The organism is Methylobacterium isbiliense, assembly GCF_022179325.1.
In the GTDB taxonomy this organism is placed as follows: domain Bacteria; phylum Pseudomonadota; class Alphaproteobacteria; order Rhizobiales; family Beijerinckiaceae; genus Methylobacterium; species Methylobacterium isbiliense.
In genome coordinates, this window is the sequence record NZ_BPQQ01000022.1 from 1 (window position 1) to 53400 (window position 53400).

At 69.8% G+C, this 53400-nt stretch carries 61 protein-coding genes and 1 tRNA gene (1 of these 62 only partly in view); 19 read left to right on the top strand and 43 right to left on the bottom strand.

Annotation, left to right across the window (positions count from 1 at the left end; genetic code table 11):
- Positions 1 to 127: 127 nt before the first annotated feature.
- The 8 genes from MFF61_RS09510 to MFF61_RS09545 form a co-directional block, all read right to left on the bottom strand.
- Positions 128 to 1099 carry an HpcH/HpaI aldolase/citrate lyase family protein gene (locus tag MFF61_RS09510; protein ID WP_238234859.1) on the bottom strand — a complete coding sequence of 324 codons (972 nt, stop codon included), beginning with the start codon at positions 1097 to 1099 and terminating at the stop codon, positions 128 to 130.
- A 42-nt stretch (positions 1100 to 1141) separates the two neighbouring features.
- Positions 1142 to 3904, bottom strand: coding sequence for a phosphoenolpyruvate carboxylase (locus MFF61_RS09515; RefSeq protein WP_238234860.1), 2763 nt, complete (start codon positions 3902 to 3904; stop codon positions 1142 to 1144).
- 162 nt (positions 3905 to 4066) lie between these two features.
- Entirely contained in the window at positions 4067 to 4966 is a 900-nt protein-coding gene (gene sucD / locus MFF61_RS09520; RefSeq protein ID WP_238234861.1) for a succinate--CoA ligase subunit alpha, read from the bottom strand.
- Between the two features lie 12 nt (positions 4967 to 4978).
- Positions 4979 to 6157: a malate--CoA ligase subunit beta gene (locus tag MFF61_RS09525; RefSeq protein WP_238234862.1), complete on the bottom strand. Its 1179-nt coding sequence runs from the start codon at positions 6155 to 6157 to the stop codon at positions 4979 to 4981.
- A 140-nt stretch (positions 6158 to 6297) separates the two neighbouring features.
- Positions 6298 to 6939: a methenyltetrahydrofolate cyclohydrolase gene (gene fchA, locus MFF61_RS09530; RefSeq protein ID WP_238234863.1), complete on the bottom strand. Its 642-nt coding sequence runs from the start codon at positions 6937 to 6939 to the stop codon at positions 6298 to 6300.
- Positions 6939 to 7802, bottom strand: a complete 864-nt coding sequence (locus MFF61_RS09535; protein WP_238234864.1) for an NADP-dependent methylenetetrahydromethanopterin/methylenetetrahydrofolate dehydrogenase — start codon at positions 7800 to 7802, stop codon at positions 6939 to 6941. Before MFF61_RS09535 ends, fchA begins: the two co-directional genes overlap by 1 nt.
- A 95-nt stretch (positions 7803 to 7897) precedes the next feature.
- A complete protein-coding gene (locus MFF61_RS09540) occupies positions 7898 to 8836 on the bottom strand; it encodes a D-2-hydroxyacid dehydrogenase (protein WP_238234865.1) in 939 nt (312 codons plus the stop codon).
- A gap of 75 nt (positions 8837 to 8911) precedes the next feature.
- Complete coding sequence (locus MFF61_RS09545) at positions 8912 to 10165, bottom strand: aminotransferase class V-fold PLP-dependent enzyme (protein ID WP_238234866.1); 1254 nt, start codon at positions 10163 to 10165, stop codon at positions 8912 to 8914.
- Positions 10166 to 10646: 481 nt separating this feature from the next.
- Here MFF61_RS09545 and MFF61_RS09550 point away from each other — a divergent pair, with 481 nt between their 5' ends.
- Both MFF61_RS09550 and MFF61_RS09555 read left to right on the top strand, forming a co-directional pair.
- On the top strand, positions 10647 to 10937 hold the full coding sequence (locus MFF61_RS09550) for a hypothetical protein (protein WP_238234867.1): 291 nt from the start codon (positions 10647 to 10649) through the stop codon (positions 10935 to 10937).
- A 233-nt stretch (positions 10938 to 11170) separates the two neighbouring features.
- Entirely contained in the window at positions 11171 to 11389 is a 219-nt protein-coding gene (locus tag MFF61_RS09555) for a hypothetical protein (protein ID WP_238234868.1), read from the top strand.
- Between the two features lie 31 nt (positions 11390 to 11420).
- Here MFF61_RS09555 and MFF61_RS09560 read toward each other — a convergent pair whose 3' ends face one another.
- The 6 genes from MFF61_RS09560 to MFF61_RS09585 all read right to left on the bottom strand — a co-directional run bounded on the left by MFF61_RS09560 (position 11421) and on the right by MFF61_RS09585 (position 17301).
- Positions 11421 to 12212, bottom strand: a complete 792-nt coding sequence (locus MFF61_RS09560; RefSeq protein ID WP_238234869.1) for an ATP12 family chaperone protein — start codon at positions 12210 to 12212, stop codon at positions 11421 to 11423.
- A 59-nt stretch (positions 12213 to 12271) separates the two neighbouring features.
- Positions 12272 to 12931 (bottom strand): HAD-IA family hydrolase, encoded by a 660-nt coding sequence (locus tag MFF61_RS09565; RefSeq protein WP_238234870.1) that lies wholly within the window; start codon positions 12929 to 12931, stop codon positions 12272 to 12274.
- 43 nt (positions 12932 to 12974) lie between these two features.
- Complete coding sequence (locus MFF61_RS09570) at positions 12975 to 13379, bottom strand: serine/threonine protein kinase (protein ID WP_238234871.1); 405 nt, start codon at positions 13377 to 13379, stop codon at positions 12975 to 12977.
- 162 nt (positions 13380 to 13541) lie between these two features.
- On the bottom strand, positions 13542 to 14831 hold the full coding sequence (locus MFF61_RS09575; RefSeq protein WP_238234872.1) for an RluA family pseudouridine synthase: 1290 nt from the start codon (positions 14829 to 14831) through the stop codon (positions 13542 to 13544).
- Between the two features lie 206 nt (positions 14832 to 15037).
- Complete coding sequence (locus MFF61_RS09580; protein WP_238234873.1) at positions 15038 to 15850, bottom strand: ParA family protein; 813 nt, start codon at positions 15848 to 15850, stop codon at positions 15038 to 15040.
- Between the two features lie 137 nt (positions 15851 to 15987).
- Positions 15988 to 17301 (bottom strand): replication-associated recombination protein A, encoded by a 1314-nt coding sequence (locus MFF61_RS09585; RefSeq protein WP_238234874.1) that lies wholly within the window; start codon positions 17299 to 17301, stop codon positions 15988 to 15990.
- A gap of 228 nt (positions 17302 to 17529) precedes the next feature.
- On the opposite strand from MFF61_RS09585, the gene MFF61_RS09590 reads away from it, so the two are divergent.
- Complete coding sequence (locus MFF61_RS09590) at positions 17530 to 18585, top strand: hypothetical protein (protein WP_238234875.1); 1056 nt, start codon at positions 17530 to 17532, stop codon at positions 18583 to 18585.
- An 18-nt stretch (positions 18586 to 18603) separates the two neighbouring features.
- On the opposite strand, the gene MFF61_RS09595 is transcribed toward MFF61_RS09590, so the two are convergent.
- The 3 genes from MFF61_RS09595 to dnaK all read right to left on the bottom strand — a co-directional run bounded on the left by MFF61_RS09595 (position 18604) and on the right by dnaK (position 22641).
- Positions 18604 to 19233: a class I SAM-dependent methyltransferase gene (locus MFF61_RS09595; protein WP_238234876.1), complete on the bottom strand. Its 630-nt coding sequence runs from the start codon at positions 19231 to 19233 to the stop codon at positions 18604 to 18606.
- 169 nt (positions 19234 to 19402) lie between these two features.
- Positions 19403 to 20572 (bottom strand): molecular chaperone DnaJ, encoded by a 1170-nt coding sequence (dnaJ, locus tag MFF61_RS09600; RefSeq protein ID WP_238234877.1) that lies wholly within the window; start codon positions 20570 to 20572, stop codon positions 19403 to 19405.
- 152 nt (positions 20573 to 20724) lie between these two features.
- A complete protein-coding gene (gene dnaK / locus MFF61_RS09605; RefSeq protein ID WP_238234878.1) occupies positions 20725 to 22641 on the bottom strand; it encodes a molecular chaperone DnaK in 1917 nt (638 codons plus the stop codon).
- Positions 22642 to 23019: 378 nt separating this feature from the next.
- On the opposite strand from dnaK, the gene MFF61_RS09610 reads away from it, so the two are divergent.
- On the top strand, positions 23020 to 23964 hold the full coding sequence (locus tag MFF61_RS09610) for a hypothetical protein (RefSeq protein WP_238234879.1): 945 nt from the start codon (positions 23020 to 23022) through the stop codon (positions 23962 to 23964).
- 75 nt (positions 23965 to 24039) lie between these two features.
- On the opposite strand, the gene MFF61_RS09615 is transcribed toward MFF61_RS09610, so the two are convergent.
- The gene (locus tag MFF61_RS09615; RefSeq protein WP_238234880.1) at positions 24040 to 24672 is read right to left on the bottom strand and encodes a YqgE/AlgH family protein; all 633 of its coding nucleotides are present in this window, start codon (positions 24670 to 24672) and stop codon (positions 24040 to 24042) included.
- A gap of 248 nt (positions 24673 to 24920) precedes the next feature.
- Between MFF61_RS09615 and MFF61_RS09620 the strand changes: the two genes are divergently transcribed.
- Together MFF61_RS09620 and MFF61_RS09625 are read left to right on the top strand one after the other, a co-directional pair.
- A complete protein-coding gene (locus MFF61_RS09620) occupies positions 24921 to 25790 on the top strand; it encodes a protein-disulfide reductase DsbD domain-containing protein (protein ID WP_238234881.1) in 870 nt (289 codons plus the stop codon).
- Between the two features lie 94 nt (positions 25791 to 25884).
- Positions 25885 to 26367: a peroxiredoxin gene (locus MFF61_RS09625; protein WP_238234882.1), complete on the top strand. Its 483-nt coding sequence runs from the start codon at positions 25885 to 25887 to the stop codon at positions 26365 to 26367.
- A gap of 199 nt (positions 26368 to 26566) precedes the next feature.
- Here the strand turns inward: MFF61_RS09625 and MFF61_RS09630 are convergent, their stop codons facing one another.
- On the bottom strand, positions 26567 to 27106 hold the full coding sequence (locus MFF61_RS09630) for a PAS domain-containing protein (protein WP_283205983.1): 540 nt from the start codon (positions 27104 to 27106) through the stop codon (positions 26567 to 26569).
- 260 nt (positions 27107 to 27366) lie between these two features.
- Entirely contained in the window at positions 27367 to 27609 is a 243-nt protein-coding gene (locus MFF61_RS09635) for a hypothetical protein (RefSeq protein ID WP_238234884.1), read from the bottom strand.
- Positions 27610 to 28234: 625 nt separating this feature from the next.
- Here MFF61_RS09635 and MFF61_RS09640 point away from each other — a divergent pair.
- A complete protein-coding gene (locus MFF61_RS09640) occupies positions 28235 to 28489 on the top strand; it encodes a glycoside hydrolase family protein (RefSeq protein ID WP_238234885.1) in 255 nt (84 codons plus the stop codon).
- On the opposite strand, the gene MFF61_RS09645 is transcribed toward MFF61_RS09640, so the two are convergent.
- Positions 28464 to 28952 carry a glutathione peroxidase gene (locus tag MFF61_RS09645; protein ID WP_238234886.1) on the bottom strand — a complete coding sequence of 163 codons (489 nt, stop codon included), beginning with the start codon at positions 28950 to 28952 and terminating at the stop codon, positions 28464 to 28466. The two genes, MFF61_RS09640 and MFF61_RS09645, sit on opposite strands and share 26 nt — an antisense overlap.
- Positions 28953 to 29202: 250 nt before the next feature.
- Entirely contained in the window at positions 29203 to 29640 is a 438-nt protein-coding gene (locus MFF61_RS09650) for a Ros/MucR family transcriptional regulator (RefSeq protein ID WP_238234887.1), read from the bottom strand.
- 241 nt (positions 29641 to 29881) lie between these two features.
- Between MFF61_RS09650 and MFF61_RS09655 the strand changes: the two genes are divergently transcribed.
- The 7 genes from MFF61_RS09655 (at position 29882) to MFF61_RS09675 (ending at position 34409) form a co-directional block, all read left to right on the top strand.
- Entirely contained in the window at positions 29882 to 30070 is a 189-nt protein-coding gene (locus MFF61_RS09655; protein WP_238234888.1) for a hypothetical protein, read from the top strand.
- Positions 30071 to 31110: 1040 nt separating this feature from the next.
- Entirely contained in the window at positions 31111 to 31245 is a 135-nt protein-coding gene (locus MFF61_RS33845) for a hypothetical protein (protein WP_283205984.1), read from the top strand.
- Between the two features lie 1394 nt (positions 31246 to 32639).
- Positions 32640 to 32717, top strand: a tRNA-Pro gene (locus MFF61_RS09660).
- A gap of 512 nt (positions 32718 to 33229) precedes the next feature.
- Entirely contained in the window at positions 33230 to 33550 is a 321-nt protein-coding gene (locus MFF61_RS09665) for a hypothetical protein (RefSeq protein WP_238234889.1), read from the top strand.
- A 130-nt stretch (positions 33551 to 33680) separates the two neighbouring features.
- A complete protein-coding gene (locus MFF61_RS33850; protein WP_283205985.1) occupies positions 33681 to 33806 on the top strand; it encodes a hypothetical protein in 126 nt (41 codons plus the stop codon).
- Positions 33799 to 34053: a hypothetical protein gene (locus tag MFF61_RS09670; protein WP_238234890.1), complete on the top strand. Its 255-nt coding sequence runs from the start codon at positions 33799 to 33801 to the stop codon at positions 34051 to 34053. Before MFF61_RS33850 ends, MFF61_RS09670 begins: the two co-directional genes overlap by 8 nt.
- Positions 34050 to 34409 (top strand): hypothetical protein, encoded by a 360-nt coding sequence (locus MFF61_RS09675; RefSeq protein ID WP_238234891.1) that lies wholly within the window; start codon positions 34050 to 34052, stop codon positions 34407 to 34409. Before MFF61_RS09670 ends, MFF61_RS09675 begins: the two co-directional genes overlap by 4 nt.
- A 21-nt stretch (positions 34410 to 34430) precedes the next feature.
- On the opposite strand, the gene MFF61_RS09680 is transcribed toward MFF61_RS09675, so the two are convergent.
- The 3 genes from MFF61_RS09680 to MFF61_RS09690 are packed head-to-tail and all read right to left on the bottom strand — an operon-like array spanning position 34431 to position 35175.
- A complete protein-coding gene (locus MFF61_RS09680) occupies positions 34431 to 34631 on the bottom strand; it encodes a hypothetical protein (protein WP_238234892.1) in 201 nt (66 codons plus the stop codon).
- Positions 34616 to 34972 carry a hypothetical protein gene (locus tag MFF61_RS09685; protein ID WP_238234893.1) on the bottom strand — a complete coding sequence of 119 codons (357 nt, stop codon included), beginning with the start codon at positions 34970 to 34972 and terminating at the stop codon, positions 34616 to 34618. Before MFF61_RS09685 ends, MFF61_RS09680 begins: the two co-directional genes overlap by 16 nt.
- A complete protein-coding gene (locus MFF61_RS09690; protein WP_238234894.1) occupies positions 34969 to 35175 on the bottom strand; it encodes a hypothetical protein in 207 nt (68 codons plus the stop codon). The genes MFF61_RS09685 and MFF61_RS09690 overlap by 4 nt, the downstream gene beginning before the upstream one ends.
- 454 nt (positions 35176 to 35629) lie before the next feature.
- On the opposite strand from MFF61_RS09690, the gene MFF61_RS09695 reads away from it, so the two are divergent.
- From MFF61_RS09695 to MFF61_RS09710, 4 genes are all read left to right on the top strand, one after another.
- The gene (locus MFF61_RS09695; protein WP_238234895.1) at positions 35630 to 35779 is read left to right on the top strand and encodes a hypothetical protein; all 150 of its coding nucleotides are present in this window, start codon (positions 35630 to 35632) and stop codon (positions 35777 to 35779) included.
- Between the two features lie 139 nt (positions 35780 to 35918).
- A complete protein-coding gene (locus tag MFF61_RS09700; protein WP_238235170.1) occupies positions 35919 to 36710 on the top strand; it encodes a thermonuclease family protein in 792 nt (263 codons plus the stop codon).
- Positions 36711 to 36827: 117 nt separating this feature from the next.
- Positions 36828 to 37574, top strand: coding sequence for a hypothetical protein (locus tag MFF61_RS09705; protein ID WP_238234896.1), 747 nt, complete (start codon positions 36828 to 36830; stop codon positions 37572 to 37574).
- A 2-nt stretch (positions 37575 to 37576) separates the two neighbouring features.
- On the top strand, positions 37577 to 38050 hold the full coding sequence (locus MFF61_RS09710) for a type II toxin-antitoxin system VapC family toxin (RefSeq protein ID WP_238234897.1): 474 nt from the start codon (positions 37577 to 37579) through the stop codon (positions 38048 to 38050).
- A 465-nt stretch (positions 38051 to 38515) separates the two neighbouring features.
- Here MFF61_RS09710 and MFF61_RS09715 read toward each other — a convergent pair whose 3' ends face one another.
- The 17 genes from MFF61_RS09715 to MFF61_RS09795 all read right to left on the bottom strand — a co-directional run bounded on the left by MFF61_RS09715 (position 38516) and on the right by MFF61_RS09795 (position 51958).
- Positions 38516 to 38779, bottom strand: a complete 264-nt coding sequence (locus MFF61_RS09715) for a hypothetical protein (RefSeq protein ID WP_238234898.1) — start codon at positions 38777 to 38779, stop codon at positions 38516 to 38518.
- 9 nt (positions 38780 to 38788) lie between these two features.
- Positions 38789 to 42103, bottom strand: coding sequence for a hypothetical protein (locus MFF61_RS09720; protein ID WP_238234899.1), 3315 nt, complete (start codon positions 42101 to 42103; stop codon positions 38789 to 38791).
- Between the two features lie 100 nt (positions 42104 to 42203).
- Entirely contained in the window at positions 42204 to 42683 is a 480-nt protein-coding gene (locus MFF61_RS09725; protein ID WP_238234900.1) for a phage tail assembly protein, read from the bottom strand.
- Positions 42680 to 43186, bottom strand: a complete 507-nt coding sequence (locus MFF61_RS09730; protein ID WP_238234901.1) for a hypothetical protein — start codon at positions 43184 to 43186, stop codon at positions 42680 to 42682. Before MFF61_RS09730 ends, MFF61_RS09725 begins: the two co-directional genes overlap by 4 nt.
- Positions 43187 to 43678: 492 nt before the next feature.
- A complete protein-coding gene (locus tag MFF61_RS09735; protein WP_238234902.1) occupies positions 43679 to 44200 on the bottom strand; it encodes a zinc metalloprotease in 522 nt (173 codons plus the stop codon).
- A gap of 83 nt (positions 44201 to 44283) precedes the next feature.
- Positions 44284 to 45249 carry a hypothetical protein gene (locus tag MFF61_RS09740; protein ID WP_238234903.1) on the bottom strand — a complete coding sequence of 322 codons (966 nt, stop codon included), beginning with the start codon at positions 45247 to 45249 and terminating at the stop codon, positions 44284 to 44286.
- Positions 45250 to 45363: 114 nt separating this feature from the next.
- A complete protein-coding gene (locus MFF61_RS09745; protein WP_238234904.1) occupies positions 45364 to 45693 on the bottom strand; it encodes a hypothetical protein in 330 nt (109 codons plus the stop codon).
- A 4-nt stretch (positions 45694 to 45697) separates the two neighbouring features.
- Positions 45698 to 45949 (bottom strand): hypothetical protein, encoded by a 252-nt coding sequence (locus MFF61_RS09750; RefSeq protein WP_238234905.1) that lies wholly within the window; start codon positions 45947 to 45949, stop codon positions 45698 to 45700.
- Positions 45946 to 46233 (bottom strand): hypothetical protein, encoded by a 288-nt coding sequence (locus MFF61_RS09755; RefSeq protein WP_238234906.1) that lies wholly within the window; start codon positions 46231 to 46233, stop codon positions 45946 to 45948. Before MFF61_RS09755 ends, MFF61_RS09750 begins: the two co-directional genes overlap by 4 nt.
- A gap of 585 nt (positions 46234 to 46818) precedes the next feature.
- Positions 46819 to 47886, bottom strand: a complete 1068-nt coding sequence (locus MFF61_RS09760) for an AAA family ATPase (RefSeq protein WP_238234907.1) — start codon at positions 47884 to 47886, stop codon at positions 46819 to 46821.
- A complete protein-coding gene (locus MFF61_RS09765; protein WP_238234908.1) occupies positions 47883 to 48215 on the bottom strand; it encodes a DUF6074 family protein in 333 nt (110 codons plus the stop codon). The genes MFF61_RS09760 and MFF61_RS09765 overlap by 4 nt, the downstream gene beginning before the upstream one ends.
- Positions 48212 to 48478, bottom strand: a complete 267-nt coding sequence (locus MFF61_RS09770; protein ID WP_238234909.1) for a hypothetical protein — start codon at positions 48476 to 48478, stop codon at positions 48212 to 48214. Before MFF61_RS09770 ends, MFF61_RS09765 begins: the two co-directional genes overlap by 4 nt.
- 10 nt (positions 48479 to 48488) lie before the next feature.
- Positions 48489 to 49025, bottom strand: coding sequence for a hypothetical protein (locus MFF61_RS09775; protein WP_238234910.1), 537 nt, complete (start codon positions 49023 to 49025; stop codon positions 48489 to 48491).
- A gap of 10 nt (positions 49026 to 49035) precedes the next feature.
- The gene (locus MFF61_RS09780) at positions 49036 to 49242 is read right to left on the bottom strand and encodes a helix-turn-helix transcriptional regulator (protein ID WP_238234911.1); all 207 of its coding nucleotides are present in this window, start codon (positions 49240 to 49242) and stop codon (positions 49036 to 49038) included.
- Between the two features lie 96 nt (positions 49243 to 49338).
- Positions 49339 to 49836, bottom strand: coding sequence for a hypothetical protein (locus tag MFF61_RS09785; RefSeq protein ID WP_238234912.1), 498 nt, complete (start codon positions 49834 to 49836; stop codon positions 49339 to 49341).
- A 170-nt stretch (positions 49837 to 50006) separates the two neighbouring features.
- Positions 50007 to 51266 (bottom strand): tyrosine-type recombinase/integrase, encoded by a 1260-nt coding sequence (locus tag MFF61_RS09790; protein WP_238234913.1) that lies wholly within the window; start codon positions 51264 to 51266, stop codon positions 50007 to 50009.
- Positions 51267 to 51772: 506 nt separating this feature from the next.
- Positions 51773 to 51958, bottom strand: a complete 186-nt coding sequence (locus MFF61_RS09795; RefSeq protein ID WP_238234914.1) for a hypothetical protein — start codon at positions 51956 to 51958, stop codon at positions 51773 to 51775.
- Between the two features lie 309 nt (positions 51959 to 52267).
- Between MFF61_RS09795 and MFF61_RS09800 the strand changes: the two genes are divergently transcribed.
- On the top strand, positions 52268 to 52729 hold the full coding sequence (locus MFF61_RS09800; protein WP_238234915.1) for a hypothetical protein: 462 nt from the start codon (positions 52268 to 52270) through the stop codon (positions 52727 to 52729).
- 383 nt (positions 52730 to 53112) lie between these two features.
- Here MFF61_RS09800 and MFF61_RS09805 read toward each other — a convergent pair whose 3' ends face one another.
- Positions 53113 to 53400, bottom strand: partial view of a GCG_CRPN prefix-to-repeats domain-containing protein gene (locus tag MFF61_RS09805; RefSeq protein ID WP_238234916.1) — the 3' portion only. 21 nt of this gene lie beyond the right edge of the window; only the last 288 of its 309 coding nucleotides appear in the window; its start codon lies beyond the right edge, outside the window — the gene reads right to left on this strand; its stop codon occupies positions 53113 to 53115.

A 53400-nucleotide genomic window follows, 5' to 3' on the forward strand; every position in this document is an offset into this window, starting at 1 on the left:
AGCTGATCCACGTGATCCTGGCCACGTTCAGGGCGAACCATCCGCGCGAGCGAACGCGGCGGGCCGTCACGGCGCCGGGCGCCCTCGTCCGCCCGAACGAGGGGCCGTCCGGCCGGACGTGGATCCGTCAGGCCTTCATCGCGTCCGCCTTCTCGATCAGGGCCTCGGCCATGCGGATCGAGGCGATGTCGATGAGGCGGCCGTCGAGGGAGACGGCGCCGCGGCCGGCTCGTGCCGCCTCCTCCATCGCCTGGAGGATGCGCCGCGCCTTGGTCACCTCGGCCTCGGAGGGCGTGAAGACCTCGTTGGCGAGTTCGATCTGCGAGGGGTGGATCGCCCACTTGCCCTCGAAGCCGAGCGCCGCGCAGCGCTTGGCCGCGGAGCGGTAGCCGTCCGGGTCGCTGAAATCGCCGAACGGACCGTCGATCGGGCGCAGGCCGTAGGCGCGGCAGGCCACCAGCATGCGGTTCTGGGCGAACAGCCAGGGGTCCTGCCAGTGGGTCTCGCGCCGGCCCTCCGCGTCCTTGTCGGTGAGCACCGAAAAGTCGGGGTTCACGCCGCCGATCACGGTCGAGCGGGCGCGGGTCGAGGCGGCGTAGTCGGCGACGCCGAACGACATCGCCTCCAGGCGCTTCGAGGATTGGGCGATCGCCTCGACATTCGCCATGCCGAGCGCCGTCTCGATCAGCACCTCGAAGCCGATCGCCTTCTCGCGCTTCTTGGCCTGCTCGATCTGCGTCACCAGCACGTCGATGGCGTAGACGTCCGCCGGCACGCCGACCTTGGGGATCAGGATCATGTCGAGGCGCGGACAGGCCTCCACGATGTCGACCACGTCGCGGTACATGTAGTGGGTGTCGAGACCATTGATGCGGATCATCATGGTCTTGTTGCCCCAGTCGATCTCGTTGAGAGCCTGGATGATGTTCTTGCGCGCCTGCTCCTTGTCGTCGGGCGCGACCGCATCCTCCAGGTCGAGGAAGATCACGTCGGCGGCCGACTTCGCCGACTTCTCCATGAAGGTCGGGTTCGAGCCCGGCACCGCCAGTTCCGAGCGGTGCAGGCGGGCCTTCGCCTGCGGGATCAGGGTGAAACTCATGGTGTCCTCCTCGTGACGGAAAGGCAGGCAGGGCCGCGGGGCTCAGCCGGTCGCGCCGAAGCCGACCGCGATGCAGTTGATCGAGAGCAGGAGCGCCGACTTGAAGCTCTCGCGCCGGCTCTCGTCGGTCTCGCCGCGGAAGCGGCGCAGGAGCTCGACCTGCTCGCGGCTGACCTGGTTGATCACCGGCAGCCGCTCGGCGAGCCGGGCGCGGTATTGCGGGAAGCGCTCGGCGACCGCCCCGTCGCCGCTCACCCGCATCACCATCTCGCAGGTCAGCCGGTACTCGGCCTCGATCATGGAAAAAATCTCATCGCGGATGCGCGCGTCCTCCACCAGGCCGGCGAAGTCGCGGGCGATGGCGAGGTCGACGGTCAGCAGCGTCTTCTCCACCTCGTCGAGGACGAGGCGGAACAGGCGCGACTCCGCGAACATGCGGCGCAGCAGCGCCGCCCCGCCCTCGCCCCGCACGTCGAGGAAGCTCCGGAGCCCGCTGCCCACCCCGTACCAGCCGGTGACGACGTGCCGGTTCTGCGACCACGCGAACACCCACGGGATGGCGCGCAGGTCGCTCAGGGAGCGTGCCCCGAAGCGGCGGGCCGGGCGCGAGCCGATGTTCAGGAGCGCGATCTCGTCGAGCGGGCTCGCGGCCCCGAAATAGGTCACGAGGTCGGGATGCGAGACGAGCTTGACGTAGGCCGCCCGCGAGGCGCCCGAGAGCGCCTCCAGCGCATCGTCGAATTCGGGATGCGGCGCGAAGGATGGGTCGCGCTCGGAATTCAGGGCGTGCGCGAAGACCGAGGAGGCCAGGAGCTCCATCTGGTAGGCGGCGGTGCCGCGGTTGGCGTACTTGAACGACACCACCTCGCCCTGCTCGGTGATGCGGAAGCGCCCGCGGATCGAGCCCGGCGGCTGGGCCGCGATGGCCCGGCCGGTGGGGGCGCCGCCCCGGCTCACCGAGCCGCCGCGGCCGTGGAAGAAGGCGATCGGCACGCCCGCCTGCCGGCCGATCTCGGTGAGCTTGGCCTGCGCCTTGGCGAGCTCCCAGTTCGACGAGACGAAGCCGCCGTCCTTGTTCGAATCCGAGTAGCCGATCATCACCTCCTGCACCCCGCCCTGCCAGCGCGTGGAGCGGCGCACGAGGGGGATCTGCAGCAGGTCGCGCATGATCTGCGGCGCGGCCCGCAGGTCGTCGATGGTCTCGAACAGCGGCACGATCGGCAGCGGGCAGATCTCGATGCCGGCCGCGTCGAGGAACAGGCCGGCCTCCTTGGCGAGCAGGTAGACGCCGAGGATGTCGGGCACCGAGTGGGTCATCGAGAGCACGAAGGCGCCGAACGCCTCGCGGTCGAGTTCGGCGCGCATCTCGCCGACGAGCCGGAACGTCTCCAGCGTCTCGCGCGCCTCGTCGGGCAGCGACTGGAACGAGCGCTGGCCCGTGAGCGGGCGCGCCAGCTCCTCCAGCAGCCAGTCCCGCCACGCGGGATCGGCGACGTCCGGCGGCGCGGCCTCGTCGGCGCGCCCCTGGGCCCACAGGGCCTGGAGCGCCCGCGTGGTGCGGGTGGTGTTCTCGCGGATGTCGAGCCGCACGGTGGAGAAGCGGAAGATCTCGACCATGCGCCGCACCGGCCGCACGAGGTCGACCGCGAGCGAGGGGCACTTCGCGTCCGTGAGCCCCTGCTCCAGGGTGCGCAGGTCGTTGATGAGCTCGTCCGCGTCCGAGTAGTCGGGCGCCCCCGTGATCGCGTCGCCCTCGTTGCGGGCGATCGTCGCCTCCAGCTTGCGCAGGATGCAGGTCAGGTACTGGCGGTAGACTTCGCCGGGATTGCGCCGCGCGATGCCGCGCGCGTCGCCGCTCGCCGCGAGCTGGCGCGCGAGTTCCGCCTTGAAGGAGGCGGGGGCCGGCAGCGAGCGCTCGCTGATCGAGAGCATGCGCCCGAGATGCGTGACGCCGTCGCGGTAGCGGCGCATGCTGGCGAGCGCGTTGCGGCGCAGGGTCTGGCGGGTGACGGCGGCGGTGACGAAGGGGTTGCCGTCGCGGTCGCCGCCGATCCAGGAGCCGAACTGGAAGAAGGCCGGCACCTCGAACGTCTCGTCCGGGTAATATTCCCGCAGGCTCTCCTCCAGCGAGACCATCACCTCGGGCAGCATCTCGAACAGCGTCTCGTCGAAGAAGTGCAGGCCCCAGGCCACCTCCTGCTCGACGCTCGGCTTCTCGAGGTGCAGTTCGCCCGTCATCCAGACGAGTTCGATCTGGTCGCGCAGGTCGGCCATCAGGCCGGTGCGCTCGCGCTCGGTCCAGCGCGGCAGTTCAAGCTCGCGCAGGAGCAGGTAGATCCGCCGGAACTTTTCCAGCACCGTGACGCGCTTGCCCTCGGTCGGATGCGCGGTGAGCGTCGGGCGGATGCGCAGGTCCTTGAGGAGCGCGTGGATCTCCCGCGCCGGGATGCGGCGGCGCACCGCCTCGGCCAGCACCGCGCTGAAGGAGCCGCGCAGGGCGTGGCGCCCCTCCGTCCGCTCCACGTGGCGGCGGCGGCGCATGGCGGTGTTCTGCTCGGCGATCGAGATGAGCTGGAACCAGATGCCCTGCACCTGGAGCGCCCGGGCCATCCGTTCGGGCGAGAAGGCGGAGATGTTGGCGTTGCCGTGCAGCACGCCCTCCAGCTCCGGCTCGTGGCGACGGCAGACGTCGAGCAGCGAGTGGAACAGGATGTCGATCGCCTCGCGGAACGAGGTGCCGGTGATCACCGGCGGCGCGAACGATTGGTCGGCCGCGCCCGCGGAGACGGGAAGCGCATGGTTCATCGTCGGCCCCTTGTGTCATGGGGTCCGGGGCCGCCTCGCCTGCGGCGAGGAAGCCTCCGGCAGTTCCAAGGCGGAGCCTTGGGGGGTTCGGGCGAAGCCCGATGCGGGGGCACCCGCCCCCGCACCCTGGGCCAGAGGGCCTCAAGGCCCTCTGGACGCCGGTCAGGCCGCCTTGCGGCGGGTCTCCATGACCTTGGCCATCGTGGTGCCGAACTCGCCGGGGCTCGGCGCGACGGTGAGGCCGTAGGAGCGCATGATCTCGGCCTTCTCGGCGGCGCTGTCGCCGGCCGCCGAGATGATGGCGCCGGCATGCCCCATGCGGCGGCCTTTCGGCGCGGTGAGGCCGGCCACGAAGCCGACCACCGGCTTCGACATGTTCTCCTTGATCCAGGCCGAGGCCTCGGCCTCCTGCGGGCCGCCGATCTCGCCGATCATCAGCACCGCGTCGGTGTCCGGATCCTCCTCGAACAGGGCGAGGTGGTCGAGGAAGGACGAGCCGTTGATCGGGTCGCCGCCGATGCCCACCGAGGTCGAGATGCCCAGGCCCACCGCCTTCATCTGCGAGGCCGCCTCGTAGCCGAGCGTGCCCGAGCGGGAGATCACCCCGATGTTGCCCTTGAGGTAGATGTGGCCGGGCATGATGCCGAGCATCGACTTGCCGGGCGAGATGATGCCGGCGCAGTTGGGGCCGACCACCATCGAGCGGCGCTCCTTCGGGTAGCGCTTCAGGTAGCGCTTCACCCGCATCATGTCCTGGGCCGGGATGCCGTCCGTGATCGAGCAGATCAGCCGGATGCCGGCATCGGCCGCCTCCATGATCGCGTCCGCCGCGAAGGGCGGGGCCACGAAGGTGATGCTGGCGGTGGCCCCGGTCTCGCGCACCGCGTCCTTGACGGTGTCGAAGACCGGGATGCCGAGATGCGAGCGCCCGCCCTTGCCCGGGGTCACGCCGCCGACGACGTTCGAGCCGTACTCGATCATTTCCTTGGCGTGGAAGCTGCCCTTGTCCCCGGTGATGCCCTGGATGAGGATCGGGGTCTTCTCGTCGATCAGGATGCTCATGGGGGGTCTCCTTCAGGCCGCCGCGCGGGTGCCCTTGACGGCCTGCACGGCCTTCTCGGCGGCTTCCGTCAGGGTGTCCGCGGTGATGAGGTCGAGCCCGCTCTTCTCCAGGATGGCCTTGCCGGCCTCGACGTTGGTGCCCGCGAGCCGCACCACGAGCGGCACGGTGATCTGCACCTCCTGGGCGGCCTGGATGACGCCTTGCGCGATCCAGTCGCAGCGGTTGATGCCCGCGAAGATGTTGACGAGGATCGCCTTGACGTTGGGGTCCGAGAGGACGAGCCTGAACGCGGTGGCGACGCGCTGGGGCGAGGCGCCGCCGCCGACGTCGAGGAAGTTCGCCGGCTCGCCGCCCGCGTGCTTGATCATGTCCATGGTCGCCATGGCGAGGCCCGCGCCGTTGACGATGCAGCCGATCTCGCCGTCCAGGCCTATGTAGTTGAGGTTGTGCTCGGCGGCCTGCGCCTCGCGCGGGTCGCTCTGCGAGGGGTCGTGCATGTCCGCGATGGCGCGGCGCCGGAAGAGGGCGTTGTCGTCGAAGGACATCTTGGCGTCGAGCGCCAGCACCCGGTCGTCCTTGGTGACGACGAGCGGGTTGATCTCCAGCATGGTGGCGTCGCAGTCGCGGAAGGCGCGATAGGCGCTCATGATGGTCTTCACCGCGCCGCCGACCTGCTTGATGTTGAGGCCGAGCTTGAAGGCGAGTTCCCGCGCCTCGAACTGCTGCAGGCCCACCGCCGGCTCGACCACCACCTGGAGCAGCGCCTCCGGATCGGTGGCGGCGATCTCCTCGATGTCCATGCCGCCGCGCTGCGAGGCGATGACGCGCACGCGCTCGGCCTTCCGGTCGAGGACGAAGCCGAGATAGAGCTCCCGCTCGAACGGGTCGGCGGTTTCGATGTAGACGCGCTGGACCGGCTTGCCCTCTGGGCCGGTCTGGTGGGTGACGAGGCGCTTGCCGAGCAGGTCCTTGGCCGCGTCGCGCACCTCGTTGTAGGTCTTGCACAGGCGGATGCCGCCGGCCTTGCCGCGGGCGCCCGCGTGGATCTGCGCCTTCACGGCCCAGTGCCAGCCGCCGAGTTCCGTGGCGGCGTAGACCGCCTGGTCGGGGCTGAAGGCGACGGCGCCCTTCGGGATCGGCACGCCGAAGCTCGCCAGCAATTCTTTGGCCTGATACTCGTGGACGTCCATGGTTGCCTCCTCGTCTTGTCTTCGGGTCTCCCGGAACGGGACGTGCGGCCCCGTTCCGGGAGCGGGTGCGCTCCCGGTCCAAGATGATCTCCGCCGTGCCCCTGGGGCATCCGCTCCCGGCAACAGCCGGGAGCGGCCGGTCAGCTCAGTTTCGCCTTGACGACATCGTAGGTCTTCTCGGTCAGGGCGTCGGTCCCGGAGAGAAGATCGTTCAGCTCGCGCAGGCGTCCCTCCGCGAAGTCGCGGTCGGTGATGGCCTTGGCGTTGACGTAGACGTTGAGCGCCGCGCTGCGCAGGCCCGCATGGGCCGACAGGACCGCGACGCCCGCGTCGCTGATCACGTTGAGGTTGCCCTTCTCGGCGGCGACCGCCGCGAGGTCGATGACCTCCCGGCAGGCGCGGCAGCAGGCGAGCGGCACGTCGGTGGCCTGCCGGAGCGCGACCTGGATCGCCTCCGCCCGGGCCGCCTTCTCGTCGTCGCTCGCCTTCGGCAGGCCGTAGGCGCCCATCACGGCGTCGAAGGCCGCGACGTCCTCGGCGATCATGCCGGTGAGGGTGGCGCGCAGGTCCTCTGCCTTCTCGCGCAGACCCTTCAGCTCCTCCTCGACCTCGGCGTACTTCTTCTTGCCGATGGTGAGGTTGCAGACCATCGAGACGAGGGCCGCCCCCATGGCGCCGGAGATCGCCGCCGCGCCCCCGCCGCCGGGGGTGGGCTGCTCGCTCGCCAGCCCGTCGAGGAAGCCCGCGACCGTCTCGGTCGCCGTGGTGTCGTGCCCGGCCATCACGCCATCTCTTTCGCGAGCGCGTAGATCTCTTCCGCGTCGAGGAGCGACTCGGTGCTCTCGAACAGCCGGCCCACGCAGGCGCGGTGCAGCTTGAGCTTGAGCCCGCCGATGCCGAGCGCGCCGAACGCCGTCTTGCCGTGCCGGTCCTTGCCCTTGTCCATCGCCTCGATGCCGCCGAAGCCGAGCGGCGGCTGGGCGTTGTAGTCGGCGAGGAAGCGGATGCTCGCCTCGTTCCGCCACGCCTCCTCGGGCAGGAGTTCGAGGCCGATGGCGCCGGCCGAGAACACCACGCTCGCACCCTTCACGGCCGCCGCGCGCGAGCCGGCATCGGGAGCCTCCAGCGCCTCAACGGCGACGCCGAAGCGCGCCTCGATCGCCCGGGCCGCTTCCTCGGCCTTGGCCTTGGAGCGGCCGGTGAGCACCACCTCGGCGCCCTCGCGGGCGAGCAGCGCCGCCGAGCGCATGCCGACCGGGCCGGTGCCGGCGAGCACCACCGCGCGGCTCCCCTTGAGCGACCCCGCCGCCTTGGCGACGAGGGCGACGCCCGCCGCCGCCGTGGTGTTGGAGCCGTTCGAGTCCAGCATGGCGGAGACGCGGAAGGGGCCGAAGAAGCGCTTCTTGACCGCCGCGAACACCGCCTCCCCGGCCGCCATGTTGCCGCCGCCGACGAAGATCGCGGTCGACTTCTTCTCCGAGCCGCCGCGGGTGTAGATCGTCCCGTCGACGAGCGCGCCGACGGTGTCGGGCGTCACGTTGCCGTAGCCCGTGATGGCGTCGGCCCCGCCGTCGTAGCCCACCACCGTGTCGAACACGCTCGGCATCGGGTCGGTGTCGAATTGGAACAGAAGCTTCTTCATCATCAACCTTCCGGCCGCCGCGCGGCCTCGTGCGTTTCCCCGGGCAGAGCGCCAGACGCGGTCCCGGGCCCAACCCTGAATATTCTGGCGCGCCCCGCCTATTCCACGACGTTCTGCGGCTTGCCGGCCACGAAGGCCTCGATGTTGTCGACGAGCTGGTCGGACAGGATCTGCATCGCCTCCTTGCTCGCCCAGGCGACGTGCGGCGTGACGATCAGGTTCGGCAGGTCGAGGTCGAGCAGCACGTTGCCCTCCACCGGCGGTTCCGTGGTGAGCACGTCGAAGCCCGCCCCCGCGATGGTGCCGGCCTTGAGCGCCTCGGCGAGCGCCGCCTCATCCACCAGGCCGCCCCGGGCGGTGTTGATGAGGATCGCGTCGCGCTTCATCTTGGCGAGCTCGTCCCGCCCGATCATGTTGCGGGTCTCGGGCGTCAGCGGCGCGTGCAGCGTGATGACGTCGCTCTCGCGCAGGATCGTCTCGAAATCGACGAGCCCCTCCTGCGGGAAGACGTCGTAGGCGATCACCTTCATGCCGAGCGCCTCGGCGCGCTTGCCGATTGACTTGCCGAGCGCCCCGTAGCCGACGATGCCGAGCGTCGAGCCGGCGATGTCGCGGATCGGGTAGTCGAAGTAGCAGAATTGGCGCGACGTGTTCCAATCCCCCCGGCGGGTCGAATTGGCGTAAGGCACGATGGCGCGGCGCAGGGCGAAGATCAGCCCGACGACGTGCTCGGGCACGGTGTTGAAGGCGTAGTTGCGGATGTTGACGACCGTGATGCCCTGCTCCTTCGCCACCGCCTTGTCGACGATGTCGGTGCCGGTCGCCGCGACCGCGATCAGCTTCAGCTTGGGCAATTGCCGCAGGGTGTCGGCCCGCATCGGCACCTTGTTGACGATCGCGATCTCGGCATCGGCCAAGCGCTCGACGATCTGCTCGGGCGCCGTGACGTCGTATTCCTTGTAGGTGTGCGGGAAGCTGAATTCGCGCACCCTGGCATCGAGCGTCTCGCGGTCGAGGAAGACGATCGTGTGTGACATGCGTTCGGTCTCCGGGATGGCCTCGCGCGGGGAGCGTGGCCGCGGGGCCGGCATACCAGACCCGCGGCAGTTTCCTCACACCCGGACGACGCCGTCGGAATGGTTGCGGTCGAAGATGCCCGCCTCGCTCGGGCGCCGGTCCTTGGCCAGGATGGTCTCGCGGAAGTGCTTCTGCGCCGCCCCGACGCCGCTGCCCGGCTCGATCCGGATACCGGCATCCAGCATCGCCATCTCGGCGCCCGCCAGCGCCCCGAGCAGCATCAGGTCGTTGAGGTCACCGAGGTGGCCGATGCGGAAGAGCTTGCCGGCGACCTTCGACAGGCCGGCGCCGAGCGCGAGGTTGTAGCGCCGGAAGGCGATGTCGATCACGTCGGCGCCGTTGATGCCCTCGGGCACCATGATGGCGCTCACCGTATCGGAGTTCCACTTCGGCTCCTTGGCGCAGAGCGTCAGGCCCCAGGCGTTCACGGCGGCGCGGCAGCCGTCGGCCAGCACCCGGTGGCGCTCGAACACCCGCTCCAGCCCCTCCTCGAACAGGCAGCGCATCGACTCGCGCAGGCCGTAGAGCAGCGGCAGGGCCGGCGTGTAGGGGAAGTAGCCGGTGGCGTTGGCCTTCGACTGGTCGCCGAAGTCGAAGTAGACCCGGCGGCACTCGGCGGTCTTGTAGGCGGCGAGCGCCTTGGGGCTGACGCAGACGATGCCGAGGCCGGCGGGCAGCATCAGGCCCTTCTGCGAGCCGGTGATGGCGCAGTCCACGCCCCACTCGGAGGCCCGGAAATCGATGCTGCCGATCGAGGACACGCCGTCGACGTAGAGCATGGCCGGGTGGCCCGCCGCGTCGATCGCCCGGCGCACCGCGCCGACGTCGCTCGTCACGCCGGTGGCGGTCTCGTTGTGGACGATCATCACCGCCTTGATGCGGTGCTCGCGGTCGGCGCGCAGGGCCTCCTCGATCCGGTCGGGATCGGCGCCCGTGCCCCATTCCTCGTCCTGGATCACCACTTCGAGGCCGATGCGCTGGGCGAGGTCGATCCAGAGCGTGCTGAACTGGCCGAAGCGCGAGGCCAGCACCCGGTCGCCCGGCGAGAGCGTGTTGGTGAGGGCCGCCTCCCAGGCGCCCGTGCCGGAGGACGGGAAGATGAATACCTGCCCGTCCTTGGACTTGAAGACCTTCTTCACGTCCTCGAACAGCGGCAGCGTCAGGTCCGGGAAGGACGACGAGCGATGGTCCTCCATCGGCACGATCATCGCGCGCTGCACGCGCTCCGGCACGTTGGTCGGCCCCGGCACGAAGAGGAAGTTGCGACCCGGCCGTCTCGATCCTGCCATGATAGCCTCCAGTGTCCTTCACGTCTCAAAGCATCGAGACCCGGCGCGCGGGCTCGCGGGGGAAAGCCAGACGCCCGCCTTACGGCGGCGGAGGGACGGAAGGCGTGCCGGAGAGCGGCGTCCGCTGGATCGCCGCCCGAACATCCTTGAGCCGCCCCGCCCGTTCGTCGTTCTTGCTCACGGGAGGCGGGCCGCGGACGAGACCCGGCGCGGGCCGCCCTTCCGTGTCGGCCGGACTATGGGTGGCAGCCGACCGGAAGGAAAACTGAAAAAACTTTCCTTCTCGTTCAAAAAAATGGAATTTGTACTTTGGCCCAACCGCTTGGCCGGGTCCTCGGGCCGGCCGAGCCGACACCGACTCGTCGAACGGGCACCGGCGGGCCCGGGATGGCCGCTTCAGTATTGGGCGAGCACAGCGCGGCGAACCATTTCGCCTCTCGCGCATTGACTACAGGCACAAGCTTCAAGCGGAGGACCGGACATGTTGGTCAAGTCTCTCGTCGTGGCAGGAATCCTGTCCCTGGGCGTCGGCGCGGCGCAGGCCGGGGATTCGGCGCTGACCGAGGCCGGGATCGCGCCGCTGGACGTCGTGGGCTTCTCCGAGAGCGTGCCGAAGGGCATGCCGCTGTTCGCGGCCCTGCCCCGCATGGCGCCGGGCGCGGAATCCGACGTGCGCGACGTCGGCATGAGCGGCCTCGTCGCCTTCGGCACCCAGGTGCCGTCCTCGCTCGACCCCAACGCCGACATCGCCACCGGCTCCGTCAAGGAGTGACGGCGGCTGCATCCCGGACGGGCTGAGCCCTCCTCGGCCCGACACGCTCCGGCCGCGCGAGACCTCGCGCGGCCGGTTCCGTGCTGACACGGGCCGGCCGGCGGAGCCGAGCGGGTCTTATCCCGATGAGCGATGGTGGATGGCGCCGGTAGCCCCGCGCCATACCCCGTTCGGGTGATGTTTCCGCAACCATTCACCGCGAAGATGGGTGCCGTCCGAGTTGGGATCGCCCCATGACCGCGCACGTCTCCCCCTTCCTGTCGGCCGCCGGCATCATGCTGGTGTGCGCGGTGGTGCGGGCGGTGCAGTTGCACGCGCGCGACCGGTCCCCCGCACTGCTCAGCGTCGCGCTGCTCCTCCTTGCGACCGTGGTGGCGGCCCTGACCGTGCGGGATGCTCCCCGCAAGGCCCTGGTGGAGCCGGACGAGGTGTCGTTCACCGACGTGCTGTAGTCACGGCTCCTGACGGGAGCCGGGCGCGGCGTCAGGTGGTGAGCGCGACCAGCCGGGCCGCCGCATCGAACTCGGCCTTGCGCGCGGCGCGCCGCGCCTCCGCCTCCTCGTCGCGGCCCCAGACGCTCGTCTGGTAGGTCTCGTCCACGTGGGCCGCCTGCCAGGCCGCCTCGGCCGTGAGGTGGCGGTGCAGCACCGCGAGGGCGAGCAGGACCGATCCGGTCATCGTCGTCATCACGTGCAGGCCCGTGAGGGCGAGCGGGCTCTCGACCGCCGCGACCGCCCGTTGCACCGCTGCCAGGGACTGCTCGGGCTGCGTCACGTGCATCACGCCCTCGCTGAGGGTGAAGCGCGCGCCGAGCGCCTGCCGCGCCCAGTCGAGCACCGGATCCCAGGCGGCGGACTGGCTCGCGACGAGGCGCTCCGGGTCGCCCGCCCGGTAGGCGAGCAGATCCGAGCCCGCATAGGCCGCGATGTCCGCCGCCACCGCCTCGCGCTGCGCGGACACGCCGTCGAGGGCCGTGTTGACGAGGCGCGTCAGCGGCATCCGGCTCGGATCGATCACCTCGCCTTGCGCCCCCCATTCCTGCGCCAGCGCCTGCGCCAGCGCGGCCTGCGGCACGGCCAGCATCCGGCGGCCGGGCGTGCGGGCCGGGCGCCCGTCGAGGACGAGGCGGTGCCCGTCCTCCGCCTCCACGACGCCGGCTTCGGCGTAGAAGCGCTTGGGCAGGGCCGGCCGGCCGGCCTCGCGGGCCGCCCGGAGGGGATCGGAGGGCTGGCGGGCGGGCTCGCCCAGCCAGTCGCGGAGAGTGTCGTCGCTCATGAGGGCGAGATAGGGAGCCGGGCCGCGGGATGCGAGCCGCGCTGTGAGGCGCCGCGCTGTCAGGCGGACAGCCGGGCGTCGAGGGCGGCGCCGAGTTCGGCGTAGCTGCCCACGACCTGGAGCGCGCCCGAGGTCAGCAGGGCCTCGGCCTCGTGGTAGCCCCAGCTCACCCCGATCCCTGTCACCTGCGCGCCGCGCGCCATCACCATGTCGTAGGTCGTGTCGCCGACCATGATCGTCTCGGCCGGGCCGAAGCCGGCCTCCGCCATGGCCTGTTCCAGCATCGCCGGATGCGGCTTCGAGGGCGCGTCGTCGGCGGTCTGGATCGTGCTGAACCAGCCGTCCCAGCCGTAGGTGGCGACGAGGTGGTCGACCCCGCGGCGCGACTTGCCGGTGGCGATGCCGAGGCGCACGCCGGGCATCGCGTGCAGGCGCGCGAGGAGGTCGGCGGCCCCCGGAAACAGAGGCTCGCGCAGGGCCGCCTCGGCCCGCAGCCGCCCGAACGCCGCCTTGTAGTGGGTGGCGAGCGCCGTCACCGGCCCGTCCGCCCCGACCAGCGCCGTGAAGGCCTGCGGCAGCGAGAGCCCGACCACCGAGAGCGCCCGCTCGCGGCTCGGTGCCGGCAGGCCCACGGCCGCGAAGGCGGCGCCCTGCGCCGCCACGATGAGATGCTGGCTGTCGACGAGGGTCCCGTCGACGTCGAAGACGATGAGGGTCACGCGCTGGGCCCGTCCGCTGCCGCCGGGCGCCCCGCCCGCCCCCTCAGGGGCGGCTGCGGGCGGGATTCCCGGGCTGGATCCGCTCATAGCCCAGGCGGCACCGGATCAGGAAGCGGCGCCGTGGGCCGCCCTTGAGATTGCGCCGCTGCGCCGCGCGGTTGCAGGCCGCGTAGGAGATGCGGCGGCGCACCCGCTGGGGGGCCGCCTTGCCCTCCCCCCGCACGCCGCCGGGAGCGGGAGCCTGGGGCGGCGGCGCCGGTGCTGCCGCCTGCGGCGGTGCTGCCGCCTGCGGCGGGGCCGCCTGGGAGGGCAAGGCCGCAGGAGGGGCGGGCGCGGGCGCTGCGGGCGATGGCTTCTGCGCGGCCGGCGGGGTCTGCGCCGCGGCCGGGTGCAGCGCCGCACCGGCGAATCCGAGGAGGCCGAGACAGGCGAGCGCGACGGATCTCATGAGCGGGCGAACTCCGGGAAGGATCGCTGGACGCCGGGCACGGCGAGGGCGCATCGGGCGGGCCGGGGCCGCCCGTGAGAATAAGGCACGGCCGAGCGCTGCCAAGGGCGCGGCCAACGGCGCTCCCGTGACGGGCTGCGACGGTGCCGGGACGCGGCCCCGTCACGCCTCCGGCGATTCGACGATCGGGTCGTAGCGGCTCGCGTCGAAGCCGAGCAGGTTCCAGCTCTGCGCCATGTGCGGCGGCAGCGGCGCGGTCACGTCCACCGGGCGATTGGTGCGCGGGTGCGGGATGACGATGCGGCGCGCGAGCAGGTGCAGACGGTTCTGCAGGCCCCCCGGCAGCTCCCAGTTCTCGATGTCGAAGTATTTCGGGTCCCCGATGAGCGGGTGCCCGATATGCGCCGCATGGGCGCGCAACTGGTGGGTCCGCCCGGTCACCGGCTTCAGCGAGAGCCAGGACAGCTTCTGGCCGGCCTGATCGACCACCGCGTAGTAGGTGAGCGCGTGGCTCGCCCCCTCGTCGCCGTGCTGGGCCACCCGCATGCGGCTGTCGGCCTCGGCCGATTCCTCGCGGGCGAGATAGGTCGAGACCCGGCCCTGGCGCACCCGCGGCACGCCGGCCGCCAGCGCCCAGTAGATCTTGCGCGCCGCCCGCGACCGGAAGGTCTTGGCGAGCGTCGCTGCGGCGAGCCGCGTCTTGGCGACGACGAGGCAGCCCGCCGTGTCCTTGTCGAGCCTGTGGACGAGGCGAGGCTTCTGCCCGTCCGGCGTGCGCAGGGCCTCCAGCAGCCCGTCGACGTGGCGCGTCGTCCCGGAGCCGCCCTGCACGGCGAGGCCGAAGGGCTTGTTGAGGACCATCATGTCCTGGTCCTCGTAGAGCACCAGGGAGCGCAGGAAGGCGAGGTCGCCCTCCGCGCGGGCCGGGCTCGGGCCGGCGGGCTTCGGATCCAGCGTCAGGGGCGGCACCCGCACGCTCGCGCCGGGCTCGACCCGGTCGGCGGCCTTGGCGCGCTTGCCGTTGACCCGCAGCTCGCCCTTGCGCACGAGGCTCTGGATGCGCGTGAAGGGCAGTTGCGGGAAGCGCGCGGAGAGGAAGCGGTCGATCCGCATCCCGGCCTCGTCGGGCGTCACCTCCAGGATCTGCACGCCGGTGGCGAGCGCGGCCGAGGTCGCCGCGCGCAGCTCCCGGCGGGTCGGCCCCGGGGCCTGCTCGGGGCGCGGCGGCCGGGCCGGCGCGGCGGCGCGGGCGGCGGGCTTGCGGGCCGCCTTCGGGGCGGCCGGCGGGCTGCTGCGCTCCTCCCGGCGCTCCCAGGGCGCGGCGTCGCTCAGGTCGCGTCCGCCGGCGGCGCGCTCGGCGGCGTCGCGCGCGGTGTTGCGCGGCCCCGTGCGCGCCCGCCCGGCCGGGCCGGGGCGCGGCCGGCCGCCGCGGGAGGGAGGTTTTGCGTTCATGCCCGGCTCCTCGAGCGCCCTCTGCCGAAGTGGACCGCCAAAGTGGGCGCCGGTTCGGCGCCAGAGAGTGCGGGACAGCAAGAGCTTAGAGCCGCATCCGCCCCCCGCGTCGGATGCAGCTCTAAGCATCTTTCGCCCAGATGGTCACCGGTTCGGCGTCGAAAAAGATGCCAGCGCGCGGATCGGCGGCGCGCGAACGGCGCGCCTCAGCCCCAGGGGACGCGCACGAAGCCCTCGATGCGGCCCGGGGCGACCGGCAGCGGATCGGCCTCCGCCACCGCGAAACGATGCACCACGTCCGCGGCCAGCCCGCGGAAATCCTCGACCGCCCGGGTGCGGGCGCGGTGGCGCCGCACCGGCATGCGCCGCGCGAAGGCCTCGCTCACCGCCACGTCGGTGCGCACCCCGCGCACCATCTGCCCCGGCCCGAAGTGGAGCCGCAGCTGCCCCAGCACCTCCCGCTCGACGGTGGTGCGCAGGTCGATGCGCATCGGCGCCACGGCAAGGCCCATCGCCGCCGCCCCGTGGCGCAGCATCAGGCCGTGATAGGAGCGGGCGAATTGCCGGACGCCTTCGAGGCCGAGCGGGTCGAGGGTGGTCGGGACGATGACGCCGTCGCTCGCCATCAGGGCGCAGACGGTGAGCGCCGCGGCGGCGGGCGGCACGTCGAGGAGCATCAGGTCGTAGGCGGCCTTGAGCGGGGCGAGCGCCGTGGCGAGGCAGCCGATGTCGTGGCCGGCGATCTGCCCGTCGAAGCTCCGGTCGGCCGGCAGCAGGTCGATGCCGTCCGGCGCGCTGCGCTGGATCGCGGCCGCGAGGTCGGTCCTGCGCCCGGTGAGGGGGGCGTGCGCGGTCCCGGCCCCGAGCTCGGCGGCGAGCCCGAAGCCGAGCCCGGCATGCCCCTGCGGGTCGAGATCGACCACCAGCACCCGGTAGCCGTCGAGGGCGAGGTCCGCCGCGAGGTTCACCGCGGTGGTCGACTTCCCGGTGCCGCCCTTGCAGTTGGCGATCGACAGCACGCGGGCGCTCATGCGGGGCCGGCCATGGTCGCGGGGAGGAGGGATCGGGGGTGTGGCATCATCGGGGATCGACCCTGATTCGGCGGGGCCGCCGTCAAGCGATAGGGCGAGATGGTTGACGCATCGTCACCCCGGTTTCAATCCTCCTTCCGCCGCCGCGCCCGCTCGGCCTCCCACCACGCGAGGCGCTCGGCGATCCGGCGCTCGAAGCCCCGCTCGGTCGGGCGGTAGAAGCTCTGCCGGTCGAGCCGCTCGGGCCAGTAATCCTGGCCCGAGAAGGCGTCGGGCTCGTCATGGTCGTAGCGGTAGCCCTCGCCGTAGCCGAGGCGGCGCATCAGCTTGGTCGGGGCGTTGAGGATGGTGCGCGGCGGCGGCAGCGAGCCGTGCTCCTTGGCGGTCCGGGTCGCGGCCTTGTAGGCGGTGTAGAGGGCGTTCGATTTCGGCGCCGTCGCGAGGTAGACGGCTGCCTGCGCCAGCGCGAGTTCGCCCTCGGGCGAGCCCAGGAAGTCGAACGCCTCCTTGGCGGCGTTCGCCACCGCGAGGGCCTGCGGGTCGGCAAGCCCGATGTCCTCCACGGCGGCCCGCACGAGGCGCCGGGCGATGAACAGGCGGTCCTCGCCCGCATCCAGCATCCGGCAGAGGTAGTAGAGCGCCGCGTCCGGGTCCGAGCCGCGGATCGTCTTGTGCAGGGCGCTGATCAGGTTGTAGTGCCCCTCCTGCGCCTTGTCGTAGACGGGAGCCCTCCGCTGGATCAGGTCCTGCAGCGTGGCGGCATCCAGGGTCTCCTCCGGCCCGGTCGAGCGCCAGACCTCCTCGGCGAGCGTGAGCGCGGCGCGCCCGTCGCCGTCCGCCATGCGCATCAGGGCGATGCGCGCCTCGGGGTCGAGGGGCAGCGGGCGGCCGGTCAGCGCCTCCGCCCGGTCGAGGAGCTTGGCGATCGCCGCCTCGTCGAGGGCGCGGAAGACGAGCACCCGCGCCCGGGACAGGAGCGCGGCGTTGAGTTCGAAGGACGGGTTCTCGGTCGTGGCGCCCACGAGCGTGACGGTCCCGTCCTCCGTCACCGGCAGGAAGGCGTCGAGTTGCGCGCGGTTGAAACGGTGGATCTCGTCGACGAACAGCAGCGTGCCCTGCCCGGTCGCCCGCCGGGCGCGGGCGGCCTCGAACACGCGGCGCAGCTCCGCCACCCCGGAGAAGATCGCCGAGATCTGCTCGAAATGCAGGTTCGTCTCGTGCGCCAGGAGGCGCGCCACCGTGGTCTTGCCGGTGCCGGGCGGTCCCCACAGGATCAGCGAGCCGAGGCTGCCGGCCCGCAGGAGGCGGGTCAGCGCCCCGCTCTCCCCGGTGAGGTGCTCCTGTCCCACCACCTCGGCGAGCCGGGTCGGGCGCAGGCGGTCCGCGAGCGGCCGGGGCGCGGCGGCGTCGAGCCCGGCGGAAGCGAAGAGGTCGGCCATCCCCGCATCAACACCCGCCGGCCGGGTCCCGGCAAGGCCCGGATGCCGGGTCTCAACAGCCGGTGCGCCGCCCGACCGCCACCGATGGAGGCCCGGACATGCACCCGCCCCCAATGGAAGCCCGCCATGATCTGACGAGTTACAGGCCATTTACAAATCTATACTTAAATTGACCTTGCCTCCCGATCATGATAGCCCCTGCCGCGAGCGGACCGGACGACACCTGATATGCAGTACTTCATGAACGTCCTGGATCCGGCGCACCTGCTGTTCTGGGTGACGCCGAACGACATGCGCCAGACCCCGCGGGTGCGGATCATCCTCGACAGGGGCGCTGCGATCGAGATCGAGGCGAGCGTCGAGTTCGCGAACATCAAGGAATGGGGCTGGCACGCGACCGGTCTGTGCGGCTTCGACGTGACCGAGGCGATCTGTCCTGGCCTCGGCGCCGCGAGCCACGTCGAGATCTACGATTGCGAGACCAATTTTCTGCTCTATCGCCGGATCCCGGCGCCGCAGAAGGACGTGCGGCTGCTCGGCCTCGACTACACCATCGGGCAAGAGAACCCGCTGCGCGATGCCCTGTTCGGCCAGTTCCAGATCTCGTACTTCGGCGTGCAGTCGATTCCGCATGAGCTGCTGCGCTGCGTCATCGATCTGCACTACACCGAGTCGCTGTTCGTCTACGGCGGCGTGCTCTACCAGCGCTACGAGGAGGTGCTGCGCCAGCGCAACTACCTGCGGACGATCCTGATCGCCGATCCCTACATCGAGCTGGCGCGGCGGATCCTGTGGCTGCGCCGGGCGGCGGAGGCCGCGCAGGACGAGGCGCAGCGCTGGCGCACCGAGCACATCCGCGAGCCCTGCCAGTTCGCCGCCGACCTCGACCTCGGCAACGTCTCCGCCCTGCGCAAGGCCTTCGCGCGCATCGACGTCCCGACCTTCCAGTGGCTGGCCAACCCCCTCACCCGCCACCTCGGCAGCTCGCTGCCCGACGAGGTGCTGCGCCCGGAGCACTGGCAGGCGGCGATCCAGAACCTGTCGCGCTTCGACGTGGTCGGCCACCGGGGCTTCTGGGACGCCTACGCGGCCACGATGCTCGACGTGCTCGGTCTCGACATCGCGCCGCCGCCCGAGCGCCCGGTTCCGGAGGAGGTCACGGCGCTCGCCAATGCCCTGGCCGGCCTGTCCGCGGTCTCGGACCTCGTGGAGATGGATTTCGACCTCAGCGACAAGGTCTATTCGGCCGTGGAGAAGCAATGGGCCGTGGGGCCCGCGGCGTGACCGGCCGGTGCCGGCCCCTCAGGGCCGGCGATACACCCAGACGCGGGCCGGCGGCAGATTGAGCCAGACCTTGTTGGAGCGGCTCGCGGTGTAGCGCGAGGAGCGGGCCGGGATCGGCGGCACCACCGCGTAGGTGAACTGGACGAAGGGCGCGCTCGGGCGCATCAGGTCGTGCGCCTCCTCCAAGAGGTCCAGGCGCTGCTCCAGAGGCTTGGTGAAGAGCGGCAGGCTGGAGATGGTGGCGATGGCGGGCTCCGAGACGATCCCGCGCAGCGTCTCGCGCATCCGGTAGGCGTCCCCGCGCAGCACCGTGGCGCCCGGGAAGCGGCGGCGCAGCAGCTCGCAGAAATCGGGATTGTACTCGACCAGAACCAGCCGCTCGGGCGCGATCCCGCGGCGCACCAGCGCGTCCGTCACCGGGCCGGTGCCGGGGCCGAGTTCGATCACCGGGCCGGGCAGGCCGGGATCGACGTAGGAGGCCATGGTGCGGGCGAGGAGCCGTCCGGAGGGCGTCACCGCACCGGTCACCAGCGGCCGCTCGAACCACGACCGCAGGAAGCGCGCCTCGTCCTCGAACAGGTCGCGGCGCTCCTCCGCGAAGCGGGACAGAGCGATGGCTTTCGCGGTGGATCGGCGGGGCAAGGGCAAGACGGTCAGACCCTTAAATCACGCGGACGGCTGACGGACGGCTGTCGACCAAAGGTGCGCTGCCGTCAAGCCTGGAGCCGGCTCGGTACCGGCCGCCCCGGGGAGCCGGGGCGAGGGAACCTGGGCGGATGCATGCGTGAACGCGGCAGCGGGCGTGCGGTTCACGGGATCAGGCCCGGCCCGATCCGCTCAGCCCGTCGAAGAACTCCTTCACCCGGCTGAAGAAGCCGGCGCTCTCCGGGTGGTTGTCGACGCCCGTGCCGTGCTGGTCGAACTCCTGCAGCAGCTCGCGCTGGCGCTTGGTGAGGTTCTGCGGCGTCTCCACGAAGACCTGGATGTAGAGGTCGCCGACGTCGCGCGAGCGCAGCACCGGCATGCCCTTGCCCTTGAGGCGGAACTGCTTGTTGGTCTGGGTGCCGGCCGGGATGCGCACGGTGGTGTGCGAGCCGTCGATCACCGGCACGGTGATCTCGCCCGAGAGCGCCGCCGTCACCATCGAGATCGGGACGCGGCAGAACAGGTCGGCCCCGTCGCGCTGGAAGAACGGGTGCGGCTTGATCGACAGGAAGATGTAGAGGTCGCCCGCCGGTCCCCCGCGCAGGCCCGATTCCCCCTCGCCCGCAAGCCGGATGCGCAACCCGTCGTCGACCCCCGCCGGCACGTTGACCGAGAGGGTGCGCTCGCGGGTCACGCGCCCGGCGCCCGAGCAGGCCGGGCAGGGATCGTCGATGATCTCGCCCCGGCCCTGGCAGTTCGGGCAGGTCCGCTCGATGGCGAAGAACCCCTGCGCCGCCCGCACCCGCCCGTAGCCGCCGCAGGTCGGGCAGGCGCGCGGCTTCGAGCCGGCCTTGGCGCCGGACCCCGCGCAGACCTCGCAGGTGACGGAGGTGGGCAGCCGGATGGTCTCGGTCTTGCCGGTGAACGCCTCTTCGAGGCTGATCTCGAGGTTGTAGCGCAGATCCGCGCCGCGCTCGCGCCCGCCCCCCGGCCGGCCGGCCCGCGCGCCGGCGCCCGCGCCCGGGCCGCCGCGGGCATCGCCGAAGAACGTGTCGAAGATGTCCGACATGAAGTCGCCGAAATCGGTGCCGAAGCCCGGACCGCCCGGCCCGCCCTGCGAGAAGGCGGCGTGGCCGAAGCGGTCGTAGGCTGCCCGCTTCTGCCCGTCCGAGAGGGTCTGGTAGGCCTCGTTGACCTCCTTGAACTTGATCTCGGCGTCCTTATCCCCGGGGTTGCGGTCGGGGTGATAGGCCATCGCGAGCTTGCGGAAGGCGGATTTCAGCTCGCCCTCGTTCGCCGTCTTGGCGACGCCCAGCACCTCGTAATAGTCGCGCTTCGACATTCCCCGTCCCCGAGCCCGTCTGGCCCCAAAGCCCCGGACATGCGCGCACGGTCCCCGCCGCCTCACGCGCCGGGGACCGTGCGGTCCGTCTCGTTACGCCATACAAGAAATGCGCGCGGCCGGGGGAGCCCCCGGCCGCGCCGGAATGCGGATCAGGCCCGCTTCTTCTGGTCCTTGTCGTCGACCTCCTGGAAGTCGGCGTCGATGACGTCGTCCTTCTTCGGCTGGCCCTCGGCCTGAGGACCGGCCTCGGGGCCGGCGGCCTGGCTCGCCGCGTACATCGCTTCGCCGAGCTTCATCGAGGCCTGCATCAGGTCCGTGGTGCGCGCCTTGATGGTTTCGACGTCCTCGGCCCCGAGCGCCTGGCGCAGCGCGTCGATGGCGGTGGTGATGGCGCCCTTGTCGGCCTCCGAGACCTTGTCGCCGTACTCCTTCACCGACTTCTCGGTGGCGTGGATCAGGCTCTCGCCCTGGTTCTTCACCTCGACGAGTTCGCGGCGCTTCTTGTCCTCGGCCGCGTTGGCCTCGGCCTCCTGCACCATCCGCTGGATGTCGGCATCGGACAGGCCGCCCGAGGCCTGGATGCGGATCTGGTGCTCCTTGCCCGTCGCCTTGTCCTTGGCCGTCACGTTGACGATGCCGTTGGCGTCGATGTCGAAGGTCACTTCGATCTGGGGCAGGCCGCGCGGGGCCGGCGGGATGCCGACGAGGTCGAACTGGCCGAGCAGCTTGTTGTCGGCCGCCATCTCGCGCTCACCCTGGAAGACCCGGATGGTGACCGCGTTCTGGTTGTCCTCCGCCGTCGAGAACACCTGCGACTTCTTGGTCGGGATGGTGGTGTTGCGGTCGATGAGCCGGGTGAACACGCCGCCCAGGGTCTCGATGCCGAGCGAGAGCGGGGTCACGTCGAGGAGCAGCACGTCCTTGACGTCGCCCTGCAGCACGCCCGCCTGGACGGCCGCGCCGATCGCCACGACCTCGTCCGGGTTGACGCCCTTGTGGGGCTCCTTGCCGAAGAAGGTCTTCACCTGCTCCTGGACCTTCGGCATGCGAGTCATGCCGCCGACCAGCACCACCTCGTCGATCTCGGCCGCCGACACGCCGGCATCCTTGAGCGCCTTGCGGCACGGCTCGATCGTGCGCTGCACCAGGTCGTCGACCAGCGACTCGTACTTGGCGCGGCTGAGCTTGAGCGCCAGGTGCTTGGGCCCGGACGCGTCCGCCGTGATGTAGGGCAGGTTGATCTCGGTCTGGGTGGCCGCGGACAGCTCGATCTTGGCCTTCTCGGCCGCCTCCTTGAGGCGCTGGAGGGCGAGCTTGTCCTTGGTCAGGTCGATGCCCTGCTCGCGCTTGAACTCGGCCGCGAGGTACTCGACGATCCGGTTGTCGAAGTCCTCGCCGCCCAGGAACGTGTCGCCGTTCGTCGACTTCACTTCGAACACGCCGTCGCCGATCTCCAGGATCGAGACGTCGAAGGTGCCGCCGCCGAGGTCGTAGACCGCGATCAGGCCGGACTTCTTCTTGTCGAGGCCGTAAGCGAGGGCGGCCGCGGTCGGCTCGTTGATGATGCGCAGCACCTCGAGGCCGGCGATCTTGCCGGCATCCTTGGTGGCCTGGCGCTGGGCGTCGTTGAAGTAGGCCGGGACCGTGATGACCGCCTGCGTGACCGGCGTGCCGAGGTAGGACTCGGCCGTCTCCTTCATCTTCTGCAGCGTGAAGGCGGAGATCTGGGAGGGCGAGTACTGCTTGCCGTCCGCCTCGACCCAGGCGTCGCCGTTGCCGCCGCGCGTGATGGCGTAGGGCACGAGGCCCTTGTCCTTCTGCGTCATCGGGTCGTCGTAGGTCCGCCCGATCAGACGCTTGATGGCAAAGAAGGTGCGCGACGGGTTCGTGACCGCCTGGCGCTTGGCCGGCTGACCGACGAGCCGCTCGCCGTCGTCCGTGAAGGCGACGATCGACGGGGTGGTGCGCGCGCCTTCCGCGTTCTCGATGACCTTGGGCTGCGTGCCTTCCATCACGGCCACGCAGCTGTTCGTGGTGCCAAGATCGATGCCGATGACTTTACCCATGGTGGGATCCCTCGTTGAGTTTTTTTAAGCAGACCGCCGAGCCCCGAAGCAGCTCGGCCCATGGCGGTACTAGAGGATAATCATGATGCGGAGCGGGATCCGGCCGGACCTCGATTCGGATGAGGGAAGCGAAGGTCTGTGGCGGCGCCCGCGCCGGACGCGATATAAGAACGCCGTCGAGGCCCCGCAAGGCGAGGCCGGAGCCGCGGCGCCCGGCAAGGGCCGCGGCGCCCGGCAAGGGCCGCGGCGCGCCCCGCGGCCCGGAGGCTCATGGCCAAGGCGCCACGAGAACGTTGCGCCCTTGCCACGTCCGCGCCACGGGGCGCATGCTACGAGTGAAGCGGTGCGTTCCGCCCCCGCTGATGCCCTCGGAGTCTGATGCAGCCGTCCCGCCTCCTCCTCGCTCTCGTCCTGGCGGCGGTCCCGGCCCAGGTGTCGACCCAGGCCTCGGCTCAGTCGTTCTTCGAGGAGCTGTTCGGCATCGGGCGGGCGCGGCAGCCTCCGCCCCGGGCCGCGCCGCCGAGCGCCCCCGTCGACGTGCCGCCCGAGGGGCCGCGCCCTGCCCCGGCGCCGCCTGCGCCCCCCAAGCCCGTGGTGATCCGCGCGCCCAGCGACGACAGCGTGATCGGGCAGGACCTGCAGCAGAACGGCAGCGACGGGTCGCTGCGCCTGGAGCGGGCGCAGGGCGGCCTGAGCGCGCGCATCACGCTGGCCGGCATCAAGGTCTCGCAGCCCACCGAATCCTGCCGGGTGTCCCTGTCCGGCGGCGCGCCCCTCACCCTGGCCGACCAGGGGCGGCCGAACGGCGTCACGCGGCTGGCCGCGTCCGATCCGGTCTGCCCGCTGCGCCTGGAGATCCTCGACGGCAGCGTCCTGGTGACGACGGGCGCGGAACCGGACACCTGCGTGTTCCAGGCCGCCGACTGCGCGGTGCGGCCCAAGGGGTTGTGGGGGCCCGGGCCCGCCTCCCTGGTGCCCCGCGCCCAGGAATTCGACTCCGCCCGCGGCTCCGCCGACAAGGCCGTGCGGGAGAACTACAAGGTCCTCACCCAGCGCGCGAAGCGCGAGGACATCCGTCCGATCGTCGCCGAGCAGGCGGCCTTCTCCTCGGAACGCGAGCAGATGTGCCGCGCCTATGCCCGCGAGGGCGTGCACGGCTACTGCCACCTGCGCTTCTCGGAGGCCCGGGCGCTCTCGCTCGCCACGCGGCTCGGCATCGCCACGAGCGCGGCTCCGACCGCGAGCGCAACGCCCCGCCCGCCGCGCCGCCGCCCGCCCGTGGACGGCATGAACCCGGGCTTCGACACCGCCGGGCCGGAATGAGGCCGTCGGCTCGGGACGCGGGAGCCCCGGGCCGCGCACGATCGGCGGCCGCCCCGGCGGGGCGGCGATCCGCCCTCAGGCGTGGCCCGCGCTCATCGAGAGCATCGCCGGCTCGATCCCGATCGCCCGCAGCGCCCGGTCGTACTTGGTGTCGAGGGCGGCGTTGAAGATCAGCTCCGGGTCGGCCGGGCAGTGCAGCCAGCCGTTCGCCTGGATCTCGCTCTCGAGCTGGCCCGCCTGCCAGCCCGCGTAGCCGAGCGCCAGCACGGCGCTCGACGGGCCGGTGCCGGCGGCGATCGCCCGCAGGATCTCGACCGTGGCGGTGAGGCAGATGCCCTCGTCGATCAGCAGCGTCGACTGGTCGATGTGGAAGTCGGGCGAATGCAGCACGAAGCCGCGGCTCGACTCGACCGGGCCGCCCATCAGCACCGGCATGTGCCCCACCCGGTTCGGCAGGCGGATCGCGTCGGCCTGCCCGATGATGTCGAGCTGGACCAGCAGGTCCGGCATGTTGAGGTCCGCCGCCGCCTTGTTGACGATGATCCCCATCGCGCCCTCGGCCGAGTGCGCGCAGAGATAGATCACCGAGCGGGCGAAACGCTCGTCGGCCATGCCGGGCATCGCGACGAGGAGCTGCCCGTCGAGGTAGGTCGCGGCGGGGGCTCCGCCCGGACTCGTCGCGTCGTCGTGGTCGGTTCGGCTGCGCATAGGGATCATGCTACCCCCGGCCCTCATATTGTCCATCCTCCAAACGCCCCCGGGCGCCTTCTCTTGCGGGAGGAGAACGCGCGGCGCGGGAACATGGGCGCCGGTCACGCGATCGTTTCTCGCCCTGGTCCGATTCCTGCTGATACGCTTCGGCCCGTACCAGACCCGATCGTGACGGACCCGGGCGGCCGCGGGCGCGGCGCCGCGCGGGTCGGGATGCGCGAGAAGGCAAGAATCGCTGACGGTCCATGATCCTGTTTCCTGCCGGGCGGCGCCTCGCCCTCCTTGCCAGCCTTTGCCTCGCCGCCTGTCTGGCGGGGTCCCCCGGCGCCGCGGACGCCGCCTCCCCCTGGGCCACCGGCCTGCATGCCCGCGCCCGGCTGATCCCGGGCGGGCAGGCCGACGGCGTGCGCTACGCCGGGCTGGAGATCGTCCTCGACCGCGGGTTCAAGACCTTCTGGCGCGACCCGGGCGAGTCCGGCATGCCGCCGGCCATCGACTGGTCGGCCAGCCGCAACGTCGCGTCGCTCGACGTGCTCTGGCCGGTGCCCCGGCGGATGAAGGAGGCCGGGGACGTGGTCTTCGGCTACGAGGACCGCGTCGTGCTGCCGGTCCGGGTCGTCCCGGTCGATCCGGCGAGCCCGGTGGGCCTGCGGCTGCGCCTCGATTACGGCGTGTGCAACGACATCTGCATCCCGGTCCGGGCGGATCTCTCGATCACGCTGCCGGCCGACGCGGCCGCGGTGGGGGACCCCCGGGTGGCGGAGGCGGTGGCGGCAGCACCCCGCCCGGTGCGGCTCGGCGAGGGCGCGCTCACGGTGCTGGGGGCCGTGCCCGAACCGCCCAGCCTCGCCGGCAAGCTCTTCGTCGCGGTGCGGGCGCGGGTGCCGAACGGCGAGCAGGCGGACCTGTTCGTCTCCGCCCCGCCGGGCTGGCTGCTGATGCCCCCGCCCCGGCCGCGGCCCGAGGCGCCCGGCACGGTGCTGTTCCGCATCCCCGTGCTGGAGCGCCCGGCCGCCGCCCCGGACACCTTGCCCCTGAACCTGACCCTGTCCAGCCCCGGCATGCGCCCGGTGACGGCGGAGGCCCACCTCGACACCCGGGAATGGCCGCGCTAAGCATCGCCCGCCCGGGCGGCTGACGCGGCGCGACGGCGGCCCGCGCGAACTGGACGGCACCGCCGGCACGGCCCCCCCGATCAGGAGAGCAGCGATGACGATCCAGGTAGGCGACCACCTGCCCCAGGCCACCTTCCGCGTGATGTCGCCGGACGGTCCCGCCGCCAAGACCACCGACGACGTGTTCAAGGGGCGCCGGATCGTGCTGGTGGCGGTGCCGGGCGCCTTCACCCCCACCTGCCACCGCAACCACCTGCCGGGCTACGTCGCCAAGCGCCAGGAGATCCTCGGGCGCGGGATCGACGGCATCGCGGTCACCTCCGTCAACGACGTGTTCGTGCTCGACGCGTGGTCGAAGCAGGCGGGCGCCGAGGGCATCGAGTTCCTGGCCGACGGCAACGGCGACTTCGCCAAGGCGATCGGCCTCGACATGGACGGGACCGGGTTCGGCCTCGGCGTGCGCTCGAAGCGCTATGCCATGCTGGTCGATGACGGCGTCGTGCGCGCCCTCAACGTCGAGGACAGCCCCTCGAAGGCCGAGGTCTCCAGCGCCGAGGCGCTGCTGAAGTCGCTCTGAGGCCGGCGCCCGCATCCTCGGGCGCGCCGCGAAGGATCGCCGACAAGGGCTTGGTGGACCTGCGGAAACGCGGTCGCCTGTCCGCTCCCTGATCCTCCGGATGGCGGAGCCTGCGCGTCCGAGGAGCGGCGTTCCGAGACGGGTTGAGCCGATCCCGCCAAGGTTCTGATGCGACAGGAGAAAAGATCTAGGGCGGCGATCAGTGCCGCGGCCCCTCCTGTTGCGCGAGCGCCCGGCCGATCTCGATCAGCGCCATGTCGAGGAGGCGACGGACGAGCGGCGCGTCGATGCGCGCCGCCGCGCGGCGGGCGGCCATGCAATGGTCGGCGGCCTCGTCGAGGGCGCGCCCCGGATCGCCCGGCCGCTCGGTGATGTCGAGGACGGTGCCGGAGGAGCGCACCGGCCGTCCCTGCGCGTCGTGGTAGAACCGGCCCTGCACCTGGACGCGGCGCCTGGAGCCGTCCCGCGAGCAGGTGCGGTACTCCGACCGGAACGGGCCGCTCGCCGCCGCCAAGTGAACGCCCATCTGACCGCGATCGTCCGGGTGGACCGTGCGCATCCAGCGCTCGAAGGGGATCCCCGCCCCCGCCTCCTCGGGATCAAGGCCGAACAGTTCGGCCACGACCTCGTCGGCGGACAGGCGATCCTCGCGGATTGCCCAGTCCCAGACGCCAACGCGATCCGCGGCCTCGGCACGCGGCGATCCGGCAGTCCGGCCGACTCCCCTCCGGCCCCGCATCTACAGCTCCCGCCAAGGTCACACCGCCACCCTGAGGCCGATCCCGGTGCGGTGCAAGTCAATCGATCGCGACCACGGCCGGTCCTCTGCTGGAGCATTCGGCAGTGGTTGAGACGGGGTTGTCGCTGATCTTCGATTTCTCTTCAGCGGCACGCGCAGGACCGGATGGTGCCGTCCGGCATCCGAGCCGGGGCCGGCCCGTTACGGCAACGGCCGCCCTCACGAGCGGCCGCGTCGTCGGGAATGTCGTCCCCCCGGGGTCACTGACCGGGCTTCTTGCCCCAGGCGGAGACCGGCAGGGACGGCACCGACGCCCAATTCGAGCCGGATCCGGTGCCCGTCGCTTGGCTCCCGAAGGACGTCTGTGACGGGATCGTTCCGGCGATCCAGCCCGCACCGCCCACCACCCCGTCGAGGTCCTCGAGGGAGAGTTCGGCGTGAGACACCTCCGCGATCAGCTCGGCAGAATTGATCAGTTCGGCGGAGGTGGGCTTGAAGTTCATCGTCCTCTCCCGGGCGTTCCGGCTCGGCGCCGCGTCGATGCCGGGACTATGGAGCGGCAGGGGGCGGGTCGGCGTGCGATGCCGCACGTCGTCCGACGGAGCGTCCTCCGGTCGTGCCGTGCTCGAATCGCTTCCGACGCAAGCCCGGCACCACACGACGGGTGGGGAGTGCGGGCGATGGCGGGGCACGGGACGGGAGCGGCCGGTCGCGGCGGAACATCCAGAGCGCCAAGCCAGTGCCCTCACGCCACCGCGCGGACGGTTCTCGGCAGCGTGGAGGCCGACGCGCCCGCACCATCACCCGATCGGATCCTGCACCGGATCGGATCCTGATGATTGCCGCCGAGAATCAGCGGGCGCAGATCGTGCGCGGCTACTGAGCCTCTTGCCAAGCATTCCGACAACAACTACTGACGTGCGAAGGCCGGCTCGGAGCGTGCGTCAACACAATCCGGCCGGCCTTTAAGCAGAGCGGGCGTTGACGCGCCCGCAAGTGCTTACCGCCGTGGTCCCGGAACGCTGCCGAACTCGGGTTGGTCACGCCGGCTGCTCAAAAACATAGCCGATTCTCGCCCGACGTCCTGCACAAAAAGCAATCTGGAGATCTGCGCTGGTCGCCATCGTGATGCGGCTCGGCAGCGCGGCGCTGACGTCGCGCGAAGGTGTGCGGCCGAAGGCCTGCCTCCTCAGCGTCGGCGTGCCGACGCTCGGCTACGGCCACACCCAGGCGGCGAAGCTCGGGCAGATCATCACGCAGGCTCGGGCCGGGACGTTCATCGCGGAGGACCTCGCCGGATGCGCCCCGCTTCTCCCGTCCTGCACCACGGTGCCGGTAGCGGACGTGTTGGCCCTGGTCATCCGCCGCCAAGCGCGGCCGTGACGTCGCGCTCCAGAGCGGTCGGCGTCGTCCGGGGCGAATAGCGGGCCAGCACCCTGCCGTTGCGGCCCACAAGGAACTTCGTGAAGTTCCACTTGATCGCTCGGCTGCCGAACAGGCCGGGGCGCTCCTGCTTGAGATAGCCGTAGAGCGGCTCGGCCTTCGGCCCGTTCACGTCGATCTTTGCCAGTATGGGAAAAGTAACCGCATAGTTCATAGTGCAGAACCGCGCGATCTCGTCGGATGTTCCGGGCTCCTGCGCGCCGAACTGGTTGCATGGGAAGGCCAGCACGACCAAGCCTGCCGACCGGTATTTGCGCCAGAGCGTCTCCAATCCCTCGTATTGCGGGGTGAAGCCGCAGCGAGAGGCCGTGTTGACGATGAGCAGGACCTTGTCGCTGTAGTCAGAGAGGGGGTGCGGGATTCCGTCGGCGCCCGCAGGCGAGAAGTCGTAGATCGTGGTCATCGACCCCCCCCATAGCACGGCAACGCTGCACTTGGTCAGAAGCCAGCGCAGCGTTGCCGTGCCGTTTTGGAGATCCCGAACATGGACCGGCGTCAGCTTGCCGGGCCACTCGCGCCAGCGGGACTGGCCTCGCTGGGCATGCGCGTCGGCGCCACGCTGGTCGGGCAGGACACCGACGGACCCGGCCGGGCCGAAGGGACAAGGGACGCCTGGACGCCCCGTCTCGCGACCGTCGGAACGGGCCTTGCACTCACTTGGCGGCGGCGGCCTTCGCGGAGGCCCGCTCACGGCGCATCTGGCCGAGCCCGAGGCTCTTCGCGAGTTCCGAGCGGGCGGCCGAGTAGCTCTCCGCCACCATCGGGTAGGTCGGCGGAAGGCCGAACTTCGCCCGGTAATCGTCCGGTGTCAGGCCCTGGCTCGTGAGGTGCCGCTTCAGGCTCTTGTACGGCCTGCCATCGATGAAGCTGATCAGCGCGTCCGGCGTGATGGACTTCCTGATCTGAGCCGGGTTTGCCCTGGGCGTCTCCTCGCCGGCAGGCGGCGGAGGATTCGCGAGGGAGCTGAGCGCATCATGCACGCTCTTGAGCAGGTCGGGCAGGTCCACGGCCCGCAGGCTGTTGTTGGATACGTAGGCTGAGACGATGTCGGCCGTGAGTTCGACGGGAGTGGTCGGAGCAGTGTTGGTCATTTGTTAATCCTGCGAGGACACTGCGTTCTGGATTTGCGGCTGGGCGGCGTCAATAGTGCAATCGAGCATCATCCCGGTTTCGTCACGTTATCCGGGGATCACGGAGCTGGTACCAGAAGTTGAGCAACGACCTGGCGGCTTGCTGAACCTACGGATGCAGCCGGTCGTTTGCAGGTCGGGCCGCGGATGAGCCGCGCCGCGGGGGCGCGGATCGGACCATAGGGTCCGGCAGGATGGCCGCGTGCCGCCACGCACCGCGGGCCGCGCGGCCGGCCTGCATCCAGGGGCCATGGAACTGCTTGGCGGCCTTCTCGAACTCTGCGCCTTCGTTGTGGAACTGGCCGACTGCGTGCTGAGCGCGATCGGTCTCAGGCGAAGGCGCGACGGCAAGGGCCGACCGGCGGACGAACCGGGCGAGCCGCACAAGTAGGGCGCCCGCTTTCTCGCCACCCGAGGCCACCGCCCTCACCTCGGGCTGCGGACAGGCGGGCCGCGATCTCCTGTCCGGCCGCGGCTCATCCCCCCGATCACCCGGTTTTGCGGCGGCAGGCCCGACTCCGTGGATGCCGGGCATCGTGAACCGATGCCGGACAGGCGGCTGCGGGTGGTCGAGGCCGCCGTCGGCCCTCGTCGTCGTCGAGGCTCAGCTCGCACCGAGGACAGATCGAAACTCCGGCCGGGTGATGGGGCCGGCCGCGATCAATCGCTGAGAAGACCGTCGGCGGCTTCGCTCGGCACGCTCATCGGGGCCATGCGCGAGCGCGCGTCTCTTGAGCAACCAACCCATCCGAGCCCGGCGAGGGGGTCGCATGGCACTCAGGTTCGGTTCGCGTCGATGGACCCGGAATGCTGCACGAGGGCGGACATCTCGGACGGAGCTTGGAACACCCGACCGTCTTCGCACACCACGTGCACGTTCGATGCTCCCATGCTCACGAATGTCATGGCCCGCTCCGCCGCTCTGAGGCCGAGATCGTGCGGCTCCGAGCCTGGGCCGGAAGGCGAGGTCCAGTTTACGACATAAGGCATCGCGTTCTCCTGCGTGGCGTTCAGGATGACACGATGAGCCAAGGATCGCGAACGGCGGCCGACGAGCCAATTGGACGCGGAGAGCTGTTGGGCGGCAGAACTGGCGATCGGCGGCCGTTCCGCTCAGCCGGCTTCGCAGTTGTGCTTGGCGATGTCGGGGCTCGACCTGCGTGCCTCTCGCTCGGATCCCTGCTTGAGGTCGGTGGGCCGCGATGCGCCTCCCCTGCAAACGATTCGGGCTCAGGGGCCGTTTCGGGCGGCGCAACGCTTAAGCCCATTGGTCATCTCCGGTTGCCGTCCGCCGGGGTCGCGGCTGGCCGACGCGTCCGCGATGGCATTCTCGCTGGCGAGGGGTAGCGGGTCACGCCTTAAGTTCCTATTTTGTTCTCACAGGCGGACGCCCGGACGCGGATTGCGGGAGACGGTGGAACGGAGACCGGCATGGCCGATCAAGCACACGAGGACGATGCGACCGAGACCGCTCGGATCGAGAGCGCAGCCCATCTCGCGGCCGTCCTGGAAGCGGAGCAGGAGCGGATGATCGATCGTCTTCTGGCTCGGGAATTCGGACTGTAGATGCCGGACAGCCTGCGCGACCGGTCGGACTAGTCTAGAGCATTGTCCGACGAAGTGGATGCCGGTTCGTCGAAGAACATTCGTAAGACCCGGTTCCAGTGCCGCCGCGTGGCTCTCTGTGCATCGTCCTGCATCAGGGGGCGGTGAAGCGTGGCCGTGAAGGGGATTGCTGTCCGGCGCTCGGACAAAAGAAAAGGCCGCCCTCGCGAGCGGCCCGAAGTCTAGGGAGGAAACGCCCAAGGAGGGCAGGCACGGTCGCGATGTCATCGCGGCCGTGCACGTTTTTGGTATGCCACGTTGCGGCGCACAATTCAATCGTACGTTCGGGCGGTGCAGCCATGCGTCCCAGGCTTGGCTGTCGCGGGATGAACGCCAGGGTGGCAGCCTGAGCCTCACTCTGCTCTGGCCAGCAGGATTGTCGTTCGGACAGCCACTCTTTACGGTTGTGCAGCAGAAACTCGCGAGAAACAGAGCTATAGATCCTCTTAATTTTTGCTCAGGTAGTGCGGCCTAGCTCACATGATGTAGGTCATCTGCACCATACCATAATGAATATTATAGCTATAATCTATGTGCGTGCTTTCGATCATTGGCGATGAGCATGCCACATCATCCCTACATGGTCCGTGCGCAGGCCCCAGGGGGAGCTGTGTTTCAGACGCGATCGCGGGCCGCGAGCGCGATCGTTCTCGCACAGAAGTGGGCGGGATTTGGCTATGGTCACATCGAAATCATCGACCAAAGTGGACAAGCCTGCGAGCCGGAGCAGTTTAGAAAGCGTCACATGCGACCGGAAATGCGCCGGGTGCTTCGCGGCGCCTTGGTGGTGATGGTGGTTTGGTATGTAATACCGACAGTCCGAGCGGAATCGTTGTGCCCAGCGGTCACGCAGCCAAGAACGCCGTTGTACGGGCATGCAAAGCGGGGCGAAAGCAGCTCCTGTGTTAGCTGTCGTCTCTGATGGGGCTTGCCGGGAGGATGGTTGTTCGGGTGGCCGCGCGCCGCCGCGCGTCGGGTGCACCCTTCCGCGCCAGGATCTCGGTCGCGTACGGGCCGCGCGCACGACCACGACGCTATCAGGGTTCGATGCCGTCTGCGATCTCCCGATGGCTTGGGTCTGGGAGAGCGGCCGTGACGGCTGCATCGCTTCGCCGCCGGTGACGCGCCGAGCCTCGTGGCGATCGCCGAGGGACGCCGCGTCGGGCTGCACCCCGGGGAGAGCGCCCAACCCGCATGGGCAGCGGCCGGAACGACGGCGGCATGGTCCGTGGGGATTGGCGCGGGACTCCCGGTGCCGGACGGCGCCCCCGGTTCGCGGTTCGTTGCAGCTGAGGTCGGAAAGGGGTTGCGCAGCCCAGGCCGGAAAGCTATGAGCCCCAAGCCTCTTGAGGCGTCGGAGCGTAGCGCAGCCCGGTTAGCGCACTAGTCTGGGGGACTAGGGGTCGTGGGTTCGAATCCCGCCGCTCCGACCATTAAAATCTCTGAAATGACAGATACTTACGACAGGCGGCCTTAGGGCCGCCTTCGTCGTTTCTGGGGTCTGGGGTTCACCTGGGGTGCATGTTCGTGGGTGCCTCCGGGACCAAGATGCCGCACCCCAGCGGCTCCTTGGGGTTCAAATCAGTCGGCCAGGCGCCGGGACCTCGGATGGCGTGGGCCAGCGAATCGGCACTCCGTAGCGGCTCGGCCCTGCGACATGCTGATCCGACCTTCTGAGATGCTCCGCGACCTTCCAGCGCGAGTTGCCAGCAGCAGGACGCCCTGCGGCGCCAGAAAATGACCGGTGGCGACCTTCCGTGACGTGGCCCGCCCTCTCTTCACTTCGGCTCGTGTGGCTGCCGTCCTGAGGCTCCTGCTGGGGCGTGTAGGCGATTGCGAGCGGCCCGCCTGGGGCGGCCGCTCGCTCCTCCGCCGGCGGTCTCGTCGCCTATGCTCGCACGGTGCCTTCGCTTGCCGTAGACGGCAGGAACCAGGAGCCCGAGCCATGCCGCGCCGCCGCCCGGAGGGGCGCCTCACCTTCGACGACCTGCCCCTCTTCCCCGATGATGCCGAGATTGCCGAAGCCGTGGTCGGGCCGGACCCGGACCGGATCCGTGAATGGTGCGCCAGCGTAGGCGCTCTCGAAGCCAACGGCTTCCCGCCCCGCACGCACGCCTACAAGCGGCGGTATGCGCCGGCCGTCCGTGACTACTATGATCGGATGTATCGCCTGCCTGCGGATCTGCCGGCCCGGCGTGTGGTCGTGGAGAACGTGGAGGCCTGGACATCAAGGCCGGGGCGCAAGCCGCGGCCGAAGCCTGTCTGAGGAGCACTGCCGGCCTCGGCCGGGGGCGAGCTAGGGCACCGAGGCCGACCGGCTCGGCTGGGACACGCTCACGCTGTTCGGCGTACACCCGACCTCCGGCATCCGCCGGGGCGACTGGAGCGGTGTGCTGATGCCCTGCGCCTACCCGGTGCGCGAGCTCACGGCCGAGTTCCTGCGGGTGCACCTGTGGCGGTGCATGAGGGACAAGCCGGGGCGCGGGCGGGGCGTGGCGGTGTGGGAGTTCGGGCGTGGCTGATCAGACCCTCGGCGACCTCTACAAGGCCAAGCGCCTCACCGACGACGACCTGACCGCAGCCGTCGCCGGCTACCTCGCCGACCCGACACCCGGCCAGAGCGAGATCGCGGAGGGCGTCAGGCTCGACATCGGTGCGGCCGTGCTCGAGAGTCCCTACGCGACCGAGATCCTGGCACGCGAGGGCGCGCCCGAGGCGCAGCGGCGGATGGCGGTGCGCACCGCGATCCTGCTGGCGAAGGCAGGATGAAGCGCAACCCCCGCCGCGCCTACGACCGCGAGGGCCGGGAGATCGCCCCGCCCACGATCGGCAGCCTGCGGGAGCAAGGCGAGACCACCGCAGCCGTGTTCTGCCACGCGCGGGAATGCGGGCACAGCGCGGTCATCAGCACGGATCGCTTTCCAGCCGACATGCCCTTCCCCGACATCGCCCTGCACCTGCGCTGCTCGGGCTGCGGCGCCCGGGAGGTGGTCGTGATGAAGGACATGGCGGCCTACTACGCCCGGTGCACGTCGGGGGTCGGGACGGCCGTGGGCCTGCCGCCGTCGTACCGGGTGATCGGGCGGGATCTGCCGTGGCCGGACGAGGCGCCCCGGACCGCCTGAGGGCGGCCGGGGCGCTCTCGGTCAGGCCTCCTCGCCCGGCAGCACCGGCGGCGCCCGCCCGTACGCCCGCTCGTAGACCTCCAGGCGGCGCCTGAGCGCCGCCATGGCCCATCGGACGCGCCTCAGGCGCCACGCGTGCAGGAGAGCGGCGGGGAGGCTCGTGGAGCCGCCCCGGCCGCGCTGGAGGCCGCTTGGGCCGCTCTCTGTCAGCTCCCGAGCCATGGTTTCCTCCAATCCCCGCGCCAGTCGCACCCCACCGCGCTGAGGACCACGGCCGCGCGGGTCGCCACGCGCGTGCGGATCTCCTCGGGCGGGGTCGCGAGTTCCTGATCGAACCAATCGCTCGCCGGCCCGTACAGGATCTGGACCGCGCCGCCTGCGCCAAGGACCTCGGCCACCCGGCGCCGCTCGCGCTCGATCCAAGTCGAGTAGTTCTGGAGCAGCCAATCCGAGGCGGGCTCGGCCACGCCCGTGGGCGCGCCGATGAGGGTGATCCCTCCCCCCACGAGGGGGAGGGTCACCAAGCCGCGCAGGAAACCGCGGCGATCGTGCTGGGAGGTCATGCCGCCAGCCCTCCCCGCATCGCGAGGGTGACGTCCTCGGCGTCGTGGCCGTCCTCAAGGTCCGGGTCGCCGTCGAGCGCGTCGAGGAGCGCGATGTCCGCCTCGATGCGGTCCGCGATGGCCTTGTGCAGGGCGCGCAAGGCCGCGCGCTCGGACGGGAGCGCGGCTGCCGCAGGGGGCAGCGTTGAGCTGTGAAGGGTCATCGGGGTTCGGTCTCTGTGTGGGACCGGCTTTCGAGGGCCGGGGATCGCTCCGGAGAGCCATCCACGCCAGCACACGGCACTGGCACCGGGAGTCTCGAAACACGCCACAGAGAACGTGCGCCACGGCTTTCACCCGAAGGCTATTGTATAGCCGCGGCACTCCCGGCATAGTGCTGCCGTTCGCGCCCTACAGCTAAGCGGGGCACGTCGATTTGCGGGATCAAAGCCCGGCAAGGCTTGGATTTCCGCTCTGTGACTGTGGCGCTATCCCCGGCAAGGGACCGTCACGGGAGTTTCGAGGCTCCACAGAACACGATGCACGAACACCCCGCGCCCGGCAAGGCGGCGGGTGTTTCGTGTTGCGCGCTGTCTCGACCGGGTGCCACATGTGGCACCCGGGCTGCATCCGCCCTGCCTTGCTGGTGCTACGACGGCTCAGGCCAGGACACCGCCCGTGCACACCCTCCGGATCATCGTCGTGAGCACCCTCGTGAGCGGGCTGATCGCAGACATCGCGATCACCATCATGGACCGGGACGCGCGCTCGCGGCTGGTGCGAGCGCTGCAGGGGGAGCCAGCCCGGGTCGAGGCGCTCGCGCGGTAGAGGCTTCCGCGACCGGCGTCAGGCGCCGTGCTCGGAATCGTAGGCATCTACTTCGCAGGCTCAGATCTTCTTAATGCGCCTCAGGTCACAAGGGGGTGGGATATCGGCCGGTAGGAGGTGCTCCGACATGTGGGCGCGCATGCTCGCAGCTATCGTCCTCTCACCGCTGAGCATCGGCAGCGTCCTCGCAGCCGAGCCCATCGTCGGCCGCGCTTCGGTCACCGACGGCGACACGCTGGTCATCCGCGGCAATCGGATCCGCCTTCACGGCATCGACGCGCCGGAGAGCGCGCAGCTCTGCCAGGACGCGGCCGGAAAGGACTACCGTTGCGGCCAGCGGGCGGCGCTGGCCCTCTCGGACAAGATCGGGCAGGCGACCGTCTCGTGCGAGCCGAAGGACCAGGACCGCTACGGGCGCATCGTGGCGGTCTGCTCGGCCGGTGGTGTCGACCTGAATGGGTGGATGGCCGAGCAGGGGCACGCGCTGGCCTACCGCCAATACAGCGCCGCCTACGTGGGCCAGGAGGAGGCGGCGCGAGCCGCCAAGCGCGGGATCTGGGCCGGCGCCTTCACGCCGCCTTGGGATTGGCGTCGCGGTCAGCGCGAGAGTGGTTCGGCACCAGCAGCCACAGCCCCGACAGCGCGACCGTCGGCGCCGGGCGCCTCGGGGGCGCCCGCGACCGCCGGAGCGGAGTGCCAGATCAAGGGGAACATCAGCCGCAGCGGCGAGAAGATCTACCACGTGCCGGGATCGCGCGATTACGAGCGGACCGTGATCAGCACGAGCTCCGGCGAGCGGATGTTCTGCACCGAGGATGAGGCGAAGGCGGCGGGATGGCGCGCGCCTGGGGGGGAAGCTCATCGTGGCGCATTAGATGCAGACGCGGTGTGGGTCGTGAGAAGCGTTTCGCGCGTTCAATGGAAGCTGTGAGGCTCATATGTGGTGGCGCAGATGTGACTCGCGCGCCATGGAGCTTAGTGATAATGTGTCTAAACGGTCGAGAGGGCGAGGTGTTTTGGTTGGATTGAAGAGCGCTGAAGAGGATTGATGGCGAAGCCGGAAGACATTGACGCACCAATGACTCTGGAGATCGATGGGACTGCCGTCTCTCCGGAAAAGTTTATTCGCGCCTTGACTGCCTTTTTTGATGTCGTCCGCGAAGTCTCGCCCACCTTAGATGATGGAACGCGCCCTGAATGGACAATACAGGTAAAACAAGGCAGCAACCTTGTTGGTGCCTACCCAGGCAAGGGCGTTCCCTCATTTATGGTGGACCATATCCTCGCCGTTCTTGGTGAGGGGGTTGCTCAGATTGAAAAAGATGCAGTCGAACCAGAAGCATTCACTGACAAGGCCTTGGCAAGTCTTCGGAAGCTGGGGCAAATATCAGGCAGATCCGGCGGTGACGACACGCTAATCCGCGTATGGGTTGGGAAACATCATCAAAGAATTACTCAGAGGAGTGTCGCAAACGTCACGCAAATACTTGAGGCCACATATGTGGAGCATGGCTCTGTCACCGGACGCTTGCAAACAATAACGGAACGAGGAGGGCTTAAGTTCCTTGTTGATGAAGAGCTTTGGGGACGGCAGGTGCGATGTAACATGCCGGATAGACTTGTTCCTGATGCTTTGAAAGCCTTCAGGAAGAGAGTAGAGGTCTACGGTCCAGTGAGATATCGCCGCGATGGCGTGCCATTCTCTGTTTTCGTTAAGGAGATAGAGGTGATGCCTGAGAAGGGTGATTTGCCAACCATCGAAGATGTTTACGGTATCTTGCGAAGTGTAGATTAGCCATGGAGTATCGATATTGGGATAGCGATTGTTTTCTAGGTTGGCTGCAGGCTGAGCCTGACAAAGAAGCTCGTTGTAAAGAGGTTCTTAAGGAGGCGCGCGCAGGCAATATCACCATCGTTACAAGTGCTCTGACAATTGCGGAGGTGCTTGTGTATCGTGGGCACGCGCGTGTACCACCCGAGAAGCGCCTCATGGTGGAGAAGTTTTTCAAGAACGAGTTTATTATTGTGAGGAGTGTCACGCGACGTGTTGCGGAAAAGGCTCGTGAACTAGTTTGGGATTTTGGCATATTTCCCAAAGATGCGGTTCATGTCGCCACTGCCGTGGATGCCAAACTCCAAGTCATGAACACATTTGATCACGGCCTTATTAAGAAGAGCGGCCTTGTTGGCGAGCCGAAGCTGTTAATTGAAAAGCCAATCGTAGCTCAGACACGGTTGCCGTTACCGATGTTTGATGACGATGATACTTAGAGCTCCTAACACAAACGTCCTTCTCGCCCGCTAAACCATTGAAATCGCAGGGGCGAGGAAGGTTTAGATAGAGGCTCTTAGCGGATTTTGTAGACGATCTCTGCTGCTATCCTGGCAGTTGCCCGGGTCGCGCCCCAGCGCGATCCCGGGCGCTCGCACGAACTGGCGCGCGGGCCAAGCCTCCCCCGCGGGCGAGGAGCAGCCCACTGTGTTCCGAACACAGTGATCTCCGAAGATCCCCTGCCCCCGCGCGCGAGGGGCAGCCTCAGCACCCGGCGGGCTCCTGAGCCGCCTCGCTCGCTCCCAACCGCCAAGTCGGATCGCGGGGCACCAGGACCCTCTTGCGCGGCCGGCGCCCGCCCTTGGGGCGGGGCGCCGCGCCGTCGCTGGGCGGTTGCGCAGGAGCCGGCACGGGCGCGATCGGCAGCAGGGTGGAGAACCGCCCTTCCAGGCGGGGGCCGGGCATTAGTGCAGACCCACCGGTGGATCCGCCAAGAGCGCATGGATGCGAGCCACCACACTCGCGGTGTCACCACCCATGGCCTCTGCGTTCGCGATAGCCCGATCGCGGATGTCGGCCCGACCGACCCCCATCCGCTCTTCGGCGAACTGCACCAGGGATACGAGCACCGCCACCTGCGCTTGGTGCAGACTGACGGAGAGAAGCTGGGAGTCGGCGAGATCGTTGAGCACCTTCTCGATCTGGTGGAGCCGTTCGTCGGTCGTCATCAAGGGCCTCTATGCGAAATTGTCCGAAAGGGCTTGGCGCACCCGACCGGTCGAGCCGCCGCCGGGCGCCGCGGCGTTCACGCGGGCGATGGAGGCATTAGCCTGCCCCGCGAGCGCGATCACCCGCTGCAGCGCAGCCGCGGCCGTGTTCGCCTCGCTGGTGATCTGCCGCAAGCCCGAGACGTCGGCCTTGGGGCTGATGGTGAGGCCGTTGATCTCGGTCAGCTTGTCCTTCGCCTCTCCCGTCTCCCTGTTGAGTTCCTGGACCGGCGCCGTATCGACCTTCGGAGCGATCGCGCCCGTGCCCCCGAACTCGGCCGGCCGGGGCGGCGGTGCCGGCGTCTGAACCGTGCCCCTGCGGCCGGGCGGCGTCTGCCACCCGCTCTGCCCACGAAGTTGGCTGCTCAGCGCGTCGCGCTCGGCCGTCAGGCGTTCGATGCGGGCGCGGGCGTCCTTCACCGTCGCCGCGACCGGGCTCCCGGCCGCATCGCCGTGCTTGGCCGTCAGCTGATCGACGACGCCCTGCTCGCGCGTGATGCGCTCCTGCAGGCCGTCGATCTGCCCCTTGAGGCTCTGCTGCTGGCGGCGCGCCTCCCGGATCTCGCGCGTGAGGCGGCCAGTCGTCGCTTCCTCGCCACGGGCGGCCCGGAAGGCCCCCTGCTCGTTCACCGTCTCGGCCTCGTTCCCGGCGAGGCCTGCGGCGGCCGGGGCGCCGATCGCGGCGCCGTAGCCGAGGGACGAACCCGTGGTCGACAGGGCACCGCCGCCCATCCGCAGCAGGTTGGCCAGCACGCCGGGCGCGTCACCCGCTACCTTCTTCATGAGCCAGCCCGCGACCTGCGGGCCGACGATGGCGGCGAGCAGGCCGGCGGGGGCCGCCGCGGCGTTCAGCGTGTCGGGATCCTTCCGCAGCGCCTCTGTCGCCCGACTGGCCGCGTCCGCGAGGCTGTTGAGGGCCGCCGTCGCCGGAGCGACGGCCGGCTCCAGCAGCTGCCCGAGCAGAGTGGCGCCCTGCGTCTTGGCCGCGTCGGCCGCCACGCCCGGGTTCTCCGTGCGCACCTTCTCGGCCTCGGGCAGGCCACGCACCAGCCCAAAGCGCTCCTCGTTGCGTTTCAGCTCGCCTTGCTTCGTGACCAGCTTGCCGATGAATTCGGCCGCGTTGCGGTCGTTGAAGATGGTGGCGAGCGTGTCCACGAAGGGATTGATGTCGCCGTCCTTGAACCCCTTCCCCTTCTTGGCGAAGGCCGGCTCCAGCACGTTGAGCGCCCATTCGAGCGGGTCGCGCTGGAAGATGTCGCGGCCGATCATCCGGCCGTCCTTGCCCATCAACCCGTACTGCGCCGCGACCTTCTTGCTTTCCTTCTTCATCCGGCCGGCGACCACGGCGTTGTAGGCCGTGTAATGCGCCTGGCCGGCGCTCGGGCCGCCCATGTCGTCGATGATGGACGGTGCGATGGCGCCGAGGAAGCGCGGTGACAGCCCCGCCACCGCGAGCCGTCCCGTCTTGGCGTACTGATAATAGTCCTCGCCCCGCAGCGTATCGCCGAACAACTGCATGCCCTTGATGGCGCCCTGCAGGTAGTCGGTGAATTTCTCCGGCTTGTCGCCGAACCCGGCGTTCTCCGCCCCGCGGATGATGCGGGCGAGGTCGGCCTGGGCCTCCTCACGCTTGCGGAAATTCTGCAGGAGCACCTGCGCGCGGGCGACCGGCACCAGGGTGTCGCTCGCCGCCGCGGCGTTGCCGCCGAGGTTCACGTGGAGCGCCCGGTAGAGCTCGCGCAGGCCGGTGGGGTCGAGCGAGGGGAATCGACGCGACAGCTCGAAGGCCCGCGCCTCCCCCAACTTGTCCTCCGCCGGGGTGAGCCCAACCGCCCGGCCGCGCGCCGTCTCGGTGGCGCGCTCGCCGGCGTTACGCGCCCCCACGCCAGCGAGGCGCGTCGCGCCGTAGGCGCCGCCGCCCAGCCCGATCGCGCCGGCGGCGGCGCGGGCATGGCCGCCCGCTTCGCCTCGGAAGCGGCGGGACTCGCGGTCCAGCCGCGTCCGCTCCCGGGAGACTGCGCGCAACGCAGCCGCCTCCTCGCGGGCCGCTGCCTTGACCGCGGCGGCCGCTTCCCGGGCCGCGGCGATCTTCTCTCTCGCCGCCTGCCGGGCCGCCTGCGCCACCTCCCGGGCGGCTTGGCTCGACTCGCGGCCAGCCTCGCGCTCGGCCTGCCGAGCGGCACGGGCTGCCTCGCGGGCGATCTGCAACTTTTCCCGCGCGGCGGCGCGCGCCACCCGCACGCTCTCCGCCGCTGCGAGGCGCTCCGCAGCGATCTTCTCGCGGGAGGCGGCCAGGATCGATGCCGCCTCGGTGCGGGAGGACCCTGACCCAGGCGACAGGGCGGCCGCGACCTTGGTCTCCTCCGCCATGCGCCGCGCCCGTTCGCGCAGCTTGTCTTCGATCTTCCCGCGATCCTGCTCCAAAATCTGTGCATGATACCGGGGGTTGATCGGTCCGAGAGCGGCGACCTGCTCGGCGCGCATGCGAGTGAAGTCGCGGGCGAGCGCCCGGACTTGGCCACGGGTGAGGTCGAGGGCCGCAAGATCCCGCTTCAGGTCATCCGAGAAGCCGCCGAAGGGTGGCGGTGCCGGGGCGAGCTGCTGCACGGCCGCGCGCGTCGCCTTCGCCTGGGTCGTGACCTGCGCGAGGCCTGCAGCGGCCTGGGCGGCCGGCTTGCCGAGGTTCTTCGGGAGCAGCGCCTCGATGTCCGTACCGGCCCGGGCGGAGGCCGCCGCCTTGGCGGCGCTCTCCGCCTGCGCCGCGGCCCGCTGCTGATATTCCCGCGTCGTCGCGGCGATCAGGGTCTTGAGCCGCCGCTCGGTCCCCAGCAGCTTCGTGATCGGCGCGCCGTCGGGCAGGACCTCGGCGCGCAGCCCCTGCACGAGGGACCGTTGCTTATCGTACGCGGTCCGCGTCCGCTTGACGGCGCGCTCGGCCGAGGCCTGCTGTGCCCTCGCCGCGGCGATCGCGGCCTTGTCGCCGGCGGCCTTGGCGCGCGCGAGAGCCTGCTCGGCTGCGGCGAGGTCCTCTCCCGCCTTGCGCAGGTCGCGGCCGAGATCTTGGAGCCCCCGACCGGCTGCCCGAAAGTCGCCGAGCTTGCTCGCCTTCGCCTGCAGCGCCTCAAGGCGCTTGGCGAGCTGGTCGAGACCGTTGCCGGCGTTCTTCAGACGCGAGAGCCCATCGCCCGCCCCTGCCAGACCCTTCAGCGCGCCGGCGGCCTGTTTGGCCGGGCCTGAGACCTGATCGGTGAGTCGGATGATCAGGGACGCGGTTCTCGATGCCATGGCTACCTACCTCGCAAGGTCTCGGCTTCACCCCACCAGTCCGCCAGCTCGCCCCAGTCCATCGCCATGGCCTCGGCGAGCGAGAGGCCGAGCGTCGCCATCACGCAGGCGACGGCCCGTCGCCAGCCTGCGGGGTGGAGGAGGAGGTCAGGGCGCCCCGCAGGGCGGCGGGCAAAAAATCCGCGGACACCCGGTCGAGGGCGTCGAAATCGTCGTTGTCCATGGCGTCGAGGACCGCTGCCGGGATCGGCCTGCCGTCCGCATCCTCGAACATGGGCAGGGGCGGATTGGCCTCCCCCTCGGTGACCGCGTCGACGAAGGCGCGCACCTCGGCCGCCGACATGCGGCGCACCGTCACCTCACTGATGACGCGGCCCTCGAACTCGATCGGCCAGGTCAGGAGGACGACGCGGGAGCGCGGCGGCCCGCCGACGATGCGGGCCGTGACGGTGGGAGCCGGCGCCGGGGTGGGCGCTGATGCGGCCGGGGCGACCGGAGGAGCGGCCGCCCTTGCGGCGGCCGCCTCCGCCCTACCGACCGGCTCGAAATCGTTGGCGAGGCTCTGGAACGAGGCGGTCATGAGTTTCCTCTCACGGTCGGCCGCCGCGGGTCGAGGCAGGCCTTGATCTGGTCAGGGGTGAAGCGGGGAAGCTGGGCGAGGAGCGCGACGAGCGCCTCGTCTTCGAGGCGGCGCACGTGGTCGAGCTGCAGATCGCGCAGTCCCTCAGGAACCTTCGTCGCCACGAAGCAGCGGAGCGCCGCCATCACGCGCTGCAGCGCGATGCTCGCGTTGCGGACCTGATCGGGCCGGGATGCCGGTTCGCAGGCAGCTTCGATCAACCGCTCGGCCTGGCGGGCCTCGGCGAGGACGTCGTGAAGGAAGATCAGCCACTCCTCGTGGGTCCCGTGCCGGTACAGCCGGTAGAGCTTCCGCAGGTCGTCGAGGCCGTGCAGCCCCTCTTGCAGAGGCGGAAGCACCTGCTCGGCAATGAGCTGCTGGAGGCGCCGGTCGCCGATCCCGAGCTCCCGCGCGATTTCGGGGGTTCCGAGCGTCCTTCCGGAAGGCTTCTGTCGGCGGCTCAAGGGGTTCGATCTCCATCAGGCGAAGCGAAATCGTGAAACGAAAAACCCGAAACACACTGGATGAAGGGGCCGCCTTTGCCCGCAGGCTCGCCCCCTACTGGAAGGACCCGGAACTTGGGGGTGGGGTAGGCGGGCCCTGGGATCCACGAGGTCGGTCGGTGGTGGGCATTTGGGTGTTCGCGGGTCTCAGCACCCCTGCCTGCGAACGCCCGTGTACGCCCCTGCTTTTGCCCCGCTGCATATCCGTCCCCTGAGCGCCAGGGCCGCGGGGCGCCGGGTGCGCCCGCGTCCTCTCTCCCCCGGGGCTGCGCCGATCCATGATGCTGTGGTCGACGCCCGGGTCAGCCCATAGGCCGCCCCGGACGCCGCACGACGTTGGCGGCCTTGTCCCGTGTCTGAGGCCCGCGAGGCCGGGAGGCTGCCTTCCGTTTCTGGGCGCGTCGCGTCGCCCTCGCCGGGAGCGCCTTGCGGGGTTCGTGCGAGGCGCGCCCGTCACGGCGCCGTCCTCTCGATGGTGTCTGCCGCTGCCGCCCGGAGCGTTGCGCGGTCGACGAGCGCCTCGACCTCGGCATCGTCGAGGGTGGTGCGCTCTGTCAGCGCGTGCGCGACGCGGGCGACCGCGAGCCGGAACTCGATCCGGTCCAGGAGCGCGTCGGCCGTGGCGTACGCGGCCTGCCAGAGAGCGACACGCTGCGTGTCGTCGAGGTCCGGGATTAGCGAGACGAACCGTGCCTGCCTGCAGAGATCGCACCAACCGTGCTCGAGCTGGTGCAGGCGCTGAAGCAGCTCATCAGGATGCGGGCGCCTCACCCGACCCAGGGCCATGCCCTCCGCAAGCGGACCTGCCGCGCTGGTGATCAGGGCCGTCATCAGGGTCAGAGAGGGATCGCCCTCGTGCGGAGAGGTGTATGCGACGTGCGGCCCGGCAGCCTCGATCGTGGCCTGCTCGATCCGTCGCCCCAGCGCGATCGCCACCACCGCGTGCCCAGCTTCGTGCGCGGCTGTGAGGCGCATGGCCTCAGCATCTGCCGCGGCTGCGACCGCGCGCTGATCAGCAGAGAGGCGCGCAGGGCGCCACCCGGAGCATCGGCAGGGCGTCACGCGGCGCTCTCCGCATCTGCCGGTGCGGGCAGTTGCGCCGCCTTGACCACCTCGACCCGGGTGTCCTGCTGCCGGGGCGGCCGGGGATCGCTGGGCGGTGCGGCTGCAGCCTCGCGGAGGGCCGCGGCCTGAGCCGCGACCTCCGGGCCGTCCTGGCCGAGAGGCATGCCGCCCCAGCCGCTCAGGCCTGCGGGCGCCCAGATATCGGCCGTGCCCGGTAGCAGTCCCGGTAACGCGACCGTGTTAGCCAAGGATTCCGGTCGATATGCCGGTCGCGCAGGTAGGTAGGCGGTGACCACTCGGTCGGGTGTTCGTGCGACTTCCGCAAACTCCAGGCGGCTACGATCCATCGGAATGCGGCCGTAATCCTTGCCATAGCTTTTGCCATTGCGCGTCGTGTGCTCGATCTTCGAGATAAGTTCTGGTGCCACATCGCCGAGATGGTCGTGTGGTCCAACGTAGACCCAGCGCCCTGGTTTGACCGTCTTGGACAGCACGACCTCGGCCTCGCCCGGCAGGCCACGCACAAGCTGCTCGGGGTGCTCCAGGGGCACCGCGCCCGCCGGCAAGTCGGCGTTGGCAGCGGCGATGGCCGCGTCCGCCGCGCCCACGCTCGCCAGGATGTCCTGGATAATCAGTGCAGCGGCCGGGTACTCGGCGAGGCGCTTCTCGGCCGTGGCCTTGAGGCTCTGCGCCTCGCGGTACCGGGCGACGCGGGCCGCCTCTGCCTCGCGGGCCCGCGACTCCTGCAGGCGCTCCTCGGCGAGCCGCACGACAGCTTCGGCACGGCCGCGCAGCAGCTCGGCGCCGAGCTTCCGGTCATGAGCCTCGCGCGTGGCCTCTGCCTTGGGATCGAGCTTGGAGGCCTCGAAGGCGGCGAGCGCCTTCTCCTCCAGCTCCCGTGCTGCGGCGAGCTCGGCGCGCGCTTCTTGGAGCGCGCGCTCGGCCTCGCCGGTGGTCATGTCGGCGCCCGTAGCGCGAAGACGTTGGATTAGCTTCCCGATCATATGGGAAGCTTGACGCAGCTGCCGAGTGATCGCGACCGGTCATTGCGGTCGCAGAACCGGTCAAAGCGGTCACGGCTTCGGGCCAGGCCGCGATTGGAGATAGGCGACCACCTTGCGCATCGAGATCCGCGGCTTCCGCGGGCCTACGTAGACCGTCCAGCCCTTTCGCTCGGCAAGCTTGCGAGCGGCATTGACAGAGCGGTCGAGCAGGTTGGCGGCTTCCCAGTACTCGAGGAGATCGTCATCTTCGCCGCCCTCGGGCTGGCCGAGGATCGCGCTACTCCGCTCCTCGCTGGCCTCCATGCGCGCAATCTGCTCCCGCAGGTCCGCCGCGACGCGCTCGACGTCCGCGAGGGTGGAGCGCAGGGCGTGGAGGGGAAGGAAGGTGACCGGCTGCACGGCGCTACTCCTCGGCGCTCGCCGCGCGGGCATGGTGCTCGGCGGCGGCGACCGCCGCGTGGAGCTGGCCGATGGCGACCTCGATCCCGGAGAGCCTGTCCCGGGCGGCGCGCACCGCGGCCGGATCGGGACCGCGCAGGGCCGCGTGGTAGGCGTCGCGCGCTGCCCTCTCCAGGGCGCGCGCCTCGTCCAGCCGGGTCTGGGCCTGCTCCAGAGCACGGATGGCCGCGGCGGGGATGAGCGTGTCGGCGGTCAACGCTCACCTCCCTCGACGCTGCCGGCCTGCTCGATGAAGTCCCCGACCTCGATCAGGCCGAGGTCGGCGAGCTCGCGTTGCATCCGACGCGGTGCGGGGCGTCGGCTCGGCTGCACATCCTGCTCGGGTGCCGGATGGCCGACCCTCTCGAACAGGGTCCAGACCCCATCCCGCCCTTCGAACAGGACGAACCGGCGAGTGCGGTGCCGCCCCTCCATCCACATCTTGCCCCCGGGCCCGCGCCGGGCCGTGAAGCGCATCACCGCGCGGAGATCAGCCGCCATGGGCGCCTCCTGCCTCGTAGAGTGAGGGGAGTCGCTGAGACGCAGATCTCACGCGGCGTGACAGATTTCGAGCCTTTCGGGACGAGGAAAGTGCCAAGCGTGACGTGAGAAGCTCACCGCGTGACGTTCTGACCTGGATCTGAGACGGGAGGCGTGATCTTGGTGCACGTCCGTGATGCTCGGCCTCGTCGAGGGTCATCGAGATCCTGATGCTGTCGAGACGGCGCGATCGCGTGTCCCTCAAGGGACCGCGAGCGATCGCGCCATCACCCGCAACGGCATGTGCGCACCAGCTGCGGTGCCCCGAGGTCCTGAACCTCTCCAGCCTCAGCGGGAACGCGGCCGCGATGCTGCGGCTAGACGAGCCGCGCCGGTCGGGACGATCGCGCCTGGGGCGCGCCGCCCGCCGGACGCTCGCGGGCAGATCCACGGAACTCCACCGTGGAGTGATCGTGGAGCATCCGTGGAGCACGCCCGACAGCTCCATGCTCCACTCCACACTACCCCCCCTCTTAGAGGGGGGTGTGGAGGGCGTGGGGTTGGCGCTCGGTAGATCCACAGCGAGGACCACAGGGTGGCGTGGAGCTACGGGCACCGGACCACCCTCGAATCGAAGGAGATCGCTCCCGCAGCAGCCAGGGCGATGAGATCCCGGCGCATGGCCTCACTAGCGGCCTTGAGGGCCTTCTGGTCCGACCCGGCTGGTGCCAAGCCGGCCTCCTTGAGGGCAGTGAGCAGGGCAGGCCGTTCGATCTCGCAAGTCTCGAAGGACCGGATGACGTCGAGCACGCGCGCGGCCCGGCCTTTCGGACCGGCCGCGTGCTGCGGGTCGTCTTCCACAGGCCGCGCCGTGATGACCGTCTGACCGCTTGCGGTCACGACCGGTTCGAGCCGGAAGGTGAGCGCCTGTCCCTCGGCGACGGCGTTCGCCTTCGTGACGACGGCTCGACGGATCGGACCGGTGCCCTTGAGGGTCAGCTCGACATCCACGGCGCCGAGAAGCGCCCCAGAGCCACGCATCCCGTTCCCGGCCTTGTCGGGGTGGTGCAGCACGAGGAGCGCCGCAGATGGGTACGCCTCGACAATCCGCGTCATTCCCTCAGCGGCGAGGCCGATGTCGCGGCTGCTGTTCTCGTCGAGGCCGCGGAAGCACCGGGCAGCCGTGTCGACCACGACGAGGACGAGGGGCTGGCGCTCGTCGGCCGCCACCTCGGCAATGGCAGCGAGGAGTTCATCCACACTCTTGGGATCGGCGAACTGCGGCCGGGCCGGCGTGACGTAGATCGGGGCGCCGGGTAAGGCGGCGGCCTTGAGCCGCCGCTCCACCTCGGCGCTGCGCTCGGCCGCGACGTAGAGCACGGCGCCACGCCGCACAGTGTGGCCGAGGAATGGCTCCCCGGCTGTGACGCAGACCGCCACCAGGGTGGCGACGGTCGACTTGCCCCCGCCCGGCGGGGCAACGAGGGCGGCGATCTCTCCCGCCGCCAGGATGCCGGCGATGACCTCGACGCGGGGCGGCCGCTCGGGCAAGCGGTCGAGGCGATGGAAGCGTATGCCGGGCCGCCCACGGCGGGCAGGTTCGGCGGGGGCGTCGGCATTTGCTACGGCTACCCTCGGCAGGGTCGCTGGTTGCGGAGGAGAGGCAGCCGTCATGCGACCAGCCCTCCCGTTTCGTCGTGCTCGCCCTGAAGGCCGAGGGCGCGGGTGACGGCATCCTCGAGCCAGACGAGTTCATGGGCGATCGCAGGCTCGCAGAACCCCGCTGCCCGGCGGCTCTCAGCCAGCGGGACGAAGTGGCGGGCCCGAAAGTCCTCAACATCCTCGCCGGCCGGCAGGCATAGGAAGGCGTCGGCGAGCCGTTCGACGAGACGCCTATCCTTCCAAGCGGGCCAGAGGAGCAGGCGGCCGGTGCCGGCCGAGCGCGCGGAGCGCTCGGCCGCACGCCACAGCGGGAGGTCATTCGGATCGGAAGGAGCGGTCATGCGCCCCTCCTCGTGCTGCGCCTCATGGCGCCGAGGAGGCGCCCCAACCCAACCTCACCGTAACGTCGCTCCAGTTCGTCAGCCGAGCCGAGGCGGCACAGGAAGTAGCTCGCGAAGGGACGGTCGTGGTTTAGGAGCGCGTCGAGCTTAGGGCGAGAGAAGCCGCGGCGCTCGGCCTCGCTGATCCCAGCCCGCATCGAGCTAGCCGGGAAGGTCTCGCCGAACACCTTCACGACGCGAGGGAACAAGATCACGTCGGCCATGATCACCTCCTCACGTCGAGCTCACGATGCGATCGGTTATCGCTGCCGCTTCGTGGGGATGGGTGCGCTGGTACCAGTCGATCAATGACGGGCCGTCCTCAGGACCGCCGATCTCCGGATCGAAGGTGAAGTAACGGCCATCGCGGCTCCAGGCCGGATGCGCGTCCACAGCTGCGTTCAGCAACTCGTCGGCAACAGTTGCTTCCGGGCTCTCCAGGTCGCGCAAGATCCCCTGAGCTTCCGGATCTCCACGCTCCGCAACCATGCGCACCGCCTCGTTCCAAGGCATGTCCGGCGGGATGGAATGCTTGTTGTTGAAGGCGATCATCGCTTCCAACTCCGCCGCCTGCCGCTCGTCCTCCTCTCGCTCCTGCTGAACTTCGAGTTGGTAGGCAGCAAATGCTTCGGCTATGTCTTCCCGCTTTGCTTTTGGAAATTTCTCAGCTCCTTCCTTGATGAATAGCAGGAGATCTTCTTCCTCGCTGCCGGTATATCTCTCGCTGATGTCTCTCAGCCAAGCGATCATGTCAGACAAGCGGTACTGCATGTTCGCCTCCTCACGCTGCGGTCGCGGGAGAGCACAGGCGGGAGCGCTCACGTTTCGCGAGCCATTCATCGACTTCCGCCTCAGGCCACGCGATGCGGCGCTCGCCGATGCGGATGGGATCGGGGAACCTGCCCTTGCGGCGAAGCCGGTGGAGTGTCGCGTTGGAGAGGCCCGTCTTGGCCTCGACCTCGCGTTGAGAGATGTACTTGACGCTCAAAGCCGCCTCCTGGGATTCAAAGCGGCCCTCTGAGTAGCCACAGGGTCCCAGGCTGTGACGGGGGTAACCAAATTTTTTTTCGCGTGCGATTTACCCCTATCGGATGTCCCCGATGACAGTCGCCATTGAGCGATACTCATAGACCTCATCTCGGTCCTGTTCGCTCGCGCTGCTTCGGTACCAATCCACAAACTGGTCAACCATGTCGGGAGTAGTACTTGAAAGGGATTTGAGCGCGGCTGATACCGTCAAGATATAGCGAACAAAATTTCCGGTCACTGCCCCATCTTTATCTTTGGAAACCGCGGCTCTCCTGCTTGTTGCTTCCTCGTAGATCAACGTGAGCCAGATCCAGAAGCGGCGCCTAAAATATAAAGCTTCGCGACCAGAATAGTCTGGCTCGCTTTCAATAGCTTCAGCCAAAAGGGACCTGAACGCAGTGAGGGGGCAATCTGGTCCGCCAAGAACGATTTCCTCTGCTCCGATAACCGGGCAAGAGCAAATATCAAGCCGGGCAGTTATCCAGGATCGATTCTTTTCTATCTCTGAAATTAGATCGTCACAGAGTTTCAGTGCTTTCTGAAGGCTGCTCAACTTACCACGCGTCTTCAGCCCAGCGCGTCGATCAGAGATATAGTGTTATACGGCTCTTATAATATCACTGCCGTAGAGCGCGACCGCATCCTCGCTCCCCAATATCTCGCTCAGAGTTGTCCTGAAATCCCGGGCGCGATCGGTCGATCGTGTGCATTGGACATCCGCCGTCATGCGCACGCCTCCACAACAGCAGAGACGTGATTGGCCCATGCGTCGAGCGCTGCCCTCTTCTCCTTCAGCCGCTCGTATTGGTCGTAGTGCCGTGCGTGCACGTCGTCCTCGACGTGAGCGAGCACAGCCTTGCGGTCCTCGCGTGGGATCCCGAGCCGGCCGAGCCCAGTCGCGACGGTGCGTCTGAAGTCGTGCGGAGTGGGGGGCTCGGCCTGTAGCGAGGCGACAGCCTCCTGATCTGGGCCGTCCAACTCGAGCGCGGCAATGACCCGCCGGACGGCCTGGGACAGGCTGTGCCGGGCAAGGCTGTCGCGAGCCACGAAGCGGCTCGCGAACACGCGCTGCCCGTCACCGTCGGCCTGCCGGCGCTCGATGGCGCCCTGCAGGATCTCGACCGCCTTCTGCGCGAGCGGGACCGCATGCACCCGCCTTGTCTTCATGCGGGCGGCCGGGATCTCCCACCGAGCCGCCTCGGGCCTGTCGAGGTCGTGCAGCTCGGCGCGCACGAGCCCGGCGACCTCGCCCGGCCGTTGCCCGACGAGGAGGAGGAAGCGCAGGGCGTCTCCGACGTCCCGTGTGGTGCCCATGCGGCCAAGCGCGTGCCAGAGCACGCGCAGCTCGGCATCGGTGAGAACCCGATCCTTCGCCGTTTCCTTGGCCCGCTTCTTGAGGCCGGCGATCGGGTTCACCTCAAGGTGCTGATCTTCGACTGCCCAATTGAAGAGGGTCACGAGCACCGTCTGGCAGCGGTTCGCGCTGATGGGCGCCGTCTTCTTGATCCCGTCGAGGAGGAGGATCGCGTCACGCCGGGTGATGCTTGCGGCCGCCCGCTTTCCCCAGGCGGTGCGCGGCCGCTTCAGATAACCCTCATCGTTCTTCCAGGATGCCTTGTTGGGCTTGGCGTACTCGTCGAGGTAGCGCTGGGCGAGGGCATCGAAGGTGAGGACGCTCTCGGCCGCGGACTGCCGGGCCTTGAGCTCGTGCTGCGGGTCGCCGCCATCGGCGACGGCGACCCGGTGGCGCGCCGCCCGCTCCCGTGCATCGGCGAGGGTGAGATCGGCGAGGCGCCCCAGCGTGATCCGCTGGTATCCCTTGCCTGACTTCGGCCTGTACCGGAACGACCAAGCCCCGTTGCCGTTCGGGCCGATGCGTAGGCACAATCCCGGGGTGCGCTCGTCCCAGACCTCGATCCGCTCCGAGGGCGGCCGAGCCTGAAGGCCGGCGACGTAGGTGTGGGTGAGGGAGACGACCGGCATGCTCGCGCACTAGTCATTCTGGAGAGCTGGGGTTCTCCCGGGGTTCAGGAACGCGAACCGTCCTGAACCCCGGTGAACCCTCTCAACGCATAATGACGTTTTACGACAGCGAGATGCAAGGGCTTATGAGACTTGTTGACTCCCTTTGAAATCCCGGTTTGGGCGGCTGGGGGACTAGGGGTCGTGGGTTCGAATCCCGCCGCTCCGACCATTTGTCGTCAGGCACTTAGGCCTGATCGCGGAGGGTGCCGGCAACTCGGTTTGCAGGCCATGTTGCAGAATCCGGTTCCGGCGGTGCGTGTCGAGCGTGAGGAGTGCGGCCTCTGCCGCTTCGCAAGGCTTCGCCCCCCTCTCCACATGCCTTCCCGGCTGACTGCCTGTCGTGCCGGTCCGGTCCGCCTCGCCTGCGCGAATGGGAGCGGCGGCGAGACCCGGTCACACCCGTGTGGTGAGCCGCCTCGACCCAAGGCGCCAGCGTCAAATCGACCTCCCTGAGTCGGCGGGATCTATTTAATTCGATAGGCGGCTTTGAACTCGTCGATCGTATATCGCTGTCCCGATGGATCCTTGATGGAAATATTGGAGAAATTCTTGTTCATCAGAAAAGAGGCTTGATCCAGAGCTTCGCCGACGGTCCCACAGGGTTTCGCGATGCCGCCTACCGGAGCTGCTGCTGTGACTAGGAGGAACATCGGCCCCTCCACCACGCCGGTTGAGGTCGAGCAGCATCCAAGGTGGTGCGTCCCGGTGCAAAGGCGATTCCGGGTTAGCCGGCATCGCCGTCCGGATCGCCATGCGCCGCAGGCCTTGAGCGCGCGGAGAAGTCTTGCGGCGCAGCCGACGTGACCGACGGCGTTCGGCGGCCGTCATCCGGCGCGGCCCGGTTCACCGATGCCGCATCCCTGCTGCACCGGCGGCTGCGAACCGGTCCGGCGCCGCGACGTTGGTCCGCGCGCCGAGGCTCGCCGCGATGGCGCCGCCTCGCCGCGGAGGAGTGCAGGATGCAGGGCCTGGAGAACGCGTTCGGCATGGGCTTCGTGACGGGCCTGCGCAGCCTGACGGCCTGTGCGGCGCTGGTCGGGGCGGCCTCGCTCGGGCGGACACGGATCGGCGGGATCCCGGCGGGTCCGGTTCCGTGCGGCTTGGCGTTGGCCGCGGCGGCTGCCGAGATGGCCGGCGACAAGATGCCGTTCGCGCCCGACCGGCGCATCCCGCCGTCCTTCGCGGCACGGCTGGCGATAGGCGCGGTCGCCGGCGCCGCGCTCGCGGGGCGGCGGCACGGCCGGCTCGGCGGTGCCCTGGCGGGTGTGGCGGGCGCGGTGGCCGGGACGATCCTGGGGCGGACCGCCCGGGGCGCGAGCACGCGCACGGCCGCGGATCTGGCACGGGGGCTGACGGAGGATGCGGTGGCGGCGGGACTGGCGGTCGCCATCGTTCGCCGGGCGGGACGCCGGCCGGTGTGAGCGTCGAGCGCCGGGGGCGTCCGGCGGCGCGCTCTCGGATCGATGGACGATCCGGTTCGATCAATCCCGTCGTGATGATGCCAGAGAACCGTGCGGGCCTCGAATGGATTGATCCCCGGCACGCCCCGGCCGGCTGGCGTGAACGGCGCGAACCACCCTGCGAGGAGACAGCGGAATGTCGATCTTCATCGTCATCATGGGACCCTGGCTCCTGCTCGCCATCCTCGATTACATGCGGATGCGGGGATCCAGGCCGTTGTGATCCGTCTGGCGGGCGGGTCCGGTGCGGGCTGTCGGCACCGGACCCACGGTGACACGTGAAGTCAGGGTGACTCGGCGGGCGGCGTCCCGCTCCGGCAGCGGGACGCCGCAGCCGAACCGCATCAGTAGAAACGGACGGCGATGCCGTGCGGACGGCCGAAGGGCCGGTAGCCGTAGCCGTAGACCGGGCGGTAGCCGTAGCCGTAGGGACGGTAGCCGTAACCGTAGCCGTAGGGACGGTACATCGGGCGGCAGTGCCCCCAGGCGTTCGGCGCCCAGCCCGGGCCGCAGCCCATGGCGACGGTCTGCACCGGGGCGTCGCCGGCGATCATCCCCGCCTGCGCCACCGCGCCCGGGGCCGCGTTCGCCGCCGAGGCGAAGCCGAGCGTGCCCGCAACGATCGCCAGGGC

What these genes read in the sequence shown, in the direction of transcription:
- MFF61_RS09510 (WP_238234859.1), bottom strand. Translation starts at nt 1,099, where the DNA reads ATGAGTTTCACCCTGATCCCGCAGGCGAAGGCCCGCCTGCACCGCTCG.
- MFF61_RS09515 (WP_238234860.1), bottom strand. Translation starts at nt 3,904, where the DNA reads ATGAACCATGCGCTTCCCGTCTCCGCGGGCGCGGCCGACCAATCGTTC.
- sucD (WP_238234861.1), bottom strand. Translation starts at nt 4,966, where the DNA reads ATGAGCATCCTGATCGACGAGAAGACCCCGATCCTCATCCAGGGCATC.
- MFF61_RS09525 (WP_238234862.1), bottom strand. Translation starts at nt 6,157, where the DNA reads ATGGACGTCCACGAGTATCAGGCCAAAGAATTGCTGGCGAGCTTCGGC.
- fchA (WP_238234863.1), bottom strand. Translation starts at nt 6,939, where the DNA reads ATGGCCGGGCACGACACCACGGCGACCGAGACGGTCGCGGGCTTCCTC.
- MFF61_RS09535 (WP_238234864.1), bottom strand. Translation starts at nt 7,802, where the DNA reads ATGATGAAGAAGCTTCTGTTCCAATTCGACACCGACCCGATGCCGAGC.
- MFF61_RS09540 (WP_238234865.1), bottom strand. Translation starts at nt 8,836, where the DNA reads ATGTCACACACGATCGTCTTCCTCGACCGCGAGACGCTCGATGCCAGG.
- MFF61_RS09545 (WP_238234866.1), bottom strand. Translation starts at nt 10,165, where the DNA reads ATGGCAGGATCGAGACGGCCGGGTCGCAACTTCCTCTTCGTGCCGGGG.
- MFF61_RS09550 (WP_238234867.1), top strand. Translation starts at nt 10,647, where the DNA reads ATGTTGGTCAAGTCTCTCGTCGTGGCAGGAATCCTGTCCCTGGGCGTC.
- MFF61_RS09555 (WP_238234868.1), top strand. Translation starts at nt 11,171, where the DNA reads ATGACCGCGCACGTCTCCCCCTTCCTGTCGGCCGCCGGCATCATGCTG.
- MFF61_RS09560 (WP_238234869.1), bottom strand. Translation starts at nt 12,212, where the DNA reads ATGAGCGACGACACTCTCCGCGACTGGCTGGGCGAGCCCGCCCGCCAG.
- MFF61_RS09570 (WP_238234871.1), bottom strand. Translation starts at nt 13,379, where the DNA reads ATGAGATCCGTCGCGCTCGCCTGTCTCGGCCTCCTCGGATTCGCCGGT.
- MFF61_RS09575 (WP_238234872.1), bottom strand. Translation starts at nt 14,831, where the DNA reads ATGAACGCAAAACCTCCCTCCCGCGGCGGCCGGCCGCGCCCCGGCCCG.
- MFF61_RS09585 (WP_238234874.1), bottom strand. Translation starts at nt 17,301, where the DNA reads ATGGCCGACCTCTTCGCTTCCGCCGGGCTCGACGCCGCCGCGCCCCGG.
- MFF61_RS09590 (WP_238234875.1), top strand. Translation starts at nt 17,530, where the DNA reads ATGCAGTACTTCATGAACGTCCTGGATCCGGCGCACCTGCTGTTCTGG.
- dnaJ (WP_238234877.1), bottom strand. Translation starts at nt 20,572, where the DNA reads ATGTCGAAGCGCGACTATTACGAGGTGCTGGGCGTCGCCAAGACGGCG.
- dnaK (WP_238234878.1), bottom strand. Translation starts at nt 22,641, where the DNA reads ATGGGTAAAGTCATCGGCATCGATCTTGGCACCACGAACAGCTGCGTG.
- MFF61_RS09610 (WP_238234879.1), top strand. Translation starts at nt 23,020, where the DNA reads ATGCAGCCGTCCCGCCTCCTCCTCGCTCTCGTCCTGGCGGCGGTCCCG.
- MFF61_RS09615 (WP_238234880.1), bottom strand. Translation starts at nt 24,672, where the DNA reads ATGCGCAGCCGAACCGACCACGACGACGCGACGAGTCCGGGCGGAGCC.
- MFF61_RS09620 (WP_238234881.1), top strand. Translation starts at nt 24,921, where the DNA reads ATGATCCTGTTTCCTGCCGGGCGGCGCCTCGCCCTCCTTGCCAGCCTT.
- MFF61_RS09625 (WP_238234882.1), top strand. Translation starts at nt 25,885, where the DNA reads ATGACGATCCAGGTAGGCGACCACCTGCCCCAGGCCACCTTCCGCGTG.
- MFF61_RS09630 (WP_283205983.1), bottom strand. Translation starts at nt 27,106, where the DNA reads ATGCGGGGCCGGAGGGGAGTCGGCCGGACTGCCGGATCGCCGCGTGCC.
- MFF61_RS09635 (WP_238234884.1), bottom strand. Translation starts at nt 27,609, where the DNA reads ATGAACTTCAAGCCCACCTCCGCCGAACTGATCAATTCTGCCGAGCTG.
- MFF61_RS09640 (WP_238234885.1), top strand. Translation starts at nt 28,235, where the DNA reads ATGCGGCTCGGCAGCGCGGCGCTGACGTCGCGCGAAGGTGTGCGGCCG.
- MFF61_RS09645 (WP_238234886.1), bottom strand. Translation starts at nt 28,952, where the DNA reads ATGACCACGATCTACGACTTCTCGCCTGCGGGCGCCGACGGAATCCCG.
- MFF61_RS09650 (WP_238234887.1), bottom strand. Translation starts at nt 29,640, where the DNA reads ATGACCAACACTGCTCCGACCACTCCCGTCGAACTCACGGCCGACATC.
- MFF61_RS33845 (WP_283205984.1), top strand. Translation starts at nt 31,111, where the DNA reads ATGGCCGATCAAGCACACGAGGACGATGCGACCGAGACCGCTCGGATC.
- MFF61_RS09665 (WP_238234889.1), top strand. Translation starts at nt 33,230, where the DNA reads ATGCCGCGCCGCCGCCCGGAGGGGCGCCTCACCTTCGACGACCTGCCC.
- MFF61_RS33850 (WP_283205985.1), top strand. Translation starts at nt 33,681, where the DNA reads ATGCCCTGCGCCTACCCGGTGCGCGAGCTCACGGCCGAGTTCCTGCGG.
- MFF61_RS09675 (WP_238234891.1), top strand. Translation starts at nt 34,050, where the DNA reads ATGAAGCGCAACCCCCGCCGCGCCTACGACCGCGAGGGCCGGGAGATC.
- MFF61_RS09680 (WP_238234892.1), bottom strand. Translation starts at nt 34,631, where the DNA reads ATGGCTCGGGAGCTGACAGAGAGCGGCCCAAGCGGCCTCCAGCGCGGC.
- MFF61_RS09685 (WP_238234893.1), bottom strand. Translation starts at nt 34,972, where the DNA reads ATGACCTCCCAGCACGATCGCCGCGGTTTCCTGCGCGGCTTGGTGACC.
- MFF61_RS09690 (WP_238234894.1), bottom strand. Translation starts at nt 35,175, where the DNA reads ATGACCCTTCACAGCTCAACGCTGCCCCCTGCGGCAGCCGCGCTCCCG.
- MFF61_RS09700 (WP_238235170.1), top strand. Translation starts at nt 35,919, where the DNA reads ATGCTCGCAGCTATCGTCCTCTCACCGCTGAGCATCGGCAGCGTCCTC.
- MFF61_RS09705 (WP_238234896.1), top strand. Translation starts at nt 36,828, where the DNA reads ATGGCGAAGCCGGAAGACATTGACGCACCAATGACTCTGGAGATCGAT.
- MFF61_RS09710 (WP_238234897.1), top strand. Translation starts at nt 37,577, where the DNA reads ATGGAGTATCGATATTGGGATAGCGATTGTTTTCTAGGTTGGCTGCAG.
- MFF61_RS09715 (WP_238234898.1), bottom strand. Translation starts at nt 38,779, where the DNA reads ATGACGACCGACGAACGGCTCCACCAGATCGAGAAGGTGCTCAACGAT.
- MFF61_RS09720 (WP_238234899.1), bottom strand. Translation starts at nt 42,103, where the DNA reads ATGGCATCGAGAACCGCGTCCCTGATCATCCGACTCACCGATCAGGTC.
- MFF61_RS09725 (WP_238234900.1), bottom strand. Translation starts at nt 42,683, where the DNA reads ATGACCGCCTCGTTCCAGAGCCTCGCCAACGATTTCGAGCCGGTCGGT.
- MFF61_RS09735 (WP_238234902.1), bottom strand. Translation starts at nt 44,200, where the DNA reads ATGCGCCTCACAGCCGCGCACGAAGCTGGGCACGCGGTGGTGGCGATC.
- MFF61_RS09740 (WP_238234903.1), bottom strand. Translation starts at nt 45,249, where the DNA reads ATGACCACCGGCGAGGCCGAGCGCGCGCTCCAAGAAGCGCGCGCCGAG.
- MFF61_RS09755 (WP_238234906.1), bottom strand. Translation starts at nt 46,233, where the DNA reads ATGGCGGCTGATCTCCGCGCGGTGATGCGCTTCACGGCCCGGCGCGGG.
- MFF61_RS09760 (WP_238234907.1), bottom strand. Translation starts at nt 47,886, where the DNA reads ATGACGGCTGCCTCTCCTCCGCAACCAGCGACCCTGCCGAGGGTAGCC.
- MFF61_RS09765 (WP_238234908.1), bottom strand. Translation starts at nt 48,215, where the DNA reads ATGACCGCTCCTTCCGATCCGAATGACCTCCCGCTGTGGCGTGCGGCC.
- MFF61_RS09770 (WP_238234909.1), bottom strand. Translation starts at nt 48,478, where the DNA reads ATGGCCGACGTGATCTTGTTCCCTCGCGTCGTGAAGGTGTTCGGCGAG.
- MFF61_RS09775 (WP_238234910.1), bottom strand. Translation starts at nt 49,025, where the DNA reads ATGCAGTACCGCTTGTCTGACATGATCGCTTGGCTGAGAGACATCAGC.
- MFF61_RS09790 (WP_238234913.1), bottom strand. Translation starts at nt 51,266, where the DNA reads ATGCCGGTCGTCTCCCTCACCCACACCTACGTCGCCGGCCTTCAGGCT.
- MFF61_RS09795 (WP_238234914.1), bottom strand. Translation starts at nt 51,958, where the DNA reads ATGTTCCTCCTAGTCACAGCAGCAGCTCCGGTAGGCGGCATCGCGAAA.
- MFF61_RS09800 (WP_238234915.1), top strand. Translation starts at nt 52,268, where the DNA reads ATGCAGGGCCTGGAGAACGCGTTCGGCATGGGCTTCGTGACGGGCCTG.